The sequence below is a fragment of the Psychromonas sp. MB-3u-54 genome, from assembly GCF_002836415.1.
In the GTDB taxonomy this organism is placed as follows: Bacteria; Pseudomonadota; Gammaproteobacteria; order Enterobacterales; family Psychromonadaceae; genus Psychromonas.
Genome location: NZ_PJBP01000165.1, coordinates 1 through 53,150, shown reverse-complemented (window position 1 = coordinate 53,150; position 53,150 = coordinate 1). Strand labels below are relative to the sequence as shown.

General features: G+C 41.4%; 48 protein-coding genes. 16 read left to right on the top strand and 32 right to left on the bottom strand.

Features of this window, described 5'->3' with window-relative positions; all coding sequences use genetic code 11:
* From CXF72_RS12540 to CXF72_RS12530, 3 genes are all read right to left on the bottom strand, one after another.
* Nucleotides 1–1,622 (bottom strand): N-acetylmuramoyl-L-alanine amidase (locus CXF72_RS12540; RefSeq protein WP_198552588.1); only part of this gene is annotated, 1,622 nt, incomplete at its 3' end.
* Between the two features lie 35 nt (nucleotides 1,623–1,657).
* Nucleotides 1,658–2,119, bottom strand: coding sequence for a tRNA (adenosine(37)-N6)-threonylcarbamoyltransferase complex ATPase subunit type 1 TsaE (gene tsaE / locus CXF72_RS12535; protein WP_101039350.1), 462 nt, complete (start codon nucleotides 2,117–2,119; stop codon nucleotides 1,658–1,660).
* A complete protein-coding gene (locus CXF72_RS12530; protein ID WP_101039349.1) occupies nucleotides 2,116–3,618 on the bottom strand; it encodes an NAD(P)H-hydrate dehydratase in 1,503 nt (500 codons plus the stop codon). Before CXF72_RS12530 ends, tsaE begins: the two co-directional genes overlap by 4 nt.
* A 31-nt stretch (nucleotides 3,619–3,649) precedes the next feature.
* Here CXF72_RS12530 and queG point away from each other — a divergent pair, with 31 nt between their 5' ends.
* The 4 genes from queG to CXF72_RS12510 all read left to right on the top strand — a co-directional run bounded on the left by queG (nucleotide 3,650) and on the right by CXF72_RS12510 (nucleotide 7,007).
* Nucleotides 3,650–4,810: a tRNA epoxyqueuosine(34) reductase QueG gene (queG, locus tag CXF72_RS12525; RefSeq protein WP_101039348.1), complete on the top strand. Its 1,161-nt coding sequence runs from the start codon at nucleotides 3,650–3,652 to the stop codon at nucleotides 4,808–4,810.
* Nucleotides 4,811–4,932: 122 nt separating this feature from the next.
* Nucleotides 4,933–5,262, top strand: coding sequence for an antibiotic biosynthesis monooxygenase family protein (locus CXF72_RS12520; protein ID WP_101039347.1), 330 nt, complete (start codon nucleotides 4,933–4,935; stop codon nucleotides 5,260–5,262).
* A 110-nt stretch (nucleotides 5,263–5,372) separates the two neighbouring features.
* Nucleotides 5,373–5,780, top strand: a complete 408-nt coding sequence (locus CXF72_RS12515) for a DUF2750 domain-containing protein (RefSeq protein ID WP_101039346.1) — start codon at nucleotides 5,373–5,375, stop codon at nucleotides 5,778–5,780.
* 321 nt (nucleotides 5,781–6,101) lie between these two features.
* Nucleotides 6,102–7,007, top strand: coding sequence for a LysR family transcriptional regulator (locus CXF72_RS12510; RefSeq protein WP_101039345.1), 906 nt, complete (start codon nucleotides 6,102–6,104; stop codon nucleotides 7,005–7,007).
* Between the two features lie 63 nt (nucleotides 7,008–7,070).
* On the opposite strand, the gene CXF72_RS12505 is transcribed toward CXF72_RS12510, so the two are convergent.
* The 4 genes from CXF72_RS12505 to CXF72_RS19380 all read right to left on the bottom strand — a co-directional run bounded on the left by CXF72_RS12505 (nucleotide 7,071) and on the right by CXF72_RS19380 (nucleotide 14,364).
* On the bottom strand, nucleotides 7,071–9,212 hold the full coding sequence (locus CXF72_RS12505; RefSeq protein WP_101039344.1) for a pilus assembly PilX family protein: 2,142 nt from the start codon (nucleotides 9,210–9,212) through the stop codon (nucleotides 7,071–7,073).
* 727 nt (nucleotides 9,213–9,939) lie between these two features.
* Entirely contained in the window at nucleotides 9,940–11,328 is a 1,389-nt protein-coding gene (locus CXF72_RS19385) for a pilus assembly PilX family protein (RefSeq protein ID WP_157823255.1), read from the bottom strand.
* A gap of 1,017 nt (nucleotides 11,329–12,345) precedes the next feature.
* On the bottom strand, nucleotides 12,346–13,995 hold the full coding sequence (locus tag CXF72_RS12490; RefSeq protein WP_101039342.1) for a pilus assembly PilX N-terminal domain-containing protein: 1,650 nt from the start codon (nucleotides 13,993–13,995) through the stop codon (nucleotides 12,346–12,348).
* 198 nt (nucleotides 13,996–14,193) lie between these two features.
* On the bottom strand, nucleotides 14,194–14,364 hold the full coding sequence (locus CXF72_RS19380) for a hypothetical protein (protein WP_157823254.1): 171 nt from the start codon (nucleotides 14,362–14,364) through the stop codon (nucleotides 14,194–14,196).
* Between CXF72_RS19380 and CXF72_RS19375 the strand changes: the two genes are divergently transcribed.
* The gene (locus CXF72_RS19375; RefSeq protein WP_157823253.1) at nucleotides 14,342–14,614 is read left to right on the top strand and encodes a hypothetical protein; all 273 of its coding nucleotides are present in this window, start codon (nucleotides 14,342–14,344) and stop codon (nucleotides 14,612–14,614) included. The two genes, CXF72_RS19380 and CXF72_RS19375, sit on opposite strands and share 23 nt — an antisense overlap.
* 36 nt (nucleotides 14,615–14,650) lie before the next feature.
* Here the strand turns inward: CXF72_RS19375 and CXF72_RS12480 are convergent, their stop codons facing one another.
* The 5 genes from CXF72_RS12480 to CXF72_RS12460 are packed head-to-tail and all read right to left on the bottom strand — an operon-like array spanning nucleotide 14,651 to nucleotide 17,956.
* A complete protein-coding gene (locus tag CXF72_RS12480) occupies nucleotides 14,651–16,090 on the bottom strand; it encodes an ice-binding family protein (RefSeq protein ID WP_101039340.1) in 1,440 nt (479 codons plus the stop codon).
* Nucleotides 16,091–16,113: 23 nt separating this feature from the next.
* Complete coding sequence (locus CXF72_RS12475; protein ID WP_157823252.1) at nucleotides 16,114–16,683, bottom strand: PilW family protein; 570 nt, start codon at nucleotides 16,681–16,683, stop codon at nucleotides 16,114–16,116.
* A gap of 4 nt (nucleotides 16,684–16,687) precedes the next feature.
* A complete protein-coding gene (locus tag CXF72_RS12470; RefSeq protein WP_101039338.1) occupies nucleotides 16,688–17,101 on the bottom strand; it encodes a type IV pilus modification PilV family protein in 414 nt (137 codons plus the stop codon).
* Nucleotides 17,098–17,556 carry a GspH/FimT family protein gene (locus CXF72_RS12465; protein ID WP_101039337.1) on the bottom strand — a complete coding sequence of 153 codons (459 nt, stop codon included), beginning with the start codon at nucleotides 17,554–17,556 and terminating at the stop codon, nucleotides 17,098–17,100. The genes CXF72_RS12470 and CXF72_RS12465 overlap by 4 nt, the downstream gene beginning before the upstream one ends.
* A gap of 1 nt (nucleotide 17,557) precedes the next feature.
* On the bottom strand, nucleotides 17,558–17,956 hold the full coding sequence (locus CXF72_RS12460) for a type IV pilin protein (RefSeq protein WP_198552587.1): 399 nt from the start codon (nucleotides 17,954–17,956) through the stop codon (nucleotides 17,558–17,560).
* 721 nt (nucleotides 17,957–18,677) lie between these two features.
* Between CXF72_RS12460 and CXF72_RS12455 the strand changes: the two genes are divergently transcribed.
* Nucleotides 18,678–20,048 carry an L-serine ammonia-lyase gene (locus CXF72_RS12455; RefSeq protein WP_101039335.1) on the top strand — a complete coding sequence of 457 codons (1,371 nt, stop codon included), beginning with the start codon at nucleotides 18,678–18,680 and terminating at the stop codon, nucleotides 20,046–20,048.
* A gap of 85 nt (nucleotides 20,049–20,133) precedes the next feature.
* Here CXF72_RS12455 and CXF72_RS12450 read toward each other — a convergent pair whose 3' ends face one another.
* The 3 genes from CXF72_RS12450 to CXF72_RS12440 all read right to left on the bottom strand — a co-directional run bounded on the left by CXF72_RS12450 (nucleotide 20,134) and on the right by CXF72_RS12440 (nucleotide 22,675).
* A complete protein-coding gene (locus tag CXF72_RS12450) occupies nucleotides 20,134–20,604 on the bottom strand; it encodes an FKBP-type peptidyl-prolyl cis-trans isomerase (protein WP_101039334.1) in 471 nt (156 codons plus the stop codon).
* 189 nt (nucleotides 20,605–20,793) lie between these two features.
* Nucleotides 20,794–21,267 carry a LabA-like NYN domain-containing protein gene (locus tag CXF72_RS12445; protein ID WP_101039333.1) on the bottom strand — a complete coding sequence of 158 codons (474 nt, stop codon included), beginning with the start codon at nucleotides 21,265–21,267 and terminating at the stop codon, nucleotides 20,794–20,796.
* Nucleotides 21,268–21,385: 118 nt separating this feature from the next.
* The gene (locus CXF72_RS12440) at nucleotides 21,386–22,675 is read right to left on the bottom strand and encodes a DEAD/DEAH box helicase (protein WP_101039332.1); all 1,290 of its coding nucleotides are present in this window, start codon (nucleotides 22,673–22,675) and stop codon (nucleotides 21,386–21,388) included.
* Nucleotides 22,676–22,912: 237 nt separating this feature from the next.
* Here CXF72_RS12440 and CXF72_RS12435 point away from each other — a divergent pair, with 237 nt between their 5' ends.
* Nucleotides 22,913–24,508, top strand: coding sequence for an ABC-F family ATPase (locus tag CXF72_RS12435; protein WP_101039331.1), 1,596 nt, complete (start codon nucleotides 22,913–22,915; stop codon nucleotides 24,506–24,508).
* Nucleotides 24,509–24,592: 84 nt separating this feature from the next.
* Here CXF72_RS12435 and CXF72_RS12430 read toward each other — a convergent pair whose 3' ends face one another.
* A complete protein-coding gene (locus tag CXF72_RS12430; RefSeq protein WP_101039330.1) occupies nucleotides 24,593–25,441 on the bottom strand; it encodes a hypothetical protein in 849 nt (282 codons plus the stop codon).
* Nucleotides 25,442–25,826: 385 nt separating this feature from the next.
* Here CXF72_RS12430 and CXF72_RS12420 point away from each other — a divergent pair, with 385 nt between their 5' ends.
* Nucleotides 25,827–26,879 (top strand): aldo/keto reductase, encoded by a 1,053-nt coding sequence (locus CXF72_RS12420; protein ID WP_101039328.1) that lies wholly within the window; start codon nucleotides 25,827–25,829, stop codon nucleotides 26,877–26,879.
* Between the two features lie 84 nt (nucleotides 26,880–26,963).
* Here CXF72_RS12420 and clpB read toward each other — a convergent pair whose 3' ends face one another.
* The 3 genes from clpB to rluD form a co-directional block, all read right to left on the bottom strand.
* A complete protein-coding gene (clpB, locus tag CXF72_RS12415) occupies nucleotides 26,964–29,537 on the bottom strand; it encodes an ATP-dependent chaperone ClpB (RefSeq protein ID WP_101039327.1) in 2,574 nt (857 codons plus the stop codon).
* Between the two features lie 449 nt (nucleotides 29,538–29,986).
* Entirely contained in the window at nucleotides 29,987–30,805 is an 819-nt protein-coding gene (gene pgeF / locus CXF72_RS12410; protein WP_332870229.1) for a peptidoglycan editing factor PgeF, read from the bottom strand.
* The gene (gene rluD, locus CXF72_RS12405; protein ID WP_101039326.1) at nucleotides 30,798–31,766 is read right to left on the bottom strand and encodes a 23S rRNA pseudouridine(1911/1915/1917) synthase RluD; all 969 of its coding nucleotides are present in this window, start codon (nucleotides 31,764–31,766) and stop codon (nucleotides 30,798–30,800) included. The genes pgeF and rluD overlap by 8 nt, the downstream gene beginning before the upstream one ends.
* A 197-nt stretch (nucleotides 31,767–31,963) precedes the next feature.
* Here rluD and CXF72_RS12400 point away from each other — a divergent pair, with 197 nt between their 5' ends.
* Nucleotides 31,964–32,722, top strand: a complete 759-nt coding sequence (locus CXF72_RS12400; protein ID WP_101039325.1) for an outer membrane protein assembly factor BamD — start codon at nucleotides 31,964–31,966, stop codon at nucleotides 32,720–32,722.
* Between the two features lie 93 nt (nucleotides 32,723–32,815).
* Here CXF72_RS12400 and glnB read toward each other — a convergent pair whose 3' ends face one another.
* The 7 genes from glnB to murJ form a co-directional block, all read right to left on the bottom strand.
* Nucleotides 32,816–33,154 carry a nitrogen regulatory protein P-II gene (glnB, locus tag CXF72_RS12395; RefSeq protein ID WP_011771506.1) on the bottom strand — a complete coding sequence of 113 codons (339 nt, stop codon included), beginning with the start codon at nucleotides 33,152–33,154 and terminating at the stop codon, nucleotides 32,816–32,818.
* Between the two features lie 153 nt (nucleotides 33,155–33,307).
* Nucleotides 33,308–34,252 carry a 4-hydroxy-3-methylbut-2-enyl diphosphate reductase gene (ispH, locus tag CXF72_RS12390; protein WP_101039324.1) on the bottom strand — a complete coding sequence of 315 codons (945 nt, stop codon included), beginning with the start codon at nucleotides 34,250–34,252 and terminating at the stop codon, nucleotides 33,308–33,310.
* Between the two features lie 117 nt (nucleotides 34,253–34,369).
* Nucleotides 34,370–34,819 carry an FKBP-type peptidyl-prolyl cis-trans isomerase gene (gene fkpB, locus CXF72_RS12385; RefSeq protein WP_101039323.1) on the bottom strand — a complete coding sequence of 150 codons (450 nt, stop codon included), beginning with the start codon at nucleotides 34,817–34,819 and terminating at the stop codon, nucleotides 34,370–34,372.
* Entirely contained in the window at nucleotides 34,812–35,333 is a 522-nt protein-coding gene (lspA, locus tag CXF72_RS12380) for a signal peptidase II (protein WP_101039322.1), read from the bottom strand. Before lspA ends, fkpB begins: the two co-directional genes overlap by 8 nt.
* 71 nt (nucleotides 35,334–35,404) lie before the next feature.
* Nucleotides 35,405–38,239, bottom strand: coding sequence for an isoleucine--tRNA ligase (gene ileS / locus CXF72_RS12375; RefSeq protein WP_101039321.1), 2,835 nt, complete (start codon nucleotides 38,237–38,239; stop codon nucleotides 35,405–35,407).
* A 111-nt stretch (nucleotides 38,240–38,350) separates the two neighbouring features.
* Entirely contained in the window at nucleotides 38,351–39,283 is a 933-nt protein-coding gene (gene ribF / locus CXF72_RS12370; protein ID WP_101039320.1) for a bifunctional riboflavin kinase/FAD synthetase, read from the bottom strand.
* A 75-nt stretch (nucleotides 39,284–39,358) separates the two neighbouring features.
* Nucleotides 39,359–40,924: a murein biosynthesis integral membrane protein MurJ gene (gene murJ, locus CXF72_RS12365; protein ID WP_101039319.1), complete on the bottom strand. Its 1,566-nt coding sequence runs from the start codon at nucleotides 40,922–40,924 to the stop codon at nucleotides 39,359–39,361.
* A 311-nt stretch (nucleotides 40,925–41,235) separates the two neighbouring features.
* On the opposite strand from murJ, the gene rpsT reads away from it, so the two are divergent.
* A complete protein-coding gene (gene rpsT / locus CXF72_RS12360; protein ID WP_011771513.1) occupies nucleotides 41,236–41,496 on the top strand; it encodes a 30S ribosomal protein S20 in 261 nt (86 codons plus the stop codon).
* Nucleotides 41,497–42,482: 986 nt separating this feature from the next.
* Here rpsT and CXF72_RS12355 read toward each other — a convergent pair.
* The 5 genes from CXF72_RS12355 to epmA all read right to left on the bottom strand — a co-directional run bounded on the left by CXF72_RS12355 (nucleotide 42,483) and on the right by epmA (nucleotide 46,535).
* A complete protein-coding gene (locus tag CXF72_RS12355; RefSeq protein ID WP_101039318.1) occupies nucleotides 42,483–43,229 on the bottom strand; it encodes a hypothetical protein in 747 nt (248 codons plus the stop codon).
* Nucleotides 43,230–43,898: 669 nt separating this feature from the next.
* Nucleotides 43,899–43,973: a YgjP-like metallopeptidase domain-containing protein gene (locus CXF72_RS20275; protein WP_157823256.1), complete on the bottom strand. Its 75-nt coding sequence runs from the start codon at nucleotides 43,971–43,973 to the stop codon at nucleotides 43,899–43,901.
* Between the two features lie 976 nt (nucleotides 43,974–44,949).
* Nucleotides 44,950–45,210 (bottom strand): DUF4404 family protein, encoded by a 261-nt coding sequence (locus CXF72_RS12345; RefSeq protein WP_101039316.1) that lies wholly within the window; start codon nucleotides 45,208–45,210, stop codon nucleotides 44,950–44,952.
* Between the two features lie 124 nt (nucleotides 45,211–45,334).
* Nucleotides 45,335–45,553, bottom strand: coding sequence for a hypothetical protein (locus CXF72_RS12340; protein WP_101039315.1), 219 nt, complete (start codon nucleotides 45,551–45,553; stop codon nucleotides 45,335–45,337).
* A 1-nt stretch (nucleotide 45,554) separates the two neighbouring features.
* The gene (gene epmA / locus CXF72_RS12335) at nucleotides 45,555–46,535 is read right to left on the bottom strand and encodes an elongation factor P--(R)-beta-lysine ligase (protein ID WP_101039314.1); all 981 of its coding nucleotides are present in this window, start codon (nucleotides 46,533–46,535) and stop codon (nucleotides 45,555–45,557) included.
* Nucleotides 46,536–46,806: 271 nt separating this feature from the next.
* Here epmA and frdA point away from each other — a divergent pair, with 271 nt between their 5' ends.
* The 4 genes from frdA (at nucleotide 46,807) to frdD (ending at nucleotide 50,374) form a co-directional block, all read left to right on the top strand.
* A complete protein-coding gene (gene frdA / locus CXF72_RS12330; RefSeq protein ID WP_101039313.1) occupies nucleotides 46,807–48,618 on the top strand; it encodes a fumarate reductase (quinol) flavoprotein subunit in 1,812 nt (603 codons plus the stop codon).
* Nucleotides 48,618–49,355, top strand: a complete 738-nt coding sequence (locus CXF72_RS12325; RefSeq protein ID WP_101039312.1) for a succinate dehydrogenase/fumarate reductase iron-sulfur subunit — start codon at nucleotides 48,618–48,620, stop codon at nucleotides 49,353–49,355. The genes frdA and CXF72_RS12325 overlap by 1 nt, the downstream gene beginning before the upstream one ends.
* A 240-nt stretch (nucleotides 49,356–49,595) precedes the next feature.
* Nucleotides 49,596–49,985: a fumarate reductase subunit C gene (locus tag CXF72_RS12320; RefSeq protein ID WP_101039311.1), complete on the top strand. Its 390-nt coding sequence runs from the start codon at nucleotides 49,596–49,598 to the stop codon at nucleotides 49,983–49,985.
* Between the two features lie 11 nt (nucleotides 49,986–49,996).
* Nucleotides 49,997–50,374 carry a fumarate reductase subunit FrdD gene (gene frdD, locus CXF72_RS12315; RefSeq protein ID WP_101039310.1) on the top strand — a complete coding sequence of 126 codons (378 nt, stop codon included), beginning with the start codon at nucleotides 49,997–49,999 and terminating at the stop codon, nucleotides 50,372–50,374.
* Between the two features lie 87 nt (nucleotides 50,375–50,461).
* Here the strand turns inward: frdD and efp are convergent, their stop codons facing one another.
* The gene (gene efp / locus CXF72_RS12310) at nucleotides 50,462–51,031 is read right to left on the bottom strand and encodes an elongation factor P (RefSeq protein ID WP_101039352.1); all 570 of its coding nucleotides are present in this window, start codon (nucleotides 51,029–51,031) and stop codon (nucleotides 50,462–50,464) included.
* Between the two features lie 31 nt (nucleotides 51,032–51,062).
* On the opposite strand from efp, the gene epmB reads away from it, so the two are divergent.
* Together epmB and CXF72_RS12300 are read left to right on the top strand one after the other, a co-directional pair.
* Complete coding sequence (gene epmB, locus CXF72_RS12305) at nucleotides 51,063–52,076, top strand: EF-P beta-lysylation protein EpmB (RefSeq protein ID WP_101039309.1); 1,014 nt, start codon at nucleotides 51,063–51,065, stop codon at nucleotides 52,074–52,076.
* A gap of 166 nt (nucleotides 52,077–52,242) precedes the next feature.
* On the top strand, nucleotides 52,243–52,584 hold the full coding sequence (locus CXF72_RS12300) for a hypothetical protein (RefSeq protein ID WP_101039308.1): 342 nt from the start codon (nucleotides 52,243–52,245) through the stop codon (nucleotides 52,582–52,584).
* Nucleotides 52,585–53,150 lie beyond the last annotated feature (566 nt).

The following is a 53,150-nucleotide window of genomic DNA, read 5'->3' as shown; positions in this document are numbered from 1 at the left end:
TTATTAAAGCTTTTAAGGGTGTCAGTCGTAGTGCCATATTGATCCGCAATCACGGATAAAGCTTCTCCACGGCCTACCTTATGAACACTTGCCGCTCGAACCACGGGCGTTTTAACATAAGATCCCGGAATATTTATTTTTTGTCCCACCCGCAATGAAGTTGACCTGAGATGATTAAAGGTTTTAAGCGTTTCAGTCGTGGTGTTGTATTCGGCCGCAATCACGGATAAAGCCTCTCCACGGGTTACACGGTGAACACGTGGCGGTTGCTGAGTACGAACAAACTGCTTAGGCGGTTCCGGTGGGATAGCCAACTTATAATTGGGCGGTATATTTAAGACCTGATCTACAAGCAGAGAACTTGAGCTTAAATTATTGTATGTCTTCAAGCTGTTCAGGCTTACGCTATAACGTTCAGCCAGTATTGATAAGGATTCGCCACTGCGTACCGTATGTTTGATAACACGTTTTTTTTGCGCAAATAATGTATTTTGCGGAGGAGATTGAGCAAAATGTTTATAAATACCGTTGAACACCGCATTGGTAATTTTATTTTGATGCGCGGCTTGGTTTAACAACCTCTCTTCAGTGCGGTTAGTAATAAAACCGGCTTCCACTAAGATAGAAGGAATATCAGGGGACTTTAACACCGCAAGGCTAGCGTGAACCGGTGCCGCCTGGTGTAAAGGGGTCACTTTTTTTAATTCCTGAACAACCCGATAGCCAACCTTATAACCGACCGCCATGGAGTTACCCATGGACATATCTAAGACCATTTTTTGCAGATAAGGCAGGTTGCTCGAACCCTGCATCATTTTACCCGCACCACCGATCAACTCGGAATGTGCTTCATTATTTTCCATCCAGCGGCCCTGCTCCGTGGTCGCTCGTCTTTTTGATAAGACTAAAACCGATGCGCCTCGCGGGCGAGCGGAAGTAAATCCATCGGCATGAATGGATACCAGAAAATCAGCTTCACCTTTACGTGCAATGGCCGTACGTTGATGCAGGCCCACAAAATAATCACCTTCACGAATTAAAAAAGCGCTCATCCCAACCTGGTGATTAATTTTTTTCAGTAAGCGTTTAGCTATCTGCAGGGTTATTTTTTTTTCATAACTGTAGCGGCCCAATGCACCGGGATCATCCCCTCCATGCCCGGCATCAATCGCAATAATAATATTGCGCCCTTGTGCCGGTTGTTTTGGTTTAATCTCTGTTTCAGTGCTTAGTTGATTATGCGGTAAGTCAACAACCAGACGGTGACCATAGGGCTTGGCCTTCGGCAAAACAAATATTTTAGCCTGACTGGCTTTATTCAAATCGACCACTACCCGATAGCTGTTTTTCGATTTACTGGCACTTTCGCGAAGATTATTAACCAATGGGCCCGTATGCTTAATTTTGCTTAAATCAACGGCCATTGAGGTTGACTCAAGATCGATGACCAGTCGATCCGGGTATTTTAAATAATGAATTTTATAGCTGGGTTTATGCAAAAATTCTAATACAACACGGGTATTATTCGGTGAAGGCCAAGTGCGCAGCGCATTTAATTGGTTTGTTGGCGCTGCCGTGGCCGTGGCAATAGTAAAAAAACCCTGCATAAGCAGTGCGGACAAAAAAACCAAGCGTATAAAAAATCTGGATGTTAATTTCATAATTTATTTAAAACTCGCTGTCCAACCTCTGTGTTAGCCTGTAATTCGATGATTCTTTGCTGATCGACATAGCGTAATGTTAAGTCGATATCAGGAGGAGGTAAAACCCCCTCTCCCCGCTCAGACCATTCAACTAAACAATGGCTTGTTGCGCTAAAATAATCACGAATCCCCATAAATTCCAACTCTTCGGGATCTCCCAAACGGTATAAATCAAAATGATACACTTGCCAGTCTGCCAATTCATAGGGTTCAACTAACGTATAAGTCGGACTTTTTACATTTCCGATATGCCCTAACCCCTGAATAAAACCGCGGGCTAAGGTGGTTTTTCCCGCGCCCAAGTCGCCGTGTAAATAGATACAGACAGGTTGTTCACAAGCCGCGCTTAAACGCCCGCCAAAAGCAACAGTCTGCTCGGCATCGACTAATTCTTCTTTAAAAAAATTTAACTTCATGGATTGACTAACTTCCTAATATAAGAGAACAGATCACTGGCCAATAATCCACGCTCGCCTTGCTGCGTAGCCAGGTCAGCTGCATCACCATGAATGCAGACCGCAAGCCTTGCAGCATCAAGCGAATTTAAACCTTGTGCTAACAGACCGCCTATAATACCAGAAAGCACATCACCCATGCCACCACTTGCCATCCCAGGATTGCCTACATTTGCTACAAATATTCTATTTCCATCACAAATCAAGGTTCCGGCCCCCTTTAAAATCACAATTCCACCATAAATGGCTTGTAACCGGCGCACCGCACTAAAGCGATCCATTTCAATTTCAGCAACAGAAGCGCCGAGTAATTTAGACGCTTCACCGGGATGCGGCGTTAAAATCCAATTATCTTTATTCACAGGTTTGCGCGCTAATAAAGTTAATGCATCGGCGTCCACCACACAGTTCAACTCAGCGCTTATTACCCTCGCGAATAACCCCTGCGCCCAAGAATCTAACCCCAGCCCGGGGCCGATTACCAGTGCCGTGGGCCAATCGCCAAACAGATCCTGCGGAGCGCAATTTTCAGAAAAAGATTGCAGCATCAGTTCCGGACGCCCGGCAATAACCGCCGTTTGATTATCGAAACGGGTAAGTACTTTGACGAGTCCCGAACCGCTGCGCAGGGCAGATTCTGCCGCTAACCGTACCGCACCGGGCATACCTATATTACCGCCTATGATTAAGGTTTTACCAAATTGGCCTTTATGGCTGCTGCGGCAACGTTTTTTTAATAAATAAGTCAGATCTTGATAGGACACTCGAGTGCTGTCACTGACCGCTAAATCTGCAAACTGCTCGCTAATGCCTAAACCTGAAAAATACAATTGTCCGCAATGGTCCACCGCAGCGCCGGTCAATAACCCCGGCTTTAAACCCACAAAGGTAACCGTTGCCTGTGCTTTTATCGCCACAGGGTTTACTGCTCCGCTATCGGCATTAAGACCCGATGGAATATCAACACTCAAAACGGGTTTATCCGCCTGGTTGATTTTAGTAATTAAAGAATTAAATTCACTGCGCAGACTGCCCGAGAGCCCGGTTCCCAATAGCGCATCAACAATGACATCGGCACTGGTAAGATTTGCCTGTTCGATTGTTTCTATTGTGCCCTGCCCTTGTTGCCATGTTTTTTTGGCCCGCTGTGCATCATTTGAAAAATGAGCAGGATCCCCGATTTGGCAAAGCTGCACATCGAGTCCCGCATTTTTAGCCATAGCGGCAAAAATGTAACCATCGCCACCATTATTACCACAACCTGTAAAAACCAGTACTTTTCTGGCACTCGGAAAACGCGCTTTAAAAACCTGATAACAAGCCTTCCCGGCGGATTTCATCAGGTCATAAAGGGTGAATCCGGATAATTCTGCGGCAGCGCCTTCGAATTCTTTGATCTGCTGAGCACGATATAAAGAATGTGGTAAACTGCTAGCAGTTTTTATCTGATCGTTAAACATATCGATCACCCTCTGAGAGTTAAGTATTAAAATGATAAATCAAAAAAAATTAATGGACCCCACTAACGCACTCGATTTATTAAGTTTATCTCAAAATATCAAATTATGGGGTAAAGAGCTTGGTTTCCAGAAGGTGGGTATCTCAGATATTGATCTAAAGCAGCAGGAAGGCAAATTACAGTCGTGGTTAGATAATAATTACCACGGCGAAATGGAATATATGAGCAAGCACGGTATGAAACGTGCCCGCCCCGATGAACTGCTCCCCGGGACCTTAAGGGTTATTTCCGTGCGCATGGATTATTTACCGGAGAATGCCCAATTTGCCAGTACATTAAAAAACAAAAACAGCGCTTATATCAGTCGTTATGCACTGGGCCGGGATTACCACAAGGTGATCCGCAAAAAACTTAAAAAGCTGGCACAAAAGATTGAATTGGAAGTTGGGGAACTGGGTTACCGTCCTTTTGTTGACAGCGCGCCAATATTGGAACGTCCCCTTGCCGAAAAGGCCGGCTTGGGCTGGGTTGGCAAACACTCACTTTTAATTGATGCCAAGGCCGGATCGTGGTTTTTTATTGGCGAACTGCTGGTTGATTTACCTTTACCCGTTGATCAACCCGTCGAAAATAAATGCGGAAAATGTGTTGCCTGTTTAACAATCTGCCCGACACAGGCGATCGTTGCCCCCTATGTGGTCGATGGACGCCGCTGTATCTCCTATCTGACCATCGAACTGCAGGGGGCCATTCCGATTGAATTTCGCAAAGCCATTGGTAACCGGATCTACGGTTGTGATGATTGCCAACTGATTTGTCCCTGGAACCGTTTTGCCGATACCACCGAGGAAAGCGATTATCAGGTTCGTCAGCAGCTGCAAAACAAATCCTTATTAGCATTATTTAATTGGACTGAGGATGAGTTTTTAACCTATAGCGAAGGTTCCCCCATTCGCCGTATCGGTTATCAGCGCTGGCTGCGTAATATAAGCGTTGCATTAGGTAATGCCCCAGCCAATGAGGCAGTGGTCGACGCGTTAAAAAATAAACTCGCTGAGAATCACTCTGAGGTGTTAAATGAGCATCTGCAGTGGGCAATTGAACAACACCGGGATCAAATCCCGGTATTTAATGAGCGCCTTAAAAAACGCTTAATTAACGCCGTCGAAAAAGGTCTACCCAGAGATGCATAGTGATTAGGGCTTAATATAAAAAAAATATTGCCTAAGTTAACGCGTTAACGTGCTTTCTATTGACATAAACCTGATTTTCGAAAAAGCTTGCAGATAACTATCACAATAACATTGGAGAGATCATGATCTATGTACTTTTTCGCTGGGACCTAAAATCCGGGAGCGAGCAATCTTTTAAAGAGGGCTGGACAGAAATAATTCATCGCAATATCGAAAAACATGGAGCACTCGGGTCACGTTTACATAAAACCAAAGACAATCAATGGATATCTTATAGCAAGTGGCTCAGCGAAGTGCATTTTAAGCGCGCACAAACCATACATGATCAACACGAAGAGGCGCGTATTAAAATGGTCAGTGCAATTACTAAAACCTACCCACCGATAGTGATGGTGCCGGTTTTAGATAATGCAGTAGTAATAGATCCTGCGCAGCCGCAGTCGCACTTATAAGATGGCCATGCCCTGTCAAATGACAAGGCTATATAACATTGCAAATAATATTCATAAACTAAATTTTGACCATCAGGCAAAGGTTTTTAGCCATCAACAGGACACTTAAAATGAGTAACGTGCTAGACAAACAGCAGATTCAAAAAATCCAACAATATGATGCGCAGCAGCGTTACAACTATTTACTCAAAGAGGTCGTTAATAATGGGCAAATTTGGTTACTGGTTGATGAACATGGTTGTGTAATGCTAAATACCGAAGAAGAGGACTGTGTGCCGGTTTGGCCAAATAAAGAGTTTGCTGAATCCTGGGCGACAGATGAGTGGTCACACTGTAAGCCGGAATCTATTTCTCTTTCGAAATGGCATAACCGTTGGACCCATGGTCTGGAGGGAGATGAACTCGCTATTGTGGTTTTTCCAAATCAGAATAATGAAGGATTGATTTTCTTCCCCGATGAATTTGATCATGAACTGCAGCAGCAGACGAAAAAAATGCGCGCTAAAAAACGTCATTAACAATCCGTTATAAAGAAACCCGATAATCTGAGCGGGTTTCTTTAATCACTTAACGCTTTAATATCCATCACCCCGTTTAAGTTTTCCCCTCTTATGACCAATGCATACTCTCCCTAAAAGGCTAATAACTAAGCTTGTCTGCTGATAATATATTTAATTGCACCGCCTTTCCACGCTCTGCCACTTTCCACTAACTGCACGTGCTTCAAGTATAAGGATTGATTCTTATTTAATAAGCGCTAAAATAAAATCTATCTGTTCAAATTATTTGAACAGATAACTTCTTCCCGACTATTTTTCCCCGACTAAAAGAAGCCTACTATGCAGCGGTCAGCCATCACCCTTGAAGCAATTACAGTATTAGATGCGATTGAAAAACGCGGCAGCTATGCCGCTGCAGCCGAGCAGCTTAATAAGGTTCCCTCGGCGCTCTCCTATATAGTGCAAAAATTAGAAGAGCAGCTGCAGGTCACCATATTCCAAAAACAGGGCAGGCGTTCGGTACTCACCCCGGCGGGCAAAAACCTGCTTAACGAGGGGCGAGTGATCCTTGAGGCGGTTGAGCGACTCACGGTAAAAACGCAAACTATCGCCAACGGCTGGGAGCCCAAGCTCAATATTGCCATCGATTCTATTTTACAAATCAACGTTATTTTTTCTGTCTTTAATGATTTTTTAACGGCCTGCCCGAATATCGAAATGGATATCAGCGAAGAGGTCCTCAACGGTGCCTGGGAGGCATTAGCAGAGGATAAAATTGATATGATTATCGGTGTACCCGGTCCGATACCCAAGCAAAAAGGCATACAAACGCTGCATCTTTGTGATTTTGAACCGGTTTTTGCCATCAGCCCGACTCACCCTTTAGCCAAAGAAACGCAGCCGTTAAATAATACTGTGATTGCCCAGTACCGTGCGGTGGTTGCCCACGATACGGCGCGCAACTGGATAGCACAGACGCAATCGGTGATCAGTGAAGATAAGTATTTTTATGTACCCAGTATGGACTATAAAATCAGGGCGCAGATAGCGGGCGTCGGCTGCGGGTTTTTACCGCGTTGTCGTATTCAGGAATTTTTACAAAACGGCCAGTTAATTGAACTGCAGATCACCCCTGCCCGGCCGGCTGTTCCCTTATATTTAGCCTGGAAAGTGGTCAATCAGGGGAAAGCCTTAAAAAAACTGCGTGGAATGCTGATAGCAAATAAAGCTTTGATTAAATGTTAACAAGGCCTGATCAGGCCTTGTTAATTTATGCTTAGCTGCTGGTATTATTAGCATTAGTACCTGTTAACTAGTAGTAACCGTCTCATTACCATTCTCATCAACTGATCTCGTTGTCGTCGTAGTTCCCGTAACAACTCCTTTTTTATAAGAAATCAACTTAGTAATCGTGATTTGCTCAATTGTACTACCGTTATTGTCAACGGTAGTAATGACCTTAATATCCGTAGTCGTCCAGAAATTCTTATTTTGGTAACGAGTACTAGTTGGGATAGTACTTGTCGTTGTCGAGGTACCTGCAGCTTCCGCTAACACTATTGCTTTCAATCTATCTATCTCCTTTAGTGCTGCCTTTCTTGCTGCCGCTACCTCCAAGATTTTATCCGATTTAGCTTTCGCATCCGCTGCAGTTTGATCCACTAACCTTGCAGCTACCGCCGTGGCCTCCGCTGTCGCCGCATCCGCGGTTGCTTTTACCAATGCAGCTTTCGCAGTTGCATCCGTTGTCGCAGTGACCTCTATTGCCGCGGCGGCGGCTGTTACTACCGCATTATATGCCGCGGCTGCCGCTACATCGACAGCTTTCGCTGCCGCCGTTGCCGCTATTGAGACTGCTTTTATCGGCGCTGCTGCAGCTATTTTCGCTGCTGTCACGATCGCTAGCGTCACAGTTTTCACTGCATCCGTTGCATTTGCGGCCTCCGCTACCCCCAAGGCAGTCGCTGCCGTTGCGGCTACCGTTGCCGCTGCTGCCGCTGATGCTGCCCATCTTGTCTCCGATGCTGCCGCATACGCGGTACAGCGTGTCATTCTGGCGGCCTCGTAGGCTACCGCCGCTGTTACTATCGTTCTCTCTGCCGCCGTGCTTAGCCCCGCTATTCGTATTGCCTCCGCTGCCGCTAAATCTACTGCGGTCTTCGCTGCCGCTGCCGCTGTTGCGACGGCGGTCGCTGCCTCCGCTGCTGCTCCTTGGAATTCGCTGTATTGGTCATCATAGCTGCGCGGGCTGTATCCGCAGAATAAGGGCTGGACAATAACTTCGCTATCTTCACTGCCTCCGCAGTAGTTGATGTAGTCCGCAGCATTCAAAATATCCGTATCTTTCGGATAATAATAATAAATAGCACAGTATGAGGCTGGGGCGCCAAGACCTTGATCGTAATATATGCCCCCATTTCCGGAAATATCAACAACTTCTCCGCGTAGCGCTCCCATAATATTTCCATTCCCATTGTAAGCAATGGTTCCCAAAGGCGCATAAAGGTTCATATAAATCTCGCCGTTACCACTAAGGGTCACCGCATCATCTGTGTCATTAGAGGAGTATACTGTTAACGGGGTTTTGCCATTAGCACTAACAGACTGATCGGCAAAAATATTACTGCCGGTATCAACACTTATTGTTCCTTCAATGTATATTGTTAAGGAGCTGGATGTATTATTTCGAGTAAATATTGTTTTTTTTGTGGTCATATTATTTTTTATATAAAGGGTTACATCACCCGTTATTACAATATCATTGTTTTTTATGTCAAAATCATCATAAACATAAACATTTCCATCCGAAAAAACATCACTACTATTATAATTTGTACGGGTAGTATCACCTGTTGTTGCGATGCCCGTTACCAAAGTAGTTACACCAAGCGGATCACATTCACCAAGCTCTGCCCTTGATATTACGCTGTAATGATCTTCCGGTACCCCAGTTACACTCCCAGAAGCTGTAACATACCCTGCAATAGATCCATTTCCGCTAAAAGTAGCATTCCCTTCGATAACAGTTACATCGCCTTTAATGTGTCCATTTCCCGATACATTGACACTCTCACAAGCAATGATTGCATCTCCTTCTGTACCTTTGATAACTGCCTTTAAATAAGCAGTAGCACCGCCAAATTCTCCCGTACTTTCCAAGGCAAAAATATTGCCAGAAGAATCAAAATCTAAATTGATCACATCATCAAGCTCTGGATCTGTATTAATCTTAGAGATAAAAGTGTTTAATTTGGTTGTATTTCCCATCGCAATAGCGTCAAAAGCATCAAAAATATTTTGTTCTGCAGCCAACCGCGCATTGATTTCTTTTTGTTGATTGCCGGCCATCCGCTCCTGCAGACTATTAGTTTTGAGTTGCGAAAATGCCAACATAGTGGTGATAGTCGTGATTACAAGCACGGATACCAGTACAAATCCTTTTTGTTTCATACTTTCATCTCTTATATTCAAATAACAAGTGCATAACTTGAGAAAAACGCGCGGCTAAATATATGCTAATCGCTCAGTCTCCATAAATGAACATAAGAATGCCAGATTTATGCACTAAAGAAAACAAGTCAAAGTCAAAATGAAAATGAATATAGTCAGTCTACTATTAGCGGTGAGCTCCCTCATGATACAGGTAAAAATGGTTGTTTGATTAAAAAATCAACGATCAGCAGGCACAAGTGGGAGATTGGTTTAGGTTTAGGTTTAGGTTTAGGTATTGGTAAGGCACTGGTCACTATGCTAGTTTCAGCTTGTCGGTAATAAATCAGAAAAAACAGCAAAGATCACCGCAGATAATAGTCAAGAATTTACTTACTATTAAGAGATAATAAAAATTTTAAAATGCGGTATTTACTGGGCAAATTTTTCTTGTTTCTGGCAACTAGGCTTGAATGAAAATACCAGAGGGTTATTACGCTAAGATCAATAAACTTCAAAAAAGTATCACTTTTCAGAAGTCCAAGATGTCATTTGAGGGGCAGTTAGCTCCCCATATCTACAGGGCATTGACACAGTTTGTTTTACACCCTCAGTTATCGCCCCGATCTCTAACGGGCATTGACACAGTTTGTTTTGCACCCTTAGAGATCGCTTATACTAAGCATATAACTATCAACATATGGGCTACAGTAGGCTCAGTACTCTAGCATTAGTATCCGTAATAACCTCAGTCCTTTTTGTCTTTATCTTTCTTGTCTTTATCTTTCTTGTCTTTATCTTTCTTATCCTTGTCGTCTCCATCGTCCACGTCTTCGACTGTGCCTTCGCAGTAATCGCTGTATGCCGCAGCATCCAAAATCTCCGGGGTCTCGTTATCTTTCGGATAGTAATAATAAAGAGCACAATATGAGATTTTAGCTTCACCGTTGCCGCTAGTTTCAAGATCAGCCAGACCTTCATCGTAATGTATGTTTCCTTGGCCGGACATATCAACTTCCTTTGCTCGTATCGCCCCCATAATGTCTCCTTTGCCACTATATTTAACCTTTCCATTAGGGATATAAAGGTTCATATAAATATCGGCGTCGCCCTGAAGCTTGACCGCGTCACTAGAGTCACTAGAAGAGTATAACGTTAACGCAGAGCTAACATGGTTATCAGTAAAAACATTAGAATCATTTTTAATGTTTATTTTTCCCGCAATATATATCGTTAGTGAACTATCACCGACTAAGGTGAAATTTGTTTTTTGAATGTTCATATCACCTTGTATATAGAAAGTAATATCACCTGATATTTTAATGGTGTTATCTTTTGTACTCTTAAAGTCATCAAACACATAAACATCTGTACTTTCGCCTAAAATATCCAGGGTTTCCGGAATAAATCTATCAACGATAGAGCCATCAAACGTATTAGTCGAATCCTTAGTTGTTTCGAACTTATTGAAATCGTAGTCATCTCCTAGCTGTTGTGCAATTAAGCTTATTTCTCCGAGAACAGGATCTCCATCCTCATCTGCAGAATCAGCTATAACAAGCGGATCACATTCACCAGTATATTCTGAGATTGCACCTTTAATTTTTCCCTTGCCTTTCAAGCTAACGTTTTTACTGCCACCTTTTACACTAACATCACCATTACTGTCAGATGTAGATTCAGAGTAAAGTCCACCAGAATAACTATCAATGCTTCCTTGCCCTTTCAGCGTCAGACTTTCACAGGCAACAACTGCATTATCAAATATGCCTTCTGCACTCTTTTCACTGGTTTTGAGTATTGCTTTTAAATAAGCAATGGCATTGCCAACTTCACCCGTACTTACCAAAACAATAATATTGCCATCAGAATCGAGCGAAGGAAAAGAGTAATCTTTATTTTCAGTGACAAGAGCGTTTAATTTGATGATCATCTCCTCAGTTGTACCTCCCTTTTCAATAACCTTAAAGGCATCAAAAACCCCCTGCTCTGCAGCATGCCGCGCACTGATTCCTTTATGGTGGTTACCGGCCATCCGCTCCTGCAGATGATTATCACGGAATTGCGAAAATGCCAGCATAGTGCTGATAGTCGTGATGACAAGCACAGATACCAGTACAAACCCTTTTTGTTTCATACCTTCCTCCTCCCGTTTACTATCATGGGGCTATAGTCAATAATACTTTTAGCAGTAAGGTTTATTTAAAGGTAAAAATTGTACTAACTGCAGGAAAGTTCTTATTGGTTTTGGCATGACGGTTATTTTGATCAACACATTAATGCCATTATTATTAATTTTTAAAACTGTAAATTTTCAACACTTTGATTCAAAGAATAAGTGCTTAACTGAAGAGGCAGAAAAAATAAACAGTTGATATCAAAAGAAATAATCAAGTAATCAAGTAATCAAGTAATCAAGTAATCAAGTAATCACATTGTAAAACAGATACAAATAGTTCAACTGTTAATTTAAAGGGGTATCCCCACCTATTAATTCAGAATATAATTTTATTTATTTTGCTATAAATAGATGCTAATCGATTTTTCTTCGGCAAGGGATGCAATGATGAAATGAAAACAGATAAACGATTAGACTGTGGATAAGTATGCCAGATTCAGGTTCTTAACAGTATACTTTTTAATCAAAACAAAATTATTTTGAGTCAAAATAAAATAAAAAAACAAATTAATGTGATCAAATCGATCATTTAATGACCAATATGGTCATTAAATGATCAAAATGAGAGTGGTTACCGCATTAAAATGGCTCAAAAATTAACAGTACAACGCAAATTCTAAAGCCAGTAATATGAAAATAAGTCATTAAATTTATCGACTTTAACTTCAACGGAAAAATTCACCCATCACCTAGTTGAGATAGCAAGCAGGAAAGAATTTATAAAATGCCGTATTAATATTGATGGGCAACCACAAGTGGTTGAAGTAGAATTGCTTATTGAGAGATTGATTTGGTCATTGGCAAGAGCGCTGGCAACTATGCTAGTTTAAGCATGTCGATACCTAATCAGCACAAACAGCAAAATTAAGGACGGCACATAGGCCGGCTGCTTAATGGTTCTGCACTTTAAGGTTAAATCGGTCCATTAATTAAATGTTAACAAGGCCCGGTTTATTTACGCTTATCGGCAATGCATTACTCGCCAGGTTCAGGATAATAGTAATACACAGAGGCGTATTTGGTTGTCGCTTCACCGCTATTTCCATCCGGAATATCATTTATATGGGCAAGAGCTTGATCGTAATGGATTTGCCCCGCACTGGAATTAAATGTGACTGTGTTACCACGTACCGCCCCCATAATATTGCCTCCTCCTGTTAACGATACATTACCCAGTGGCGCATAAACCTTTGCATAGATATCCGCATTACTGGTTACGGCTAAGGCTATATCGTCATCCGTTTCGCTTGCATAAGATGAATAGATGGTCAGAGGAACTTCACCGTCTTCATTAATTCTCAGTGCGTTACCGTCGTTATAAACGCCATCTGCAAAAACAGTAGTGGTATTAGAGCCTATATCAATGTGACTAGCACTCAATATGGTTAATGAACTGCTGTTATCAGCTAGGACGAATGTGGCATTCTGAGTGGTTATATTACCTTGTACATAGAGAGTAACATCGCCATCAACGGTAATGGTTTGCCTGCTTACGGTGAGTTCATCAAAAAAGTAAACAGGTGTTGTATTTGTATCATCAAACAAGACAATATCAGCAGTCTCAAGGGTGTTAGGTTCATAACGACATGATTTTTTATTACCATTACCACTACAAACCTGCTCTTCACTGGATTCCTCCCCAAAAGTAAAGGACTTTCCCGCTATATCGGCATTGTTATTCAGGTTCTCAGGATCGGTTGTTGGCATATTAGTCACTATATTAAGCGGATCACAGTCACCCAAATCAGTATCGGGAGTAGCAATACTAGCTGATTGCGTTCCAACAATATTAGAGCTTCCTCCATAAGTCACGGTGGCGTCTATCGTACTTTTTTTCTTATTATCGTTTATATTTCCCTCAACGGTAATTTTGTTCCCCGATGCGGCAGTAACAGTATCCATTGCTAAATTACCACCTGCGTAAATACCACCCGTTGTTTCCACTTTATTAAGTGTAATATCGCCTACCGCTGTAATATCTCCGTTTACCGTCGCAGTAACGGAAATATTCCCATTAGAGGTCAAATTCCCATAAACTTCACCACTGCCTTCTAAGATTATATCTCCATCTGAAGCAATGGTTGCTACACTGCCCTTTGTTCCGTGAGCATCTGGATCATACGGGCCCTCCGCAGAATTATAACTATCAACGGTGCCATTTTTTACCGTCACTCCATGACAGCCTGTAGCCGCATCCTTAAAAAGACTACTTCCACTCTCACTCTCTTCACTGGCTTTTATTGTTGTTTTTAGGTATGAAAACGCACCCTTGTAGGAGCCTGTACTTACCAGTGGAAAAGTATTGTTAACAGAATCAAAAACGTCCCAATCAACGGCCAATTTAAAAGGGTGATTTTCATCCGCAGAGACAAGTGCTTCTAATCCTTGTGCAATACTTGTAGAGGTAATATTTGGATCTGAAATACTTGCTTTCTGTTGCTCTTTAATATGCTCAAAGGCAGCAAAAACACCTTTTTCTGCAGCCAGTCGCGCACTGATTTCTTTTTGTTGATTACCGGCCATTCGCTCCTGCAGATGATTATCACGGAATTGCGAAAACGCCAGCATCGTTGTGGTGGTGGTAATTACAAGCACAGATAACAGTGCAAATCCTTTTTTATTCATACATTCCTCTTTTATCATTAAATGTTAAAAGTATCCGATGACAGGACTTGTTTATTTACTCCAGTCTGTCTGTATTATTACCAAAAAAATAGGCTTCCTTAATCCTTTATATTTCAAATTTCAAATTTCACAAAAAAAGAATGTCACGCTCATTGACTTGGCAGCTTAAGATTAAAAAATGTTCGCGTGATTTTAGTATTACAATGCAGCCGCTACGGCTGCCAATACCGCCGTAGCCGTTTCTACTCTCAATACTTCTGTCGCCGCTGCCGTACTCGCTACCAGCGCAGCTGTCTCCGCTGTCGCTATTGCCGCCGTTAACACGACGAACGCTGCCGCTACCTCAGTGGTTAAATTAGCTTTCTCCACTGCATCTGTTATCCCTGCTATCTCTATTGCCGCCGCTGCCGTTCTCGCTACTAGCGCAGCTGTCTCCGCTGCCGCTATTGCGACCGCCTTTACCGGTAGAAAAATGGGTGGCATGGTTGTTGTGTTAAATTGTCTAAAGTACAAACCTATTCAGGTACTGCGCGCCAGTAACTATTTAATGGCTTTATTGTTTATTACTTTTATTGGTCAAAAAAATGGTCCGGCTATAACAACCGACCATTTACCCTGATAAATTGCACGTATTACGGTGCGTAATTACGGCTAATTAATCAAGTGCCTCCAGATAAGTGAAGACAGCATCTGAATTTTCGCAACTGACTGCATCACCTTCACTGTCTACCCCAATGCTACCGATACCAATGGCGGCCGTTGCATACAAGTGACCACAACTAACCGATGAAGTCGCCGCGGTAACGGCGCCCCCTACAAATGCGGTGCCACGAAAAGAGGTGCCTGCACCCATGGTGAGTGCAGCGCCTACATTCCAAATGATAGTAGCGGTATCGGTGTCATTCAAACCAATTATCTCGAAATTAGTCAACGCACCAACCGTCAGCGCATCGCTAAGGTTAATAACCCAAACGTGGTCCTCATTATCAGTAGACTCATCCGCATCAAAGGTAATGGTTGAGCTTGCAGCTATAGTCACGGCACTGCCTTTCCATACGCCAGGCGCTAACGTGCGTGTTTCCATAGTGGTAGATAATGGTCCATTTTCAGGGGATGGCTCGAGGGCAGATAAAGCGGACTGTGTGTCCGTTATCAGCGCTATCATGTCTGTCATATTACCAGCATTATGTATATCGCCCGTTTCAGCATAGTCATCTGCGTTGGCATCCTCAGTTAAAACGCCAGTCGTCGAAGCGCCCGCGCCCAGAGTGATGGCTGCGCCAGCATAGACCGCCTGGACATCACCTTCGGCGCCTACGTTAATGGCGGCTCCGGCATGGATATTTTGGGCAATAGCGTTAGCCCCGAGACTCGTGGCATCACCTGAAAAGATATTTTCAACGTTAGACCAAGCACCTGTGGTAACGGCAGCGCCTGCATAGATGTTATGAACTACAGAATCAGCCCCTATAACAACTGCCGCTTGTGCAGCGAGATCACCATTTACTGTGGAGCTTGCGGTTATATTTATCGCAGCACCCGATATTGCAGCATAGGATTTAAACGGGGATATATGGTAAAGATCATCGCTGCAGTATTCACTGTATCCGCTAGCTAACGCTGTCACTGTATTATCTTCGTTCGGATAGTAATAATTAATAGAGCAGTATGAGACAGCTTTTCCCAAGCCGCCTGGAGCATCAAGGGTTTTGATTACCGCTTTTAAATAAGCAGTGGCACCACCAAATTCACCCATACTTACCACGGTAACAACTGTTGTATCGCTAAGTATGGAAAAATTCTTATCTGCAGGAAAGGAGTAAGACTCATTAGCAGACAAATTCACTTTTTTAGATTTAATCAGTTTGTCTATTATCTGATCATTTGACGTACCATATTCACTTTGAAATTTTATATATTCAAAAGCGCTAAAAACACCTTTTTCTGCAGCGTGCCGCGCACTGATTTCTTTTTGTTGATTACCCGCAACCCGCTCCAGCAGTCGATTATGATGGAGTTGTGAAAATGCCAGCGTAGAGGTAATAGTAGTGATGATAAGCACAGGTACCAGTGCAATACCTTTTTTCTTTTTCATATTTCTATTCTTCTTTTAAAATATTAGAGAGCCAAATCCAATAATATTTTTTGCCGTAGGGCTAAGGTAAACGTCAGCCCGCCATCATCAAATAACGAAGCAGGCATTCCCTCTATTTTCATTGTCACTGTTAAACCATTAATAGTACCGCTAGCATCGTTAATTGTTGTGAAATTTAAGGTTTTAATATCTAATGCAATCAGCTCCGCGCCAGTACCATCATCACAAAATAATCCTGCACCGTTCGAGGAATAAGTATTAGTACTACCAGCAGTAGAAATAGGCTTTCCCAAACAACTGTATATCTCTCCGGTCAGAGGAGGGTTATAAGTAACTGTTAGTTGGTCACCTGCCCCGTTAATACTGACACTCTCAGCCTGATAAACAGAACGTGACATTAAATAAAATGCCCCCCGCAATGACTCCTGCGCTTTTCCCAGCTCCTGAGCAGTGGTCATGCTGATTTTTAATGAGCTATACAGTGTAGTGCAGGCAAAAATCAGGATTAAACTAATCACCATAGCAACCAGCAGTTCAAGTAGAGAAAATCCGCCCTGCTGCGCTTTTTTTTTGTTAAAATTATTAGTCTGCATTCTATTAAGCCCCACAACTGTCATCAGGGAATCTCACACTTAAGGTTAAGGTACTATTGGCAGCGGCATCGTTCGCGAATCGCGGATCAGTCCAGCTAATTTTCACCGTCATATCCTGATTATATGCTGCTGGGGGCTTAGTCTCATAAGTAGTCATACCCGCCGCACTTATTTCAGTTAACCAAGCAGCGCGAATATCACCATAGGTACTGGCGGATGCGCTCTCTGTATAACAGCCTGCCCAAACCGCATCCACAAAACTATTTGCCCTGATAGTTGCAACCGTATAGTCAAAACTCGACTGCGATGATTTTAGAATATACACCTCCATCTGTGCGACCCCGAGTAGCGCCACGCCGGTAACAAACATTGACACCAGCACTTCAAATAGAGTAAATCCTTTTTCAGATATTCTCATGAGCAGGCCTCTGGCTTTAATTGGCTTTGTCCGCTGGACAACACAGATAAACAATTGATCTTTCCACCGGGTCCTGTAATCGAAAATGTTACACCACCGTCAGATAATGCACCCATCCCCTCTACAGTCACCGCAACGCCAGTGACGGTAATGCTGTCATGGGGTTTTTTGCTGACCAACAGCACAGTGTCGCTGTTATCAATCACCTGCCAGCCATTGACCCATCCCCCAGTTTTTGGCTTCAAGGTCATTGAACTCGATGTTTTTATCGCTTCATTGCGCGCAAAGCGGTAGGCGTTGTACAGTTCATTGCTGGCGATGGCAAAACGCTCATTGGCTATAAATGTCTGATAGCTAGGGATGCCGACTGAGGCTAGAATAATAATGATCGCAAGAACGATTAACAATTCCAGTAAAGTCATACCTTGTGAGTTTTTTATTGAATAAAATCTCATCTTAATTCCAGCAATCACTAGATGCAGGAGTAGTTTGTTGCGCTTGATTTATACTTAAGTCCCCGCATTTATCACCATCATTTACGGATCCGGCAATAGGCGTAGCGGTGATCGTAAAAGTACCTGCGTCAGCATCACTCACTACTGAAAGAGTATAACTATCAGGAGGATCTGTTGCGTCTATAATCTCATCCGCATCATCGCCCTCCGGATATTTGCCTTGACGCGCACTGGTTCGTTCAAACTGTTGTGCCAGTTTGGTCAACGTGAGTTGTGCAACAGTTCGGTTAGCGGTGCGGATATGCTCTTGGTAAGAAGGGAAAGCGATAGCAGTCAACATCCCGATAATCGCGATTACAATCAGTAATTCAATGAAGGTAAAACCTTTCTTTTTTTTCATAAAATAAACCATTCTGTCATATTAAAGAGGTGCTTTAAATTACGCTATTTCGGATGTTAATTTACATCTATTCCGAAAAAACAATCATGCTGAAGTCTGCAAATAATAGTTATATTCTATTAAAAGGTTGCGGATTTCATTATCTTCGCCCGAGAGAAAATCACTTAAAGTGCATAAGAAATTACAAAAAACAACGATGCACTGATTTTTATTATAAAAAATAAGCCATCTTAAGTTAGGTTACTTCACAACATAGGACTCTGTCTTTTAACGTAGTTTAGGTATAAGGATGACGGCCTTCAGTCTCATTTTATTGGATACCACGTTATAATTTAAAGGGTTAAAATGTGACTAATATTACATAGATAAAAAGCAAAAATAAGAAGGAAATTTCATTCAAGACCTTCCCTAAGGTAATTTAACTGGCATTACTTCTACGTGATAACTACGTAAATGTCAAGTATTTAAAGTCATATTATAGCCGTTAAAATCAAGCTATATAAGTTAAATATTAGAAATACAAAGTGAATTTTATCCGTTACAGAGATTCTAAACTTGTGCGAAGGTCATTATCTGTACCGCTAAAATGAGAAAAATAAAGGTTTTTACGGGCGTATCATTAAAATAGATTCGCTATTATATACCCTTTAATGCATATTGAAGGCACATTGTAATTTACTACAAAATAACTTTTTTACGCGACAATAAATAGGAATCTTCCATGCTTTCAATTTTTGACATCTATAAAATCGGTATTGGCCCATCAAGTTCACACACTAACGGTCCAATGATTGCAGGTTATCAGTTTACTTTATTGATCAAAAATAGTCTGCCTTCCGTAAATGAAATCAAGGTTGATCTGTTCGGATCTTTAGCACTGACGGGTAAAGGGCACCATACCGACAAGGCCGTATTATTAGGTTTGTTAGGATTTCAGCCAGAAACGATTAAAATAAAAAGTGCGAATCAACTTATTGAACAGGTGAAAAAAACATTAAAATTGCCTCTTTCGAATGAAAAAATAATCGACTTTGATCCTGAGGAACAAATTAAATTCCATTTTGAGAATCTGCCTCTGCACGAGAATGGTATGTCTATTAGTGCTTTTGATATTAATGGGGCCATTATTTGCAGTGAAACCTATTATTCTATTGGTGGCGGATTTATTAAAACAGCAGCAGAACTCGCCAGTGGTGACGCACCAAATAAAATTAAACTGCCTTTTGAATTTCATTCTGCGCAGGAGCTATTAAACAAAGCGGAGCAACAAGGTTTAAGTATTGGCGGCTTAGTACAGAAAAATGAATTAGCTTTTCGCAGCCAAAAAGAGATAGATCAAAAAACCGATCAACTTTGGAAAGTAATGTGTTTGTGTTTACAACGCGGTTTGCAAACCGAAGGCATACTTGACGGAGGATTAAACGTCACACGGCGTGCACCGGCGTTATTAAAAACACTGGAAGCGAACCAGGCAACGGATCACGATCCGATGACTATTATTGATTGGGTTAACCTCTTTGCTTTCGCCGTCAGTGAAGAAAATGCAGCCGGCGGTCAGGTGGTTACATCGCCAACCAACGGTGCTGCGGGTGTTATTCCAGCGGTCTTAACCTACTACCATAGATTTATCCATGAATTAGATACCAAACAATTAAAAGACTTCCTCGGTGTATCAGCGGCGATCGGCGTGCTTTATAAAATGAATGCCTCAATTTCTGGTGCCGAGGTCGGCTGTCAGGGCGAAATAGGTGTTTCATCATCGATGGCGGCAGCGGGTTTAACGGCTATTCGAGGCGGCAGTAATGAGCAAATCTGCATGGCAGCTGAAATTGCCATGGAACATTCGCTGGGCATGACCTGCGATCCGGTGGGTGGTTTAGTACAGATCCCCTGCATTGAACGTAATGCAATGGGGGCAATGAAAGCCATTAATGCGTCCCGTATGGCATTAAAACGCAACAGCAAATCAATTATCTCTTTAGATAATGTTATTGAGACTATGTATCAGACAGGCAAAGATATGCACAGAAACTACCGGGAAACATCACTGGGCGGGTTAGCGATGATTCACAGGGGCCCACCCTGTGAATAGTTTTAAATAGTTTTCTGCATTAATAAAACGGTCACCTTGATAAGATAATAGTGACCGTTTTAGATTGTCGAAGTTATATTTAAAATTAGTTAATCGCAATTAACTCAACATCAAAAATCAACAAAGAGCCCGCTGGGATTTTCCCCGTAGCACGCTTACCATAAGCTAAACGACTGGGAATATAAAAACGGAATTTATCACCTTCGACCATCAACTGCACTCCCTCGGTCCAGCCGGGAATAACTTGATTCAACCCGAATGAGATTGGCGTGCCACGCTCCACCGAACTATCAAAAACAGTGCCGTCTATTAAGGTGCCATGGTAATGCACTTTTACCTTGCTATCAGCCGTTGGATGAACCTCGCCAGCGCCTTTCTCTAATACTTTATACTGCAAGCCCGAAGCGGTGCTGAAAACGCCATCTTGTGCTTCGTTTGCAGCTAGAAAGTCTGCTCCTAGTTGAATATTTTCCGGCGTATTTTTACCTGCATTTATGCTTTGAAAAACAAAAAATGCAGCGACTAAAAAAAGTACGAGAAGAATGATTTTTGACACAATAAAACCCTTTTGAATAATAAAAAAATTAACTCTACTAAATTTGTCGGCAGAACGAAATAATTACTGCTTTTATTTGCCCTATTGTACTTTGATTAATCAATACGCTTGCAGGTTAAACAAGCACAATTATCGTTAGCGGATAAGGGCAGGATTTAACGGTCAGGTGGGTCGTTATGTGTCTGCTTCCTACAATAACAGATCCCCCTCAATCGGGTGAAATAGTGTCGATGCGTCAATCAATGCTTTGGCTGTTAATTTAGGCACGCCATAAGCCTCCGTTTTAACACCATAAGCCTGTTTCACTTTATCAAATAAAATCGCAAAATCACCATCACCGGAAAGTAAAATAACAGTATCTACCTGCGCCGCTATTTCCATAATATCGATGGTAATACCCACATCCCAATCGCCTTTGGCAGAGCCATCACTGCGCTGAATAAAAGGTTTAAGTTTCACCTCAAAACCTAAGTGCATTAAGACATCTTGAAATTTTTTCTGCTGGTTATCCCCACGCTCAATAGCGTAGGCATAAGCGCTGACAATATCCCCCTGCTGCTCAAGCTGTTGCCATAATTTGCGATAGTTAAACTGTTTTCCATAGGCCTGGCGGGTGGTGTAGTAAATATTTTGCACATCGGCAAATACAGCAATTTTATTCACGTATGTCTTTACCTTATTGAGTTATTGCCCGGCAGACTGAAAAAAAGGCAAAAAAAAACCTTAATTAAAATAATTAGTTAAGGTTTTTTATCAAACTAATTTGTCAGCTTAGCAGACACTATTTCCCGCCAACAAAATTTCCGCGGGCTGAACGATGTTTTTTATTAGCTGCTGTATTGGCTGCAGAGCGTTGACCATCACGGTGATCCGAATGTGGTTTTTTCGGCTTTTGAGGTTTAGGGTCACGACCATCTAAAACTGAAGGCGGCAACGGCTCTCCCGGTTCAAAACCTGCGAGAATTTTACGCGGAAGCACTTTTTTAATTAATTTTTCAATGTCTTTAAGCAATTTAAACTCTTCATTGCACACTAAGGAGAGCGCCTGTCCCTCGTTACCCGCACGACCCGTACGGCCGATTCGATGGACATAATCTTCTGACACATGGGGTAAATCAAAATTCACAACCTGCGGTAACTGGTCAATATCGATACCACGCGCGGCAATATCCGTGGCCACTAACGCGCGTACCTGACCTTCTTTAAATCCGGCTAAAGCCCTAGTGCGGGCAGCCTGGCTTTTATTACCATGAATAGCAGCAGCAGTAATACCACGTCCTTCCAGGCTTTTGACTAAGCGGTTAGCGCCATGTTTTGTTTTTACAAAAACTAATACCTGCTGCCAATCATTTTCTTTTATCAGGGTGCTTAGGACAATCGATTTTTTAGTTTTATCAACTTCATAAACGGTCTGAGTGACATTTTCTGCGGTGGTATTACGCGGGCTAACTGAAATTTCAACGGGGTTATTGACTAGCCCTTTTGCCAGCCGGCGAATATCGGGAGAGAAAGTTGCAGAGAACAGTAAGTTCTGACGTTGTTTCGGCAATACGGCCAAAATACGTTTGATGTCGTGAATAAATCCCATATCCAGCATACGGTCAGCTTCATCTAATATTAAGACTTCTAATTGTTTAAAGCTGACTGCATTCTGGTTGTAAAGATCGATTAAACGACCCGGGGTCGCCACTAATACATCAACACCCTGACGCAGAATTTGCATTTGCGGATTAATTTTTACCCCGCCAAAGACCACTGCGCTGCGTAACGGCATATTTTTACCGTAAGTCGCGACGCTGGCATGAACTTGAGCTGCCAGCTCACGCGTTGGTGTCAACACCAATGCGCGCACCTGATTTGATTTTGGACGGTTACCTTTTTCTAACAGGGTTAATAACGGCAGCGTGAAACCAGCGGTTTTACCTGTCCCCGTTTGTGCTGCAGCCATCACATCCTTACCTTCTAATATGGCGGGAATGGCCTGAGCTTGAATCGGCGAAGGTTCTGTATAACCTTGCTCTTTGACCGCCTTAAGCAGCGAATCGGGTAAACCTAATACATCAAAGCTCATAATTAATCTCTTGGTTGGAAAGCTGGAAAAGGGCGTAGCTTACAGTAAGCCTAGATTAAGTGCTACAACCCAGTTGGCAAATTAATGTGTGAAATTCGTACAAATGCGACGTGATTAACCTCACATTTTCTGTATAATGGTATCACTATATAATTGTAGGGTTAACAGCCCTAACACAAACCATACAAACATAGCGGGGTTTACAAATAAACGTCGCCTTGAATTAGGAAAATCGCCTTGTTAAGTACGAACAACATCACCATGCAGTTTGGTGCAAAACCTTTATTTGAAAATATCTCAGTTAAATTTGGTAATGGTAACCGTTATGGCCTTATTGGTGCCAACGGTTGTGGTAAATCAACTTTCATGAAAATTTTAACCGGCGATCTTGAGCCAAGTGCCGGTAATGTTGCCAAAGATCCTAACGAACGTATTGCAAAACTGCACCAAGACCAGTTCGCTTTCGAAGAATTCTCTGTACTTGATACCGTATTAATGGGTCACAAAGAGATGTGGGCTGTGATGGCTGAACGTAATCGCATCTACAGTCTTCCTGAAATGAGCGAAGAAGACGGCATGAAAGTTGCTAATCTTGAAACTGAATTCGCCGAAATGGACGGTTACACTGCCGACGCCCGCGCCGGAGAATTATTATTAAGCGTTGGTATCCCGCTGGATCTGCACTACGGCTTAATGTCGGAAGTGGCTCCGGGTTGGAAACTGCGAGTCCTGCTCGCACAGGTATTATTCTCAAATCCAGAAATAATGTTACTGGATGAGCCGACCAATAACTTGGACATTGATACTATTCGCTGGTTGGAAGACGAGTTAAAAGCACGTCAATGTACTATGGTTATCATCTCCCATGACCGTCATTTCTTAAACTCAGTTTGTTCTCATATGGCCGATATTGATTACGGTGAACTGCGTTTATATTCCGGCAACTATGATGAATACATGACCGCAGCAACACAGGTCCGCGAACGTCTGCTATCCGATAATGCCAAGAAAAAAGCGCAGCTTTCTGAACTGCAGGATTTTGTTAGCCGTTTCTCTGCCAATGCATCAAAAGCCAAACAAGCCACCTCTCGTGCAAAACAAATGGATAAAATCGTACTGGATGAAGTTAAACCATCAAGTCGGGTTAATCCTTATATTGTTTTCAAACAGGAGAAAAAACTGTTCCGTACTGCACTGGAAGTCACCAATGCGAGTAAAGCTTTTGATAAAGTCCTGTTTAAAGACTTTAACCTGATGGTTGAAGTTGGCGAACGTATTGCTATTATTGGCCAAAATGGCGTAGGTAAAACAACTTTATTACGCACTTTAATGGACCACACTCAATTAGATTCAGGTCAGTTTAAGTGGTCTGAAAATGCTCACTTAGGTTATTACGCGCAGGATCATGCTTACGCTTTTGAAAAAGACCAAACCTTAATGGAATGGATGAGTCAATGGATGAAACCCGGCGATGACGAACAATCTATCCGCGGTACATTAGGGCGTTTACTGTTTGGCTCAAACGACATCGGCAAATCAGTGAAAATCATTTCCGGTGGTGAGCAGGGCAGAATGTTATTTGGTAAGTTAATGATGGACTTACCCAACATACTGTTAATGGATGAACCAACCAATCACTTGGACATGGAATCTATTGAATCATTAAACTTAGCGCTTGAAAACTATGCAGGAACACTTCTGTTTGTAAGCCATGACCGTGAATTTGTGTCTTCATTAGCAACGCGTATTATCGAAATTAAAGCAGATAAAATTATTGATTTCCACGGCACCTACAGTGAATACCTTAATAGCCAGGGTGTTGTGTCAGCTTAATATGAAATAATCTCCCACGTAAAACCGGGAATAAAAAAAGGGCCTAGTGCCCTTTTTTTGTTATTATGGAATGACATGATTAGCTTAATTTTTTAATAAATACAGATACTGCAGGTCATTACCCCATAAATGAATAAAGCGACGTTTTTTGTCCTTACTTAAAACACATTTTCCAAATAGAATAAAACCGGCCCCTTCCAGATCAACTGCCTTCTTAATATCAAAACGGCTTAAAAAATCATCCCGATACTTTGCAATGGGTAAAGCAACACTGGAATTTTCCGCAGGATTAAGCCAATTTAAGCTTTTATCCGCATGAGAAAGAGTGCCCCAATACATACGCGGAGCGCCATTATCCGTGGGCTGCGCATTCTTAATATTAACAAACAGGTTTTTAGCACGCCATTTATGTTTTTCGCTGGTATAAATCCAAAGGTCAGAATCCGCCAGTGAACTACCGCGCAATAAACTTATCAGCAGTTTTTTTAACCCCTGTTTGCTCACTTTTGGCTCTGATTTAGCAACGTCCTTAACTTCTTCCGGCTGTGTATTAATTACTTTGTCGGGGCTGGTTTTATGGCTCATCGATATTTTTTCTGGTGTCTTTTTAGCTTTAACAAGCGGTGCACTAAAATCAATCACTAAGGAATCGCTTTCAAGCAGTACTTTTTCGACTTCAAGCATTTGTTTTTCCTCCTCTTCTTTACGCACTGAGGGGTTAAATTCGGCACAATCAATTTTATGATAACGGGAGCCGAAACAAGCTTGCCTGCCATCAATGGAGGCTTTTCGAAAGTAGGCTTTTTGTTGACAGACAGGGCAGATTAAAAAATGACGTAATTTATCAAGCTCACTCGCAGCTAAGATCTTAAACTCAAAAATAGAATAGGTTTTAGGATTGTCAGGATCATAATTACAAATTGCATCTAACATATTTTCCCTGCCATGGCGGATCAGTTGATAGCATCACTATATCACTCTACTGCTGTCTCATGAGCATAAAAAACTGTTCTTAAGGACGCAAAACGGCTGTTTTTAGAATGCCCACCAGCGTAAAAACAGTCGTTTTAATTTTTATTCAGATCAGCTTGTGCAAGACTAATATTAGTGACTATTGGCGAATCTTGAGCTGCGGCTTCCCCATTGGCAGTTTTATTAATATTCAAAAAACATTAAAACTTGTGCGTTTTATTAATTTAGATAGAGTAGCTTTACTTCGCAAGTAATTTAAACAGTGTAATATTTGCATACTGTTATTGACTACAATTAATATAATTTATTTTAGCTTATGATATTCAAATCTATTTAAGGAATCAGTATGGAGTTTACAACGTTGGGAAGCAGTGGACTTCCAATATCAAAAGTCTGTTTGGGATCGATGACTTGGGGATTACAAAATAATCAACAGGATGCAAATCAGCAAATAGACTATGCCATTAGCCAGGGTATTAACTTTATTGATACGGCTGAAATGTATGCCGTCCCGCCATCAAAAGATACCTATGGAAAAACAGAAAGCATCATAGGCAATTGGGTGGCAGAAAATAAAACGCGGCGTAAAGATGTGATCATTGCCACCAAAATAGCCGGCGCCGGTTTGCCTTGGGTGCGTGATGGCGGACCTATTACGGGTGATGCCGTTGTGGAAGCCGTAGATGCTTCACTGAAACGTTTACAGACGGATTATATTGATCTTTATCAGCTGCATTGGCCAAATCGAACTTCTCCTCATTTTAACAAACACTGGCCAAATCAATTAACCTTCAGTGAGGTTAATGCTCAGGATCAAACTGCGCAAATGTTAGATATTTTACAAGGACTTAACCGCTGCGTAAAAGCCGGGAAAATACGTCATTGCGGATTATCCGACGATACCCCCTGGGGCATTAATACCTATCTTAAATTAAGCGAAAAACACGATTTGCCGAGAATGGTTTCAATTCAAAATGAATTTAGCCTGCTGCACGCCAAAGACTGGCCTTATTTAATAGAAAATTGTATCCATGAAGATATCGCTTATTTACCCTGGTCACCGCTTGCGGGGGGCATGTTAAGCGGTAAGTATCTCAATGGTGCCCGTCCACAGGGCAGTCGCTGGACATTAGCGCAGCGTAATGGTTTATTCCGCGATACGCTGGCGGCACAAAAAGCAATTGCGGCCTATGCAGAGATAGCTAACCAAAACGGCTTTACACCCGCTCAATTAGCCTTAGCTTGGTGCAATCAAGTTGATGGTGTCACCTCAACGATTATTGGGGCAACAAATATTAGCCAATTACAGGACGATATTAAGGCATTTTCAATGCCCTTAAACGAGCAGGCTTTAATTGATATAGAGTCTGTCTTTAAAACCTACCCTGTACCTTTTTAAGTTATACGCATAAAGTAGAAAGCCACCGCTAATTAAATTATCGGTGGCTTTCTATGTACTTCAAGTTGAATATTCCTGCGCTATTTATTGCACAAATTCAATTTTTCCGTCTTTAACCTCCGCCTGTATCTCTTTACCCGTTTGCAGACGCCCGGAGAGGATATCCTGCGCTAATGAGTTTTCCAGCAATTGCTGAATAGCACGTTTTAAAGGTCTTGCGCCATAAACGGGATCATAACCCGCGTCCACTAACAATTGGATAGCCTGGTCAGTAAAAGTGACCTGGTAATCTTTATCCGTAAGGCGTTTTTGCAAAGATTGTAATTGAATCTCTGCAATAGATTTAATGTGCTCCCTGCCTAATGGATGGAAAACCACGGTCTCATCTATTCGATTTAAAAATTCAGGTTTAAATTGCTGCGCTAAAATATCCAACAGATGAGATTTAATTTCTTCATAGCTGACTTTATCAAACTGCTCCTGAATAATATCAGAGCCGATATTTGAGGTCATAATAATGACTGTATTACGGAAACTAACGGTACGCCCTTGCCCATCGGTTAAACGTCCGTCATCTAAGACCTGCAATAAAATATTAAACACATCCGGGTGGGCTTTCTCTATCTCATCTAATAAAATCACTGAATAAGGTTTGCGGCGTACAGCCTCCGTTAAATATCCGCCCTCTTCATAGCCTACGTATCCGGGAGGTGCGCCCACTAAGCGCGACACTGAAAATTTTTCCATAAACTCAGACATATCAATGCGCACCATATTATCTTCACTGTCAAACAGGAAATTAGCTAATGCTTTACAGGATTCAGTTTTACCCACCCCCGTCGGACCTAAAAAGAGGAAAGAGCCGATCGGACGATTGGGATCGCTTAACCCCGCCCGGCTGCGGCGAATCGCATTAGCAATCGCATCAATGGCTTCGTTTTGACCTATTACTCTGCTATGCAGATGCGTTTCCATTTTTAGGAGTTTATCACGCTCTCCTTCAAGCATTTTAGCCACCGGAATCCCCGTCCAATGAGCAAGAATTTCAGCAATTTCATTTTCGGTCACCGCATGTTTTAGCAGGGTCATCTCCTGCATTTCAGCTTGTGCAGCTTCCGCCAGCTGTTTTTCCAATGCCGGTATTATGCCGTACTGCAATTCAGACATACGGGTTAAATCCAGTGCCCGGCTGGCAACTTCAAGATCTAAACGTGCCTGTTCGATGGATTGTTTAATATTCTGGGTACCTGACTGAGCCGCTTTTTCAGCACGCCACACTTTATCTAAGACCAAATAGGCTTGTTCTTTTTCCGCAAGCGCGCTTTCTAAATCAGCCAGACGTTTAACACTGGCTTCATCTGTGTCGTTTTGCAGCGCCTTTTGTTCTAATTTTAACTGAATGATTTTCCGCTCTAATTTATCTAACTCTTCGGGCTTAGAATCCATCTGCAGACGAATGCTTGATGCGGCTTCATCAATCAGGTCAATTGCTTTATCGGGTAGCTGGCGATCCGCAATATAACGGTGCGAAAGTGTCGCTGCCGCAACAATGGCAGGATCGGTAATTTCGACCTTATGATGGAGTTCATAACGCTCTTTTAAACCACGCAAAATGGCAATAGTATCTTCAACGGTTGGTTCATCGACCAGGACTTTTTGGAAACGACGTTCCAGGGCGGCATCTTTTTCAATATATTTTCGGTATTCATCCAGGGTCGTTGCTCCAACACAGTGCAGGTCTCCCCGTGCCAGCGCCGGTTTTAGCATATTACCCGCATCCATTGCGCCATCCGCTTTACCCGCGCCCACCATAGTATGCAACTCATCAATAAAGAGGATGATTTTGCCCTCTTCTTTGGATAGCTCGCTTAATACTGCTTTTAATCTTTCTTCAAATTCACCACGGTATTTTGCTCCGGCAATCAATGCGCCCATATCCAGTGACAGTACGCGTTTATTTTTTAATCCTTCCGGTACTTCGCCATTAATAATACGTTGAGCCAGACCTTCAACAATGGCCGTTTTACCCACACCCGGCTCACCGATAATAACTGGATTATTTTTAGTCCGGCGCTGCAGTACTTGAATCATACGGCGCACTTCATCATCGCGGCCAATGACCGGATCCAGCCTGCCCTGTTCAGCCTGCTCGGTTAAATCAATAGTATATTTAGCTAAGGCTTTCTCTTGTCCCTCACCATCCTGATCCGTGACGTTTTGGCCCTGACGAATTTTTTGAATCGATTTTTCAACTTTTTGTTTGTTCAAAGCGAATTTTTTTAAAATGTCACCTAAACGCCCCTTATCTTCACAAGCTGCGACTAAAAAAATCTCCGAAGAAATAAATTTATCCTGGGATTTTTGGACATATTTATCGCACAGATTAAACAGCGTATTGAGTTGAGCAGATACCTGAAGATCACCACCGACGCCGGCGACTTTTGGAAGGCGATCTAGTTCGCTGGAAAGTTGTGAACGTAATGCACTAAGATCGACCTCCAAATCTGCGAATATTGGCCGCAGTGACCCACCGTCTTGATTGAGGAGAGCAAGCATAAGATGAATGGGTTCGATATATTGGTTATCACGCCCGAGTGCTAAGGATTGTGCATCGGCAATCGCTAGTTGAAACTTACTGGTTAATTTATCCATGCGCATAGGGAAACCCTCAATAATAATATATACATAAATAATGGCGTTTAATTAAACAATTTCAAGGAGGAAAGATAAAACAGCGGCAGTTTTTAATAAAAATAATGCATTGTGAAGAGCCGAAGTATTTGTCTGGGTCAGCAATTAAGAATCAGCTTGCCATACGCATAGGGAAACCTTCACAAATAATATTTAGATAAATAAAGAATGGTGGTTAATTAGACAATTTCAAGGAGAAAGATAAAACAGCGGCAGTTTTTAATAAAAATTATGCTTTGTGAAGAGCCGAAGTATTTGCCTGGGTCAGCAATTAAGAATCAGCTGCCATACGCATAGGGAAACCTTCACAAATAATATTTAGATAAATAAAGAATGGTGGTTAATTAGACAATTTCAAGGAGAAAGATAAAACAGCGGCAGTTTTTAATAAAAATAATGCATTGTGAAGAGCGCGACTATTTTGTGGGCTTATTAATCCAGATTAAGCTGGCCATTCGCCCCGTGACACCATCGTGACGATAGGAATAAAAAAGGTCGGTTCGGTTAAAAGTGCAATAATCACTGGCCGTGATTTCAAAGACATTAAAAGGGGCTAAACGTAAACGCGCCAACTGCTGTAAATCAGCCAACCAGCGATCGCCGAAAGCGCTAAAGGCTAATTTAGCTTGTTCGTTTTCAGCAATAAAGGCAGCCCGTACCTCACTACCGACTTCAAAAGCACTTTTGCCAATACAGGGTCCTAACCAAACCAGTAAATCATTTGCATTGATGGTTAACTGTTCACAAATAGTGTTAATTGATTTTTCAATAATACCATCACATAACCCCCGCCAGCCGGCATGAATAGCAGCAACAAAAGTGCCCAGCTTATCGGTAATAAGCAGCGGTAAACAATCAGCCGTCATGATGATACAGGGAATATTGTTGCAACGACTCCATGCTGCATCACCCGTCATGCTACTTACCGTGTTTTCATCAAGTTTGAGTAAAATAGTACTGTGAGTCTGATTTAACCAGCAAAGTTCACCGGGTAAGGATAAAGTATTGACTAAGGTGCTGCGGTTTTTGCCGACAATTCGAGGATCATCGCCAACATGCAAACCTAAATTCAGCCCAGAATAAGGCTCCGAACTATAGCCCCCAAGGCGGGTGCTGGAAAAGGCCTGGATATGTGCAGGAGCAGACCAGTTTGGTTTTAGCAACTGCACATCATGGTGCTTATTAGCCTCGATATGTGAATCATATTTTGGCGTAATGCTTCTGTTATTAGCCACCGTGCAGAATCATATCCTGGCGTAACGCTTCTGCTAATTCAGCCATATCAGCCGGCAGCGGCGCATGCCATTCCATTATTTCACCGGTGATAGGGTGTGCTAAACGTAACATAGTTGCATGTAATGCCTGGCGTCTAAAAGCACGTAACGTTGTCAATAACGCCTCCGAAGCACCTTTAGGCGGACGAGGACGACCACCATAAACCGGATCACCTGCCAGTACATGACCAATATGCATCATATGGACACGAATTTGGTGAGTACGACCGGTTTCAAGGCGTAAGCGCAACCTTGTATGGGCACGATACTTCTCAGAGACTCGATAATGGGTCAGGGCATGTTTACCGCCCGTTGAATTAACCGCCATTTTAACTCGGTGTACTTTATCTCGCCCAATCGGAGCATCGACAAGTCCACCAGCCGTAAAGCCTCCCATGGCAATTGCTTCGTACTCACGGGTGATTTCCCGCGCTTGCAAACTGGTCACTAAATGCGTTTGTGCCGGCACTGTTTTAGCAACAACCATCAGTCCGGTTGTGTCTTTATCTAAACGATGCACAATACCCGCTCGAGGTACTTCAACAATTTTCGGAAAATGATGCAGCAATGCATTTAGGACAGTACCATCGGGGTTACCTGCACCCGGATGCACGACTAAACCAGCCGGTTTGTTAATCACTAAAATATCATCATCTTCATAGACGATCTCTAATGCAATCTTTTGCGCTTTAAAAACCACTTCATCTTCGAGTACGGCTTGAACTTCTACCGTTTGCCCGGTATAAACTTTTTCGCGAGGACGATTAATGACTTCGCCATCAAGTTTGACCATATCAGCCAAAATCCATTCTTTAACCCGCGTACGCGAATAGTCAGGGAATAGTGACGCTATTGCCTGATCCAATCGAAAGCCGAGTTGTTGATCAGTGACTTCTGCGGTAAGGTTTAACTCTTGACTCATATATTGTTCTCTTTTTCTACACTATTGTTTGATAGCAAATGGATTAATTCTTTTCCCTTAATGGGAGTAATTTAATCAAACCGTTATAAATAAAATTCATTTAGCTGTGATACAGTCACATTTTATCTTTTTTAACTTTTCTTTTATGGGTTGATAGAAGATACTGTCCCTTTATCTGCACTGGCATTATAACACTTATGAAAAAGATCCTCAGACTAATAACCTCCTCTCTTATGATTGTTTTATTAAGCACCGGCTGTTCATCTAAAAAAGCTGAAAAACCTAAAGTGGGTGATAAACCGCCCGTGGTACTTTATGAACAAGCAAAACAAGCATTAGAGTCTGCAAGCTTTGAAAAAGCATCTGATATTTTAGAGGCTTTGGATACCCGTTACCCCTTTGGTCCACATTCAGATCAGGTCCAATTGGATCTTATTTACGCTTATTACAAACGTGGTGAAACAGCATTTGCACTGGCCAACATTGACAGGTTTCTTCGCCTGAACCCAACCCATGCCGATCTTGATTATATTTATTATATGCGTGGTTTAACCTATATCGGCGCGGATCAGCAATTTTTTCAAGACTTGTTTGGTATTGATCGTTACAACAGAGATCCAAACAATGCAATCCAAGCCTTCAAAGACTTATCAAGAATTATCAAATATTACCCAAATAGTGAATATGCTGTCGATGCACAACAAAGAATAATAGATCTAAAAGATCGTTTAGCACGCTATGAAATTGGGATTGCACAGTGGTATCTGAAACGTGAAGCTTATATTGCCGCCGTTAACCGTTGCAAAATAGTGTTAAATAATTACCCTGATACGCCAGCTGTTGAACAAGCGCTGGAGATCATGATTACAGCTTATGAGGCATTAGGTATTGAAGAGCCTAAAATGAATGCCTTGTCCATATTAAAATTAAACTACCCGAACAACCCGACACTATAGGTGTTAAACCTTAGAATTGATTTTTATACCTGGCTAGCTTGAATATAAAAAAAGGAGAACCAAGTTCTCCTTTTTTATGTACTGCAGAAGCGACTAAACGGCTTCATTATCCTCTTCACCAGTACGAATTCGAATAACACGTTCAACGGGCATAACGAAAATTTTACCATCGCCTATTTTACCTGTTTGTGCAGTACCCATAATGGCTTCAATACAGCGGTCAACATCTTCTTTTTTAACGACTAATTCTATTTTTACTTTAGGTAAAAAATCAACCATATATTCAGCACCACGATAAAGCTCAGTATGCCCTTTCTGACGACCAAAACCCTTCACCTCAGAAACCGTCATACCTGTGATGTCAATATCGGCAAGCGCTTCACGAACATCATCCATTTTAAAGGGTTTAATTATTGCTTCTATTTTTTTCATCAAGATCTCTTTATATTATTTTTAAACGAAAATATATCCCACCACTTTAATACTAATGACGGTAAATATACAGAGAGAAAATGCAAAAAATGCTACGCCAGTTGTATTTTTAAAGGCATTCCACTCTAAAAAAGAAAAGTGATTTTATAAAAATCAATCGATTTGCTTAATACGCAGTTCGGCGGGCACTTCAAAGATAATATTTTCCTCAACACCCGCATTTTCAGTCACCATAGTCCCACCCAGTTTTTTAAGCCTGGCGATCACGGCTTTGACCAACACTTCCGGCGCAGAAGCACCCGCAGTAACGCCAACCACTTTTACATTTTCAAGCCATTCAGGTTTAATATCTTTTTCACTGTCAATAAGGTATGCATTCACACCGACACAACTTGCTTTTTCCTGTAAACGATTGGAATTCGAAGAATTGGTCGAGCCAACCACTAAAACAAGATCACTTTTTTCAGCAAGCGCTTTAACGGCATCCTGGCGATTCTGTGTTGCATAACAGATATCATCTTTACGTGGCCCGTCAATCTTAGGGAATTTCTCACGTAATGCGATGATAATATTGGCGGTATCATCGACGGACAGGGTCGTTTGCGAGCTAAAACAAAGACTGTTGGGGTTTTTAACCTGTAACGTTTTGATATCTTCAGGCGATTCAACCAAATAAATCCCACCCTGGGGATTATCATATTGCCCCATAGTGCCAACTACCTCTGGATGGCCCTGATGGCCGATCAAAATACATTCCTGCCCGCGACGACTGGCACGCGTCACTTCCATATGTACTTTAGTCACTAACGGACAAGTTGCATCAAAGATCTTAAGATCGCGCCGTTTGGCTTCTGCGCGCACCGATTGTGCAACGCCATGGGCACTGAAAATAACGATACTGTTCTCAGGTACTTCATCTAACTCTTCGACAAAAACCGCGCCACGGGCCCTTAAGTCATCAACCACATACTGGTTATGCACGACTTCATGACGCACATAAATCGGCGGTGTAAAAATATCTAATGCACGATCAACAATTGAAATAGCACGATGGACACCCGCACAAAAACCACGCGGATTCGCTAAAATAATTTCCATAAGTAACCTTTATTTAAGAAGCTGGCAGCCGTCAGCCGTCAGCTATCAGCTCGAAGCTCGAAGCTCGAAGCTGAAAGCTGAAAGCTGAAAGCAGTCGTCTGTCAGCTATCGGCCTATTTAGTTTAAAACTTCTAATACATCTACTTCAAAGGTGACCGTTTGACCCGCAAGCGGATGGTTGAAATCAACGGTAACACTGTCGGCGACAATCTCCCGAATAATACCGGGAATTTCCTCACCATTTGGCTGCTTAAAGCTAATAATTGTGCCTATTTCTGCGGGTACATCACTGCTGAATTTACTTAATTCAAGATGATGAATATTATCCGGATTAGGCAAACCAAATGCTGACTCGGGCGCCAGGGTAAAAGTTTCTGATTGTCCGACTTGTAAGCCAAGCAAACAATCTTCAAAACCAGGCGTTAAACTGCCATCGCCCATTACAAACTTTGCAGGTTTATTAGAAACTTTAGTACTGTCAACAGCAGATCCATCGGATAAACGAATCGAAAAATGCATCAGTACTTCACTTTCATTTACGATAGACAGGTTATTAACTTCAGACATTTTTATTTCCCTTTGGTTGTTTAATTGGTTTTGCCTGTTTGGCAAAAAAAGACTCAAAAATCATTATTGCAGCCCCAATAAAAATAGCAATATCTGCAATATTAAAGGTTGGCCAGCGATAAAAACCTAAATCAAAATCTAAAAAATCAACAACATAACCAAACATTATACGATCAATTACATTGCCAAGCGCGCCCGATAAAATCAATGCATAAGCACAGTTAATCCAACGTTCAGCAGAAGAGTTTTTCTTTAATAAATAAACTAAATAGCCTGAAACAAGGATTGCAATTGCCGTAAACAAATATCGTTGCCATCCCCCCGCATCACCTAAAAAGCTAAAGGCTGCACCGTAATTTCTTGCGTAGGTAAAACTGAAGAATGAAGATATCTTATAAGATTCATATAAATCTAATGATTGTATTGTCCAATACTTAGTCACCTGGTCAAATGCTAACATTATTGCGGCAAGCCATAACCAGCGCAAACCTGATTTTTCTATTATTTCTGCCATTCTAAATCCCAATTAAAAAACGCCTTAAAATAGTAAGGCGTTTGGGTTTATGTTAGAGAATGCAACTTTGCTTACGCAAATTTACGGACTTCACCCTGCCCTTCAATATTAGTCACGCAGCGATCACATAATTCAGGATGCTGTTCATTTTGTCCAACCTCTTCGCGGTGATGCCAACAACGCTCACACTTCTGCGCCGCACTCTTAACCACGGTGACCAATAAACCGGCCATCTCGGTTTTAAAAGCAGATTGCGGCGCATTCGCCAGGGGTTTAACCACTGCTTGTGATGTGATCAGAACAAAACGCAATTCATCTTCTAAGGTGGTTAATAAAGTCGTTATTTCATCGGATGCATAAAGTGTGACTTCGGCTTCTAAACCACCGCCAATGACATTCTCTTTACGGGCGATTTCTAAGGCTTTATTAACTTCGGCACGGACGACAGTCAACTTCGACCATGCGGCACCACTTAAGGCTTCATTATCAGACAGACTGAACAAACCATCGTACCAAACCGTGGTAAATACAAATTCATCACGTGCGCCCGGCAAACGCGCCCAAATCTCATCCGCGGTAAAACTTAGAATTGGCGCCATCAAACGTACCAGCGCTTCTGCAATATGGAACAATGCGGTTTGACAACTGCGATGCGCGTTACTGTCCGCTTTGGCTGTGTACTGGCGATCTTTAATAATATCTAAGTAGAAGCTGCCTAATTCGATAGAGCAGAAATGGGTCAATTTTTGGTAAACCACATGCAGACTATAACTGTCGTATGCTTCAATAACATCATTTTGCAATATTAATGTTTGCGCTACAATCCAGCGATCCAGCGCAACCATTTCTTCATTAGGCACTAAATCAGTGGTTGGTTCAAAACCGTTTAAGTTAGCCAGTAAGAAACGTGATGTATTACGGATACGACGGTAGCTGTCTGCGCTGCGATTAAGTATTTCATCGGAAACCGTCATCTCACCGGAGTAATCCGTTGAGGCTACCCATAAACGCAGAATATCCGCGCCAAGATTATTCATCACAGTTTGTGGAGACATTACATTGCCTAACGACTTAGACATTTTTTTGCCCTTACCGTCAACCACAAAACCGTGGGTTAATACTTCTTTGTAAGGGGCTTTATTATTAATCGCCATACCGGTCATTAACGATGACTGGAACCAGCCGCGGTGTTGATCTGAACCTTCAAGATAGAGATCTGCTTGAGCCTGTTCGCCGGACGCTAGGGTATACTCTAGACGTTTTGCCACAACCGAAGTATGTGTTGTACCGGAATCAAACCACACATCTAAAGTATCTGTGACTTTACGGTATTCTTCAGCTTCAAACCCTAACAGGGTTTCCGGCTCTAAATCCCACCAGGCTTGAATGCCATCGATTTCAATTTTGCGCGCAACAAGTTCCATCATTTCAACGCTGTTAGGGTGCAGTTCGTCGGTTTCTTTATGGACAAACAGGGTAATAGGAACACCCCAGGTACGTTGACGGGAGATACACCAGTCAGGACGGTTCTCGACCATTTTTTCAATACGTTGCTGGCCCCAGCTTGGAATCCATTTAACATCTTGGATTTCAGCCAGTGCATCAGCACGTAAACCTTTTTGATCCATGGCGATAAACCATTGCGGCGTAGCGCGGAAAATGATCGGCGTTTTATGTCTCCAACAATGCGGGTAACTGTGATTCAATTTAATAGAGCACAGTAATGCATTCTTTTCTGCTAATACTTCAAGCACCCGGTCGTTAGCTTTAAAGACGTGTAAGCCGGCAAAAAATTCTGTGTCTTCACGGAAAACACCATTATCCGCAACGGGATTAGCAACTTCTAAACCGTAACGCAGACCAACGGCGTAATCGTCCTGACCATGCCCCGGCGCGGTATGTACACAACCTGTCCCCGCATCAACGGTGACATAATCGGCAAGAATAGCCGGTACCTGCAGATCTAAAAAGGGATGGTTAAATAATTGTTTCTCTAAATCAATCCCTTTACAGATAGCTAAGGTACTGAAATCTTCATTGCCGTAACGTTTCAGACAATCGGCCACCAGATCCGTCGCTATAATTAAACGCCGTTCTCCTGCTTGTACTAAGGAGTATTCTACTTTTTGTGCTAAGGCAATTGCGCGGTTAGCCGGCAGTGTCCAGGGCGTCGTTGTCCAGATCACGGCAGATATATCACCTTTCCCCAGATTATCACTCACAGCGGTAAAACAGTTTAAAACTTGATCATTATCGATCGCGCTAAAAGCCACATCAATGGCCGGCGATAGTTTATCTTCATATTCAACTTCGGCTTCAGCCAATGCACTGCCGCAGTCTGTACACCAATGTACAGGTTTAGAGCCTTTGTGAAGGTGATCATTTTTAATGACTTGCGCCAGCGCGCGAACGATGTTCGCTTCGGTGCCAAAGTCCATCGTAAGGTAGGGTTTATCCCACTCGCCTAACACACCCAGACGTTTAAAATCTTTACGCTGGCCGTCAACTTGGCGTGCTGCATATTCACGGCATTTTTTGCGGAATTCAGCGGCACTGATTTTTTTGCCGGGTTTGCCAACTTTTTGCTCTACTTTTAACTCAATGGGCAGACCATGACAATCCCAACCTGGGATATAGGGTGCATCAAAATCAGATAATGTTTTTGATTTAATAATAATGTCTTTAAGAATTTTATTAACCGAGTGACCGATATGAATATCACCATTTGCATAGGGAGGACCATCATGCAGAATAAATGTTTTTTTACCTTTTTTAGCTGCACGGATCTTTCCGTAAAGGTCGTTGCTGTACCAATTTTTCAGCATATTAGGTTCACGATTAGCAAGATTTGCACGCATCGGGAAACCTGTTTTCGGTAGGTTTAATGTACTTTTGTAATCACTCATTGATTTTTATTCCATCTGGCATTACGTTGGGATTGATACCCAAGCTACTTAACATTAATTTTAAAAGTCATGTACGACTAACGTATTACTGCATCTTTAAGTAGTTTGTGGTTATTTATTAAGCAAGTGCCATTGTCTGCCCTGCTTGATGTCTTTGTCGATCTGAATTTTTAATTCTGCGAATGAATCAAAGCGCACTTCATCGCGTATTTTTTCTTCTAACACGACTTCTAACTGCATACCGTATAAGTTCGCATCAAAGTTAAATATATGCACTTCTAACTGCTGACGGACGCCCTGCACAGTAGGACGCTGACCAATATTAGCCACCCCCTGATAAATATTATTGCCAATGCCCAGCACCGAGACCACAAATACACCTGAAACAGGCGATACTCGACGTTTTAATAACAGGTTCGCAGTGGGCACACCAATAGTACGTCCTAACTTTCTTCCATGCACTACTCTGCCGGTTATACTGTATTTTCGGCCGAGCATTAACGCGGCTTGTCGCATGTCGCCCGCAGCCAAAGCGGCACGAATACGGCTACTACTAACACGATATTCTTGTTGGGTCAGACTGTGGGTATCAACCACCTCAAAGCCATACTTTTGACCGGCTTTTTTTAATAACTCAAAGTCGCCCTTACGTTGGTAACCAAAATGAAAATCATCACCGATCACCAAAAACTTCACCCCGAGTTTTTTTATCAACAACTCTTCAATGAAATCTTGTGCACTTAAATTAGCGAATTGATGGGTAAATGAAACACATAAAAGGCGATCTAACCCAAGCTTATCAAGTTGTATAAATTTATCACGTAAGCGGCTTAATCGAGCAGGCGCATTCTCTGCGGAAAACAGCTCAGCAGGTTGCGGTTCAAATGTTAAAACAGTTGCAGGTACCTGCAGGCGCTTAGCCTCAAATAATAATCGAGAAAGCACCGCTTTATGGCCTAAATGTACTCCATCAAAATTGCCAATACTCAAAACGCATCCCTGATGGGATGCTTTGATATTGTGAATGCCGCGTAATAATTCCATTTTGTTTTTACTTAATTAAGAGGCTATAAAACACAAAGAGTGGATTATATATTAAGCAGCGCAACTAATCAGCCCTCATTTAGCCATTCTTATCTGAAAATGCCTAAAGCGTAATCCGGTCAAGCCTAAAGCAAACAAATACAAGACGGCACCCGCCGCGATTAAATAAAACAGTTTTAGCGCTGCTGCAAGCCAAGTCAATTGACTCCACTCCTGTAGCGCTGGATTGAAGGTAACTAAACCTGCGGCCATCACTAGACCCGCAATCATAATCCGCAGTAATACCGACACACTGTCTTTTTGTTTTTGGTAAATACCTTTTTGGTATAAACCAAACCATAACAAACTTGCATTTAAGGTCGCTGATATTGAGGTTGCAATGGCAAGACCGACATAACCGTAGGGGATCGCAAAGATAATGTTTAAGCCCATATTACTGACCATGGCAATCATCCCGTATTTTACCGGGGTCCTTGTATCCTGACGTGCGTAGTATCCGGGCGCTAATATTTTAACCATCATAAAACTCAACAATCCACTGCCGTATGCCCATAAACTCATTGATGCCATCGCAACATCATGGGAAACAAATTCACCACGCATAAATAAAACCCGCAGCATAGGCTCCGCCAGTATAATCAACCCTAACATCGCAGGAAAACCTAAGATACAGACCATACGGATCCCCCAATCCAGCGTTTTAGCAAAATCATCGATGGATTTAGTGACGTGGGATGAAGACAGACTCGGTAAAATAACCGTTGCGATGGCGATACCAAATAATCCTAAGGGAAATTCCAGTAAACGATCCGAGTAATATAACCAGCTTATTGACCCCGTTTGCAGAAAACTGGCAATAAAAGTATCAAGCAATAAATTAATTTGGCTAACGGACACACCAAATAATGCAGGAATCATCAATACTCTGATTTTCACAACACCCGGATGGTGCCAATTCCAGGTGGGTTTAACCAATAATTTTTCTTTACGTAAGAAAGGCAGCTGGAAAAAAAACTGGATCGCGCCACCAATAAACACGCCCATTGCTAACCCTATTTCCGGTTGTTGCAAATGCGGGGAGACAAAAAGTGCACAACTGATAATCGCCACATTCAAAAAGACGGGCGTAAAGGCCGCAACAGCAAATTTACCCAGAGTATTTAAGATTGCACCGGATAATGCAGTAAAGGTAATAAACCATAAGTAGGGAAAGGTTATTTTTAACATGAAAGAGGCAAGCTCAAACTTTTGTCCGTCCGGGCCACCGTTCCACCAGTCTAAAAACCAGCCAAAGCCGAATAATGCGGTAATAACGGAAGAACCCAACACCCCGAGAAGCGTAATAATAGTAATAATAGTGCCTAGGGTGCCGGAAACAGCTGCAACTAATTTTTTAACTTCATCAAAAGATTGTTTTTTTTCGTATTCCGTCAAGACCGGCACAAAGGCTTGTGCGAAGGCACCTTCGGCAAATAAACGCCGTAAAAAATTAGGAATTTTATTGGCAAAGAAAAACACGTCGGCGGCAGCCCCAGCTCCCATCAAGTTTGCTATTACAACATCTCTTAGCAGACCTAAAATCCTAGAAATTAATGTCATAGAGCTTACAATCAAACCTGATCTCAGTAATTTTTTACTCACAATATTTTCCTAAAGGGGATATTAATTTTATTCCATGTATTTGAAAAATGCACTCAACAAGTTAGCTTGTGTATAAATAGTCAGTGTTTATCAATACCATCTGCTGCTGGAAATAGTGTCACTTCTAAGCGTGCAGATTCTTGCATTGTCAAGCTGCTTGGGTATATAATGCGCGCAGTTTAACCATCTACTTGGTTTCTTACCAGTTTTTTAAGTGGTTAAAAAGAAATCATTTGACAATATACGTATGACAAGGCATATTCCACGACCTTTGATTATCCCTTGTTATACAGAATTTAGGAGTTAAGGTCTTGGCCAATATCAAGTCTGCTAAAAAACGTGCTTTACAATCTGAAAAAAGCCGTAAACATAATGCTAGCCGTCGTACAATGATGCGTACTTTCATTAAGAAAGTTGTTGTTGCTATCGAAGCTGCGAATAAAGAAGTTGCTACCGCTGAGTTTGTAAAACTGCAATCAGTTTTAGATAGCTACGCAACTAAAGGCTTAATTAACAAAAATACTGCTGCTCGTAAGAAAAGCCGTCTTTCTGCAAAAATCAAAGCACTATAATTCTTATTTAAGAAAATAGTCTTTAATTTTAAGCTTAAAAAACCGACTTAATGTCGTAATGTTCCCGTGTAACTCAATTAGGGAGCGTTATATATGGAAAGGTTAGTAGGCCTAGTGCTTACTAGCCTTTTTTCATGTCTGCAGAAAATAAGTGCAGTTAGCATTTTATTAAGCCTTCAAACTGTCATTCAACCATTTCATTAAGCCTTGAAAAATATTTTCCAATTTAAGTCTTGTAGTTTTGGTGCGCATTACCTTCCATGCAGATCTAAAATGGAAGCGTTTAAATAGCCACTCTTTTAAATTTATTTAGTCATGTTTTATAACCCCAAAATACCTGATATCACCATTATTTTGACGCTAAATATTCAACTACCTACATTGATATACTATTAGCATCATCTGCCTCTTCATTTGCGGCCAACCAATCTTTCAACAAAACAAAAAACACTTGTCTCAAGATCATTGTGAAAGCCTGTACTATCAAAAAAACTAATTACCCTCCTAACGGCTTCACTAAAAATACACAGATCAATAAAGCTAAAAAAATGCAGCACATGCTCGAACATTTAATAGTACCGCGCTAGCGATACAAAGTGTCTAAGCAGCAAGGGGAAATATTTCAAGGGTATCGATCTGCTGAAAAGGAGAATAAAGAGTATCGCAACATGCAAGCAGACATGTGACGTCGCTTAATACTCGTCTTTTGGTGGTTCATATAACGGGGCTGATGGTGAATATAGAATTTAACTGATCAGTTATAGCAAAAGAGCTAAAAAGGGGCTTGCTGGTTCAAATTATCCCTGATTGCATTGTGATTTTTATTCAGAACGTCCTGTTCTTCACCATTTTGTGGTTAGCTAAAACCGTTCAAAATAGTGCCAGACTATTTTGTGAAGTGAAAATAACGATCGAATGTAATTCACGCCTTGTTAGTGTTAATTTTTCCTTCGCAATCATTGATCACTTCATGAATTATTTTGCTCTTAGGTATTTAAAAATTTTCTTGAGCGAGCTATTAAGTATTTTTGCGGATTTAGCAAAACCATTAACCCAAAAATAAAGACTAATAAGGTGCTTGGTGCGGCGATGCTGATACTAGCATTATCAAACCTTAAATAGTTGTAAATCTCCCAACCATCCCCCCCTGCTGAATTATTCATTAAACTAGAGATTCGATAACGATTGCCTTGTTCTAATAATACATGGTGTTCCTCGAATATCTCCCAAGAGTTTAAGTTACCTGAGTCGAATGAATCTATACCCGAAGTGATGTTAAAAAGATTAAAATGGGCTGAACCCGTACCTGTAACTATTGTTGTATCTAACCAAGCATTGTCGTTGAGAACAGTAAAATCCCATTCAATAAACGATTTCATAAAATTCAATACAGTATCATTATCGCTGTATCCGTAATAATCCTGGCCTACTAATTGATTAAAGGAATTTGTTGTTCGCTTTATACTTGTCCAGCCGTAACCACCATAATATTCATTATATTGGTCTTTTTCCGCTCCTTTGCCTACCCAATCCCATCGTTCATTCTCACCCATCGTATAAAAAAGATCGCCACTTGAGGTTTGAGTTTTTACTTGACCATCTTTAAATTTTGCGCCGCCTTCGAAGAAGTAAGTGGATGAGTTTGTTTTCACAATTGCGGTAGCAAAGGTTGAACAAGAAAAAATAGAGAGGAGCAAAAAAAATGCTAGGTAGATATACTTGATGATTTTCATATGAACTTCCTATAACCTTATATACTAAAATACATTGATTAGAAGCACGTCCAGACTCCAGAGCAAGGCGCAACATAAATGAATGGTGTGTCGTAGCTTTTAGAGTCACATAAAAAGCATAGCCTAAATGTGATAAGGTATAATGAAAATATTCACTTAATTCAAAAAAGTTTCTAGAGCCCCTAAAAAACCTATGATTGCCAAGGTTTGATTAATTTACCGAACCCAAAAAAGGTAATGCTACACAAAGAGTCAACCCCACCACAACCCCCCTTTTAAATAGTTCAGACAAGGTGATTTATAAGCTTTTTTTATCGGTACTAGCCACATTAAATCATGCTCAAATCTTATATAGAGAGCGTAGAGACAACACCTAACGAACGGTTAAAAAGAGTATTCGCAAAATACCGCTTATGATAAATAGTTTCGTTTTCTTATTTAAAGTCTGTATTGATCATCAAATCAACGCAAATAACTTAAAAAACAGTTAATAAATCAATATTAATCCTAAAATGGTGTGTTAAAAACAGCCCTGCCATTTCGTTATTTTATTGATAATATAAATCTTTAACAATAATTTTAAAGCCACTAAACCACTAGATTATGGCCATATACTTTCAATCACTCTTTACTGTTTTTATGATTCTGCATTACCTGTCCGACCTCTGTTCAGAATTTTTCTGAGTGAGCATGGCGGAGTAAATGGCAGATCTCATGGACAAGAATATAGTCGACAGTGTGCATTACACGCCCCACACTTTCGGTATTGTCGTTTTCCAGGTCGCTTTTAGAGGACTTAATGCGGATTGTTATTGGTTTAGCAGCAACGATTTTGGCATAACGTGCTACTTTTTTATCAGGCTGGTGCTTATAGCAAGGTATTAAGGCACCACGGGCGAAATGATTTTTGAATGGCTGATTTACGCTGGTGAGTTGTAAACGATCATTAACTCATTTCAGCCAAGGCAGGGAAAAATAGAGCGTGGCGATAGCTTAAATTTTCACTCTGTGAGGTACTTTACTCTCCGTTAGAATCAGAGGAAAAAGGTAAGATTGCTCTGTTTTACTTTTTGATAAAAAATTAAATGTGCTACAAAATAATGGCAATAAATAACACATGTTAGAGTCTACATTATCAGCATCTACTATCTTAGGCTTCTTTGTATTACTCTTGCCGCAACTTCGCTTCAAAACGCCTCCTTTGTGATTACATCATCTAAGCGCTATTGTTTATCAATTTTTTTTCTTGCATGTGCCATTTTTTTTTGATGTAAGTCATGCTCAAATACAGCCATTGCCCGATCTTTTAAGCTTATTGAAGTATTCGATTTAGATTTCATTCTTAAGATTGTTTTACATTTATGGATTACATTCATAGTTTAGAGCTCCATTCCATTTAATACGATCTAATTCGTCGTATTCCCTTTTTCTAATGTATTATAATCATATTAAATAAAAAGGGTTTGTGAACTAGCTTTTAATTTAAAGTCTGCTATAAAATCCGCTAACGTGCTTTATATCACTTAATCAGAGTAGTTATTGGTTTAACAAGAAACCATGGATGGATGAATGATTTTGAATGCCTGACGCAGGTTACGATACTGACTGCTTTTGTGGTTTAAAAAAATAAAATGAAACCATTAAAAAAACCGACTGGATGTCGGTTTTTTGCGGCCATTTTTCAGAAAAAATACAAACTATTCGCTTTCATTCAGCGGGTTTATATTCCCATGCTGGAAAGCGCTAAAATCAGGTCTTTAATCACCTTACCGACAACCGGATTAGTTTCTTCAAAAACAATCAGTTGCTGGGTGATTTTTTTATCGCGAATCAATTTTGCCGGATCGCCCGATTGTATCGCTTCTTGAAGTTCATCATGTACATGCCGTAATTCTCCAGCAGTACATTCATCAGCAATAAGCTCCTCATCCAAAATGGCCGATAATTTTTCAAACTCTGATTTAACTTTTTTAATCGCCATAAACACCTCTGCACTGTGAATGAATTAAAACCAAACCCATTGAATCTATTCTTCGAGTAGTTTGGCTAAATATGATTAATATTAGGATTAATAATAAATTATAGTCTTAAAATAAACAATTCGGTTAGCCCGGTTTAAAAAATCGATCCAGACAACGTCCTAATAATAAAGAGATAATAACAAAAAAGACACTTAATAACATCAGGCCAATTTTAAACCAATCATGATCAGCATAATGCTGTAAATATAAAGAGGAAAGGTAAATAGCCAATAACCAGTACAGAATACGAAATATGTACGCCCATAACGGATAAGCACGATCGGTTAACCATAATTTAGCCACATCAGGCTCCTTTAATTGTAAAACTGATAACATCATCAATATGTTTTTTATCACAGGCAAGCATCACTAAGCGATCGACTCCTAAGGCAACACCGGCACAATCGGGTAAAGACGCCAGCGACGAGATAAAGTTCCCATCAATCGGCATTTGCGCAAGCCCTTTTTGTGACCGTAAACGATTATCGGCCTGAAAACGTTCTAACTGCTCTTGCCCGTCACTCAATTCATGAAAACCATTAGCCAACTCAATCCCTTGAAAATAAACCTCAAAACGTTCTGCGACACGCATATCTGCGGGACTTATTCTTGCCAACGCAGCCTGTGAAGCGGGGAAGTTATAAATAAAACAGGGCCTCTGCTGCGCAATAACAGGTTCAATAGCGATACAAAATAATAGCTGCAGTACAGTATCCCGATCCGCCTCTTCACTGAGTACCTCCCCTAGATTAAGCTTTTTTCCTGACGTCTTCAATTGCTCAAGGCTCGCAGTGAGGGGATCAACCGCTAATACTTCTAAAAAAGCATTCTGATAGGTACAACGACGCGCTGGTTCAGACTTAAGAATAAATTGTAATAACTGATCCATTTCATCCATTAAACTAAAATGGTCAAACCCAACCCGGTACCATTCCAGTAAGGTAAACTCAGGATTATGGAATCGTCCCGATTCTTCATTGCGAAAGACTTTACTTATTTGAAAAATGCTGCCACTGCCGGCAGACAAAAGACGTTTCATATGAAATTCAGGCGACGTTTGTAGATACAGAGGGCAGCCTTGGTCACTAGGCTTAGACGCGGATATTTGCGGCCCTATAAAATGGGTTTTAAAACAAAACAGGTGGACATCCGTCACCCCCGCCTGACTTAACACCGGCGTCTCTACTTCTAATAATCTGCGGGTTATAAAAAACTGCCGAATAGCCTGTAATATTTTTGCCCGTTGTTTTAATTCTTTTATATTGGCACTTGGTTTCCAGCTCATTTTAGTTCCTTTACCGTCAAAAATTGACCTTTTTACACCGCCATGGATGATGGCATAGGCTCTTAGTTTACCGAAGAATAAAAAATTCGGACATAAAAAATCTGTTTGTAATACTCCCCCCTTATATTGACATAAGTTGTCAGCCTTTAGCCCTTATTTTCAAATAACCTTGTTTATTTCACGTTTTTTACCAACTCACTGGATAGAATCAAAGAATAATCTTAAGAACATGAATAAGATGAATAGTATAAACAACTAAAGGAGTAGAAATGTGCAGATAATTAAAACAGATGTTGCCATTATTGGTGCCGGGGGTTCAGGTCTTCGAGCCGCTATTGAAATTGCAGAAAATCATCCAGAGCTCGATATCGCATTAATATCTAAGGTTTATCCGATGCGCAGCCATACGGTTGCTGCTGAAGGTGGCGCGGCAGGCGTTGTTCAAGGTCATGATTCATTAGATCACCACTTCGATGATACTGTCTCTGGTGGTGATTGGTTATGCGAACAAGATGTTGTTGAGTATTTTGTGGAAAATGCAGCCAAACAACTTACCCAACTTGAACATTGGGGCTGTCCGTGGAGCCGTAAAGAGGATGGCTCTATTAATGTCCGCGCATTCGGGGGAATGAAAATAGAACGTACCTGGTTCGCTGCCGATAAAAGTGGCTTCCATATTCTGCACACTCTTTTTCAAACCTCCATCCAGTTTCCTAAAATCAGACGCTTTGATGAGCATTTCTGCCTGGATCTGATTGTTGAAGACAATAAAATACAGGGGGTCATGATCCTTGATATTGCTGAAGGTGAAGTAAAACTGATCCAGGCTAAATCGGTGATCATGGCAACCGGTGGCGCGGGTCGCGTCTACAGCTACAATACCAATGGCGGTATTGTCACGGGTGATGGCATGTCTCTCGCTTATCGACACGGTGTTGCGCTGCGCGACATGGAGTTTGTACAGTATCATCCGACCGGTTTACCGGGCAGTGGGATTTTAATGACCGAAGGTTGTCGTGGTGAAGGAGGAATCTTAGTCAATAAAAATGGTTACCGCTATCTGCAGGATTATGGCTTGGGGCCTGAAGTACCGGTCGGACAGACTAAAAATAAACACATGGAACTTGGCCCGCGTGACAAACTCAGCCAATGCTTCTGGCAGGAGCAGCAAAAGGGTAATGTCTTTAAAGGTGATCGCGGAGACTATATTCACATGGATCTTCGTCACTTGGGTGAAGAAAAAATTAATGAACGCCTGCCGTTTATCCGCGAACTGGCAAAAGCCTATGTCGGAGTGGATCCTGTTTATGAACCCATTCCAGTTCGCCCTACCGTACACTATACAATGGGTGGAATCGCCACGGATGCGAAAACGGCAACCAGTCTGGCGGGGTTATATGCAATAGGCGAATGTGCTTCTATTGGTTTGCATGGCGCCAACCGTTTAGGCTCAAATTCATTAACTGAGCTTGCGGTGTTTGGCCAGTTAGGGGGTCAGGAAGCCGCAAATTATGCACTCAATACAGCCCACTGCGATATCACCCCCCTAAAAAAACAGGCGGATGCTATTTTGGCCCGTACGGAAGCCTTATTACACAGTGAAGGCACTGAAAAGATGGCCGACATTCGTTTGGAAATGGGCGACTGCATGGAAGAGGGTGTTGGCATTTATCGCACCGAAGAATCAATGCAAAAAACCATCGATAAACTTGCCGAACTTAAAGAACGCTATAAAAAGATTAAGATTGTTGATAAATCCAGCGTGTTTAATACCGAATTTTTATATGCTGTTGAATTGGGATATTTACTCGACAGCGCAGAAGCAATGGCACACAGCGCAATAAATCGACAGGAGTCGCGCGGCTCACATCAACGTATTGACGGTTTTGATAAACGTGATGATCAAAATTTCTTAAAACATTCACTGGCATATTATCAAGCTGATAAAGCGCCCAAAATAGAGTATTCCGCCGTGACAATTACTAAAAGCCAGCCCGCTGAACGTGTTTATGGTGAAGCATCGGACAAAGCACACGCCGCCGCTGAAAAAGCAAAAGCAGCGTCTGCACAGGAGGAAGTTTAATGAACGCGTCAACTATTACAATAGATATATTAAGATACCGCCCCGAAATGGATGAAAAGCCCTTCACGCAATCCTATGAAGTTCCGTACAGCGCAGACTTGTCTGTTTTGGAATCCCTGCAATATATTAAAGATCATCTGGACAGCACCGTGAGTTTCCGCTGGTCCTGCCGCATGGCGATTTGTGGCAGCTGCGGAATGATGGTAAACGGCGTGCCTAAATTAGGCTGTAAAGTATTCCTGCGTGATTATTACCCTAAGAAAGTCACATTAGCACCCTTGGCTAACTTCCCTATTGAACGCGATTTGGTCGTAGTAATGGATGACTTCATCGATAAATTAGAGTCCGTTAAACCCTATCTCATCCCTGAAAAAGAAAAAGATTTAGCGACAGGTCCCCATCAGCAAACCCCTTTACAGATGGAAAAATTTAAGCAGTTTTCAATGTGCATAAATTGCGGACTTTGTTATGCAGCCTGCCCGCAATACGCCTTAGACAAAAAGTTTACCGGCCCGGCGGCCCTTGCATTGCTGGCGCGATACAACCGCGACAGTCGTGATAATGGTGAAGCCGAGCGGATGAAAATAGTCAATCAGGAAGAAGGCGTTTGGGGTTGCACTTTTGTCGGATATTGCTCGGTAGTTTGCCCTAAGGATGTTGACCCGGCTGCAGCAATTCAACTGCTTAAAGTCGACAGCAGTAAAGATTATTTAATTGGTATGTTTAAACCTGATTAGGGGAATAATGATGCCCAAAGGAAAATCTTACCGACTTGAATTTTCAATTAAATTGATAACAGGTTTAAATTATGGAGACTAAATAAAATGAGTAAACGTAAACCTTATGTGCGTGGACTGCCGATCGAATTGATGACAGGTTTAAATTATGGAGGTTAATAAAATGAGTAAACGCAAACCTTATGTGCATGAACTGCCAATGGAATTGATGACAGCTTTAAATTATGGAGACTAAATAAAATGAGTAAACGTAAACCTTATGTGCGTGAACTGCCCATAGATTGGTGGTTGAAAAACGCCTTTTATACAAAGTATATGATTCGCGAAGGCAGTAGTCTTTTTATCACCTTATACAGCCTGATATTAGCCTGGGGAGTTTTTCGTTTAAGCCAGGGTGAAGCCGCTTTTAATGCCTGGATGGCCGCATTACACCATCCATTTTCAATTATTCTGCACCTTATCGCATTAGCATTAGCCCTGTATCATACTGTTACCTGGTTTTCACTTGCGCCTAAAGCTATCGCCTTATGGATCAAAGGGAAAAGATTACCAGACAAGTTTATTATTGCGGGTCATTATGGCGCATTCGTTGTAGTGAGTATTTTCTGTCTAATAATTATCACCCTGTAAGGAGAATGGAAATGTCTAATACGACAGAGAAAACCTATACACGTTCACATGAACCCATTTTCTGGGGATTATTTGGTGCGGGAGGTATGCTCACCGCATTCCTGACACCCGTCATGATTTTGATAACCGGCATTCTAATTCCGCTTGGTTTAATAGATAGTAAACATCTTAGTTATGAAAAAGTGCATCTCTTTGCCACAAGCTGGTACGGTGCCGCCATTGTATTAGTGCTGGTTGCTTTACCTTTATGGCATACCCTGCATCGTATTTACCATGCGTTACACGATCTAGGCATAAAACGAGGACGCGATTTGCAACAGGTTTTCTGTTACGGCTTTGCTTTTGCCGTCAGTATATTTGTTTTTACCCTACTGCTGCAGATGTTCTAGTGGTTACCTGCTCTAAAAACAAAAAAACCAGCTAATTAGCTGGTTTTTTTATCTTGATGCTCAGATCACCGACGATATCAGAGAAATTTATTTTTTCACTCGGCCAACATATTCAGCGCTGCGGGTATCAACTTTTACAATATCACCAATCTGAATAAATAAAGGCACTCGAATAAGGGCGCCCGTTGCCAGAGTAGCAGGTTTGCCACCGGTACCTGCTGTATCACCTTTGAGTCCTGGATCCGTATCTTTCACTTCCAGTTCAACAAAATTAGGTGGTGTGACGGTTATGGGTCTGTCGTTCCAAGTAGTGATGGTACAGATATCCTGCTCAACCAGCCATTTAGCCATATCACCAACCGCTTTTACATCTGCCGCAATTTGCTCGAAAGTCTCATTATTCATAAAATGGTAAAACTCATCATCGCTGTAGAGATATGAAAGTTCAATATCCATAACATCAGCAGATTCAACTGTCTCGCCAGATTTGAAGGTTTTTTCAATCACTTTACCCGATAAAAGTTTGCGCAGTTTAACCCGACTGAATGCCTGTCCTTTACCTGGTTTAACGAATTCATTGTCGATAATCGCACAAGGCTCGTTATCAAGCATAAATTTTAGCCCGCCCTTGAATTCACTGGTATTATACGTTCCCATCATTACCTCACTATAAATTGATTTATAAAATATGCTGCAAATAATTACTACGGATAATACCGATGTGTTGCCTAGTTGGCAAAAAGAACTCGCGAATACGGTCAAAAATCCACAACAACTATTAGAATTATTGGATATATCCCCAGAAAATGTACCGTTAAGCTTAAAAGCCCGCAAAAGCTTCCCGATGCTGGTACCGATGCCCTTTATTAAAAAAATGAAAAAAGGTGATATTAATGACCCATTATTACTACAGGTTTTACCTATAAGCGATGAAGAATTAGTTTCTGAAGGTTACAGTACAGATCCTTTAGAAGAGCATGATAGTGCCCTTCCCGGTTTATTACACAAATACCAAAGCCGCGTATTACTGATCTTAAAATCGGGTTGCGCGGTTAATTGCCGTTACTGTTTCAGGCGACATTTCCCTTATCAGGATAATAATATTAATAAAAAACAGTTACAGGAAATTATCACTTACATCAAATCCCACCCTGAAGTAAATGAAGTCATATTAAGCGGAGGTGATCCCTTAATGAGTAAAGATGATTTCTTGCAATATGTAATAGATGAATTGGAATTATTACCACAATTAACACGATTAAGACTGCATAGTCGTCTACCGGTTGTGATCCCCTCTCGAGTCACTGACCAACTGTGTAATATGTTTAATAAAAGTCGTTTAAATGTGGTCTTCGTATTACATATCAACCATGCTAATGAAATAGATCAAATATTTAAAAATGCAATGAATAAACTCCACCAGGCTGGCGTGCAGTTATTAAATCAAAGTGTATTATTAAAAGGCGTAAACGATAACAGCCAGACACTGGTTGACCTTAGCGAAGCACTTTTTGAGGCACATATACTGCCTTATTACCTGTTTTTATTAGATAAGGTTCAGGGTGCTCAACATTTTGATTTACCCGAACAGCGCGCGATACAATTAACCCAAGAAATGAGCGCGGCATTACCGGGTTATTTAGTGCCTAGATTAAGTCGGGAAATTGCTGGCGAAAAGAACAAAACTTTAATCGCCACATAAAATCACAACAAACGCAGAGTCTTATTGATCGTTAAGTTAAACTACCGTGCAGCTTAACCTCTGAAGCCGATAACGATGATAGAATAGGTACAAACAAAGATCTGCGAATATCTAAGAAATCTGTTCAGTATTAGTTCGCTATAATCGCTTTTAAAAGGGGCAAACAATGAATAAAGAAATTGTGATTAAACAGTTACAAGAAAATATAAAAATCATTTACCATCGTGCCATTGATGCAGATAAACAGCTAGAGCAGCTACGTCAGCAAAAAAAAGCGGGGTTTGCACAAATATTTACTAATGATAGTGCGTTTAAAAATCATTCCACGACCTTCTTACCTTATGTTGAAGAGTTAGCTGCCGATCTGCAAGCAATTCAAACTGATGATGACCAACATTACAAAACCTTAATTTCAGATATAGTTGTTAAAATTGAACTTCTATTTAAAACGCTTAAGGCTTTTAAAGAAAATTTAAAAGGTGAACAGCCAGGATCAGAAAGTACTTAAGATTAATCCTACTCATTAGGTGATCTATTTATACCAAACGCATTAATCAAGTGATCATAAACTTAATGCTTTTGGTATTATTTGGATTTGATTCCTCAGCTTGTGCTAGATACTGGCGATGGGACACTTAGCCCGCACCGATTGCCGCTGCCTGCGGTGCATAGAATGCCCCCTACCAATAACATAATACCCGTTCCATTCATTAACTTCCCATGTTGATCAATCTATTGAACAGCGTGTTTGCACTCCCTCTAGATCACGGATAAAAACATGCCTCGCTCGTCTGCATTTATTAATAGTAAAAATGAATGGGATCAAGACCTTGCGTAGGGTGCGCTTCAGCACCGATTGCCTCTGTTTACGGTGCATAGAATGCACCCTACGGATAAAATATTCCACGCTCAGCTGCATATATGAATATTAAAAACTAATGGGATCAATAAGTTGCGTAGGATGCGCTTCAGCATCTATTTTCTCTGTTCGCGGTGCATAGAATGCACCCTACGGATAAAATATTCCACGCTCAGCTGCATATATGAATATTAAAAATGAATGGGATCAAGACC

Coding starts and splice junctions, on each gene's coding strand:
- tsaE (WP_101039350.1), bottom strand. CDS start 2,119: ATGAAGTTAAATTTTTTTAAAGAAGAATTAGTCGATGCCGAGCAGACT.
- CXF72_RS12530 (WP_101039349.1), bottom strand. CDS start 3,618: ATGTTTAACGATCAGATAAAAACTGCTAGCAGTTTACCACATTCTTTA.
- queG (WP_101039348.1), top strand. CDS start 3,650: ATGATAAATCAAAAAAAATTAATGGACCCCACTAACGCACTCGATTTA.
- CXF72_RS12520 (WP_101039347.1), top strand. CDS start 4,933: ATGATCTATGTACTTTTTCGCTGGGACCTAAAATCCGGGAGCGAGCAA.
- CXF72_RS12515 (WP_101039346.1), top strand. CDS start 5,373: ATGAGTAACGTGCTAGACAAACAGCAGATTCAAAAAATCCAACAATAT.
- CXF72_RS12510 (WP_101039345.1), top strand. CDS start 6,102: ATGCAGCGGTCAGCCATCACCCTTGAAGCAATTACAGTATTAGATGCG.
- CXF72_RS12505 (WP_101039344.1), bottom strand. CDS start 9,212: ATGAAACAAAAAGGATTTGTACTGGTATCCGTGCTTGTAATCACGACT.
- CXF72_RS19385 (WP_157823255.1), bottom strand. CDS start 11,328: ATGAAACAAAAAGGGTTTGTACTGGTATCTGTGCTTGTCATCACGACT.
- CXF72_RS12490 (WP_101039342.1), bottom strand. CDS start 13,995: ATGAATAAAAAAGGATTTGCACTGTTATCTGTGCTTGTAATTACCACC.
- CXF72_RS12480 (WP_101039340.1), bottom strand. CDS start 16,090: ATGAAAAAGAAAAAAGGTATTGCACTGGTACCTGTGCTTATCATCACT.
- CXF72_RS12475 (WP_157823252.1), bottom strand. CDS start 16,683: ATGCAGACTAATAATTTTAACAAAAAAAAAGCGCAGCAGGGCGGATTT.
- CXF72_RS12470 (WP_101039338.1), bottom strand. CDS start 17,101: ATGAGAATATCTGAAAAAGGATTTACTCTATTTGAAGTGCTGGTGTCA.
- CXF72_RS12465 (WP_101039337.1), bottom strand. CDS start 17,556: ATGAGATTTTATTCAATAAAAAACTCACAAGGTATGACTTTACTGGAA.
- CXF72_RS12460 (WP_198552587.1), bottom strand. CDS start 17,956: ATGAAAAAAAAGAAAGGTTTTACCTTCATTGAATTACTGATTGTAATC.
- CXF72_RS12455 (WP_101039335.1), top strand. CDS start 18,678: ATGCTTTCAATTTTTGACATCTATAAAATCGGTATTGGCCCATCAAGT.
- CXF72_RS12440 (WP_101039332.1), bottom strand. CDS start 22,675: ATGAGCTTTGATGTATTAGGTTTACCCGATTCGCTGCTTAAGGCGGTC.
- CXF72_RS12430 (WP_101039330.1), bottom strand. CDS start 25,441: ATGTTAGATGCAATTTGTAATTATGATCCTGACAATCCTAAAACCTAT.
- CXF72_RS12420 (WP_101039328.1), top strand. CDS start 25,827: ATGGAGTTTACAACGTTGGGAAGCAGTGGACTTCCAATATCAAAAGTC.
- clpB (WP_101039327.1), bottom strand. CDS start 29,537: ATGCGCATGGATAAATTAACCAGTAAGTTTCAACTAGCGATTGCCGAT.
- rluD (WP_101039326.1), bottom strand. CDS start 31,766: ATGAGTCAAGAGTTAAACCTTACCGCAGAAGTCACTGATCAACAACTC.
- CXF72_RS12400 (WP_101039325.1), top strand. CDS start 31,964: ATGAAAAAGATCCTCAGACTAATAACCTCCTCTCTTATGATTGTTTTA.
- glnB (WP_011771506.1), bottom strand. CDS start 33,154: ATGAAAAAAATAGAAGCAATAATTAAACCCTTTAAAATGGATGATGTT.
- ispH (WP_101039324.1), bottom strand. CDS start 34,252: ATGGAAATTATTTTAGCGAATCCGCGTGGTTTTTGTGCGGGTGTCCAT.
- fkpB (WP_101039323.1), bottom strand. CDS start 34,819: ATGTCTGAAGTTAATAACCTGTCTATCGTAAATGAAAGTGAAGTACTG.
- lspA (WP_101039322.1), bottom strand. CDS start 35,333: ATGGCAGAAATAATAGAAAAATCAGGTTTGCGCTGGTTATGGCTTGCC.
- ileS (WP_101039321.1), bottom strand. CDS start 38,239: ATGAGTGATTACAAAAGTACATTAAACCTACCGAAAACAGGTTTCCCG.
- ribF (WP_101039320.1), bottom strand. CDS start 39,283: ATGGAATTATTACGCGGCATTCACAATATCAAAGCATCCCATCAGGGA.
- CXF72_RS12355 (WP_101039318.1), bottom strand. CDS start 43,229: ATGAAAATCATCAAGTATATCTACCTAGCATTTTTTTTGCTCCTCTCT.
- CXF72_RS12345 (WP_101039316.1), bottom strand. CDS start 45,210: ATGGCGATTAAAAAAGTTAAATCAGAGTTTGAAAAATTATCGGCCATT.
- epmA (WP_101039314.1), bottom strand. CDS start 46,535: ATGAGCTGGAAACCAAGTGCCAATATAAAAGAATTAAAACAACGGGCA.
- CXF72_RS12325 (WP_101039312.1), top strand. CDS start 48,618: ATGAACGCGTCAACTATTACAATAGATATATTAAGATACCGCCCCGAA.
- CXF72_RS12320 (WP_101039311.1), top strand. CDS start 49,596: ATGAGTAAACGTAAACCTTATGTGCGTGAACTGCCCATAGATTGGTGG.
- frdD (WP_101039310.1), top strand. CDS start 49,997: ATGTCTAATACGACAGAGAAAACCTATACACGTTCACATGAACCCATT.
- efp (WP_101039352.1), bottom strand. CDS start 51,031: ATGGGAACGTATAATACCAGTGAATTCAAGGGCGGGCTAAAATTTATG.
- epmB (WP_101039309.1), top strand. CDS start 51,063: ATGCTGCAAATAATTACTACGGATAATACCGATGTGTTGCCTAGTTGG.
- CXF72_RS12300 (WP_101039308.1), top strand. CDS start 52,243: ATGAATAAAGAAATTGTGATTAAACAGTTACAAGAAAATATAAAAATC.